At 72.4% G+C, this 57,671-nt stretch carries 48 protein-coding genes and 2 pseudogenes (2 of these 50 running past the window's edge); 22 read left to right on the forward strand and 28 right to left on the reverse strand.

All coding sequences use genetic code 11. The annotated features are described in order from the left end of the window. From mraY to QSK10_RS23220, 5 genes and pseudogenes are all read right to left on the reverse strand, one after another. A protein-coding gene (mraY, locus tag QSK10_RS23195) for a phospho-N-acetylmuramoyl-pentapeptide-transferase (protein WP_285665046.1) crosses the window boundary here: on the reverse strand, window positions 1-701 show its 5' portion. 400 nt of this gene lie to the left of the window's left edge; only the first 701 of its 1,101 coding nucleotides appear in the window; it begins with the start codon at window positions 699-701; its stop codon lies beyond the left edge, outside the window. A 153-nt stretch (window positions 702-854) separates the two neighbouring features. Next, the gene (locus tag QSK10_RS23200; protein ID WP_285665047.1) at window positions 855-1,754 is read right to left on the reverse strand and encodes an NUDIX hydrolase; all 900 of its coding nucleotides are present in this window, start codon (window positions 1,752-1,754) and stop codon (window positions 855-857) included. Then, the gene (locus QSK10_RS23205; protein ID WP_285665048.1) at window positions 1,745-3,847 is read right to left on the reverse strand and encodes an RNA degradosome polyphosphate kinase; all 2,103 of its coding nucleotides are present in this window, start codon (window positions 3,845-3,847) and stop codon (window positions 1,745-1,747) included. Before QSK10_RS23205 ends, QSK10_RS23200 begins: the two co-directional genes overlap by 10 nt. A 294-nt stretch (window positions 3,848-4,141) precedes the next feature. Beyond that, window positions 4,142-4,744 (reverse strand): annotated as a pseudogene (gene cofC / locus QSK10_RS23215) (2-phospho-L-lactate guanylyltransferase); the annotation flags it as partial. 11 nt (window positions 4,745-4,755) lie between these two features. Further along, entirely contained in the window at window positions 4,756-4,965 is a 210-nt protein-coding gene (locus QSK10_RS23220) for a hypothetical protein (RefSeq protein WP_285665049.1), read from the reverse strand. A 214-nt stretch (window positions 4,966-5,179) separates the two neighbouring features. On the opposite strand from QSK10_RS23220, the gene QSK10_RS23225 reads away from it, so the two are divergent. From QSK10_RS23225 to QSK10_RS23235, 3 genes are read left to right on the forward strand one after another with little or no spacing between them, the layout of a single operon-like run. Further along, a complete protein-coding gene (locus QSK10_RS23225) occupies window positions 5,180-5,863 on the forward strand; it encodes a lysophospholipid acyltransferase family protein (protein WP_285665410.1) in 684 nt (227 codons plus the stop codon). A 5-nt stretch (window positions 5,864-5,868) separates the two neighbouring features. Continuing rightward, complete coding sequence (locus QSK10_RS23230) at window positions 5,869-6,861, forward strand: NAD(P)H-dependent glycerol-3-phosphate dehydrogenase (protein ID WP_285665050.1); 993 nt, start codon at window positions 5,869-5,871, stop codon at window positions 6,859-6,861. Between the two features lie 35 nt (window positions 6,862-6,896). Then, window positions 6,897-7,982, forward strand: a complete 1,086-nt coding sequence (locus QSK10_RS23235; RefSeq protein ID WP_285665051.1) for a D-alanine--D-alanine ligase family protein — start codon at window positions 6,897-6,899, stop codon at window positions 7,980-7,982. A gap of 4 nt (window positions 7,983-7,986) precedes the next feature. Here QSK10_RS23235 and QSK10_RS23240 read toward each other — a convergent pair whose 3' ends face one another. Beyond that, window positions 7,987-8,511 carry a DUF3515 domain-containing protein gene (locus QSK10_RS23240; RefSeq protein WP_285665052.1) on the reverse strand — a complete coding sequence of 175 codons (525 nt, stop codon included), beginning with the start codon at window positions 8,509-8,511 and terminating at the stop codon, window positions 7,987-7,989. Window positions 8,512-8,566: 55 nt separating this feature from the next. Then, entirely contained in the window at window positions 8,567-8,803 is a 237-nt protein-coding gene (locus QSK10_RS23245) for an Lrp/AsnC ligand binding domain-containing protein (protein WP_285665053.1), read from the reverse strand. A gap of 187 nt (window positions 8,804-8,990) precedes the next feature. On the opposite strand from QSK10_RS23245, the gene QSK10_RS23250 reads away from it, so the two are divergent. Next, window positions 8,991-9,962, forward strand: a complete 972-nt coding sequence (locus QSK10_RS23250) for a thiamine-phosphate kinase (RefSeq protein ID WP_285665054.1) — start codon at window positions 8,991-8,993, stop codon at window positions 9,960-9,962. Between the two features lie 566 nt (window positions 9,963-10,528). Here QSK10_RS23250 and rpmB read toward each other — a convergent pair. Continuing rightward, on the reverse strand, window positions 10,529-10,723 hold the full coding sequence (gene rpmB, locus QSK10_RS23255) for a 50S ribosomal protein L28 (protein ID WP_285665055.1): 195 nt from the start codon (window positions 10,721-10,723) through the stop codon (window positions 10,529-10,531). Between the two features lie 192 nt (window positions 10,724-10,915). Here rpmB and QSK10_RS23260 point away from each other — a divergent pair, with 192 nt between their 5' ends. The 10 genes from QSK10_RS23260 (at window position 10,916) to QSK10_RS23305 (ending at window position 20,961) form a co-directional block, all read left to right on the forward strand. After that, window positions 10,916-12,508, forward strand: a complete 1,593-nt coding sequence (locus tag QSK10_RS23260) for a hypothetical protein (RefSeq protein WP_285665056.1) — start codon at window positions 10,916-10,918, stop codon at window positions 12,506-12,508. 81 nt (window positions 12,509-12,589) lie between these two features. Beyond that, window positions 12,590-14,242, forward strand: a complete 1,653-nt coding sequence (locus QSK10_RS23265; RefSeq protein ID WP_285665057.1) for a DAK2 domain-containing protein — start codon at window positions 12,590-12,592, stop codon at window positions 14,240-14,242. Beyond that, entirely contained in the window at window positions 14,242-16,401 is a 2,160-nt protein-coding gene (gene recG, locus QSK10_RS23270; RefSeq protein WP_285665058.1) for an ATP-dependent DNA helicase RecG, read from the forward strand. The genes QSK10_RS23265 and recG overlap by 1 nt, the downstream gene beginning before the upstream one ends. Continuing rightward, on the forward strand, window positions 16,398-16,958 hold the full coding sequence (rsmD, locus tag QSK10_RS23275; RefSeq protein ID WP_285665059.1) for a 16S rRNA (guanine(966)-N(2))-methyltransferase RsmD: 561 nt from the start codon (window positions 16,398-16,400) through the stop codon (window positions 16,956-16,958). Before recG ends, rsmD begins: the two co-directional genes overlap by 4 nt. Before the next feature lie 8 nt (window positions 16,959-16,966). Further along, window positions 16,967-17,446, forward strand: coding sequence for a pantetheine-phosphate adenylyltransferase (gene coaD, locus QSK10_RS23280; protein WP_285665411.1), 480 nt, complete (start codon window positions 16,967-16,969; stop codon window positions 17,444-17,446). Window positions 17,447-17,526: 80 nt separating this feature from the next. Next, window positions 17,527-18,021 carry a hypothetical protein gene (locus QSK10_RS23285; RefSeq protein WP_285665060.1) on the forward strand — a complete coding sequence of 165 codons (495 nt, stop codon included), beginning with the start codon at window positions 17,527-17,529 and terminating at the stop codon, window positions 18,019-18,021. A 216-nt stretch (window positions 18,022-18,237) separates the two neighbouring features. Next, window positions 18,238-18,804 (forward strand): YceD family protein, encoded by a 567-nt coding sequence (locus QSK10_RS23290; RefSeq protein WP_285665412.1) that lies wholly within the window; start codon window positions 18,238-18,240, stop codon window positions 18,802-18,804. A 3-nt stretch (window positions 18,805-18,807) separates the two neighbouring features. Further along, window positions 18,808-18,981, forward strand: a complete 174-nt coding sequence (gene rpmF, locus QSK10_RS23295; RefSeq protein WP_285665061.1) for a 50S ribosomal protein L32 — start codon at window positions 18,808-18,810, stop codon at window positions 18,979-18,981. Between the two features lie 17 nt (window positions 18,982-18,998). Further along, entirely contained in the window at window positions 18,999-19,754 is a 756-nt protein-coding gene (rnc, locus tag QSK10_RS23300) for a ribonuclease III (RefSeq protein ID WP_285665062.1), read from the forward strand. Further along, window positions 19,744-20,961 carry a mannosyltransferase family protein gene (locus tag QSK10_RS23305; RefSeq protein WP_285665063.1) on the forward strand — a complete coding sequence of 406 codons (1,218 nt, stop codon included), beginning with the start codon at window positions 19,744-19,746 and terminating at the stop codon, window positions 20,959-20,961. The genes rnc and QSK10_RS23305 overlap by 11 nt, the downstream gene beginning before the upstream one ends. Window positions 20,962-21,682: 721 nt before the next feature. Here QSK10_RS23305 and QSK10_RS23310 read toward each other — a convergent pair. Then, entirely contained in the window at window positions 21,683-24,235 is a 2,553-nt protein-coding gene (locus QSK10_RS23310; RefSeq protein ID WP_285665064.1) for a phosphocholine-specific phospholipase C, read from the reverse strand. Between the two features lie 214 nt (window positions 24,236-24,449). Here QSK10_RS23310 and QSK10_RS23315 point away from each other — a divergent pair, with 214 nt between their 5' ends. Together QSK10_RS23315 and QSK10_RS23320 are read left to right on the forward strand one after the other, a co-directional pair. Then, entirely contained in the window at window positions 24,450-26,363 is a 1,914-nt protein-coding gene (locus tag QSK10_RS23315) for an ABC1 kinase family protein (RefSeq protein WP_285665065.1), read from the forward strand. A gap of 8 nt (window positions 26,364-26,371) precedes the next feature. Continuing rightward, window positions 26,372-27,175 carry a metallophosphoesterase family protein gene (locus tag QSK10_RS23320; RefSeq protein WP_285665066.1) on the forward strand — a complete coding sequence of 268 codons (804 nt, stop codon included), beginning with the start codon at window positions 26,372-26,374 and terminating at the stop codon, window positions 27,173-27,175. On the opposite strand, the gene QSK10_RS23325 is transcribed toward QSK10_RS23320, so the two are convergent. From QSK10_RS23325 to lpdA, 5 genes are all read right to left on the reverse strand, one after another. Further along, window positions 27,165-29,366, reverse strand: a complete 2,202-nt coding sequence (locus QSK10_RS23325; protein ID WP_285665068.1) for a caspase, EACC1-associated type — start codon at window positions 29,364-29,366, stop codon at window positions 27,165-27,167. The two genes, QSK10_RS23320 and QSK10_RS23325, sit on opposite strands and share 11 nt — an antisense overlap. Window positions 29,367-29,374: 8 nt before the next feature. After that, window positions 29,375-30,256, reverse strand: a complete 882-nt coding sequence (locus QSK10_RS23330) for a TIGR01777 family oxidoreductase (protein WP_285665069.1) — start codon at window positions 30,254-30,256, stop codon at window positions 29,375-29,377. A 9-nt stretch (window positions 30,257-30,265) separates the two neighbouring features. Then, entirely contained in the window at window positions 30,266-31,240 is a 975-nt protein-coding gene (locus tag QSK10_RS23335; RefSeq protein ID WP_285665070.1) for a magnesium and cobalt transport protein CorA, read from the reverse strand. Between the two features lie 85 nt (window positions 31,241-31,325). Continuing rightward, complete coding sequence (gene sucB, locus QSK10_RS23340; RefSeq protein ID WP_285665071.1) at window positions 31,326-33,035, reverse strand: 2-oxoglutarate dehydrogenase, E2 component, dihydrolipoamide succinyltransferase; 1,710 nt, start codon at window positions 33,033-33,035, stop codon at window positions 31,326-31,328. Between the two features lie 23 nt (window positions 33,036-33,058). Continuing rightward, window positions 33,059-34,432: a dihydrolipoyl dehydrogenase gene (gene lpdA, locus QSK10_RS23345; protein ID WP_432705357.1), complete on the reverse strand. Its 1,374-nt coding sequence runs from the start codon at window positions 34,430-34,432 to the stop codon at window positions 33,059-33,061. Window positions 34,433-34,548: 116 nt separating this feature from the next. Between lpdA and QSK10_RS23350 the strand changes: the two genes are divergently transcribed. Beyond that, window positions 34,549-34,914 carry a hypothetical protein gene (locus QSK10_RS23350; RefSeq protein ID WP_432705358.1) on the forward strand — a complete coding sequence of 122 codons (366 nt, stop codon included), beginning with the start codon at window positions 34,549-34,551 and terminating at the stop codon, window positions 34,912-34,914. 37 nt (window positions 34,915-34,951) lie between these two features. On the opposite strand, the gene QSK10_RS23355 is transcribed toward QSK10_RS23350, so the two are convergent. Together QSK10_RS23355 and QSK10_RS23360 are read right to left on the reverse strand one after the other, a co-directional pair. After that, window positions 34,952-36,604 (reverse strand): ABC-F family ATP-binding cassette domain-containing protein, encoded by a 1,653-nt coding sequence (locus QSK10_RS23355; protein ID WP_285665074.1) that lies wholly within the window; start codon window positions 36,602-36,604, stop codon window positions 34,952-34,954. Between the two features lie 333 nt (window positions 36,605-36,937). Next, complete coding sequence (locus QSK10_RS23360) at window positions 36,938-38,434, reverse strand: leucyl aminopeptidase (protein ID WP_285665413.1); 1,497 nt, start codon at window positions 38,432-38,434, stop codon at window positions 36,938-36,940. Window positions 38,435-38,532: 98 nt separating this feature from the next. Here QSK10_RS23360 and gcvT point away from each other — a divergent pair, with 98 nt between their 5' ends. Both gcvT and QSK10_RS23370 read left to right on the forward strand, forming a co-directional pair. After that, a complete protein-coding gene (gene gcvT / locus QSK10_RS23365) occupies window positions 38,533-39,636 on the forward strand; it encodes a glycine cleavage system aminomethyltransferase GcvT (RefSeq protein ID WP_285665075.1) in 1,104 nt (367 codons plus the stop codon). Between the two features lie 25 nt (window positions 39,637-39,661). Next, window positions 39,662-40,009, forward strand: a complete 348-nt coding sequence (locus QSK10_RS23370; protein WP_285665076.1) for an MmcQ/YjbR family DNA-binding protein — start codon at window positions 39,662-39,664, stop codon at window positions 40,007-40,009. A gap of 138 nt (window positions 40,010-40,147) precedes the next feature. Here QSK10_RS23370 and QSK10_RS23375 read toward each other — a convergent pair whose 3' ends face one another. Next, window positions 40,148-41,185, reverse strand: a complete 1,038-nt coding sequence (locus QSK10_RS23375; protein WP_285665077.1) for a nicotinate-nucleotide--dimethylbenzimidazole phosphoribosyltransferase — start codon at window positions 41,183-41,185, stop codon at window positions 40,148-40,150. A 49-nt stretch (window positions 41,186-41,234) separates the two neighbouring features. On the opposite strand from QSK10_RS23375, the gene QSK10_RS23380 reads away from it, so the two are divergent. The 3 genes from QSK10_RS23380 (at window position 41,235) to QSK10_RS23390 (ending at window position 43,126) form a co-directional block, all read left to right on the forward strand. Continuing rightward, a complete protein-coding gene (locus QSK10_RS23380) occupies window positions 41,235-41,432 on the forward strand; it encodes a hypothetical protein (RefSeq protein ID WP_285665078.1) in 198 nt (65 codons plus the stop codon). A 102-nt stretch (window positions 41,433-41,534) separates the two neighbouring features. Continuing rightward, a complete protein-coding gene (locus tag QSK10_RS23385; protein ID WP_285665079.1) occupies window positions 41,535-42,152 on the forward strand; it encodes an RNA polymerase sigma factor in 618 nt (205 codons plus the stop codon). After that, window positions 42,149-43,126 (forward strand): CU044_5270 family protein, encoded by a 978-nt coding sequence (locus QSK10_RS23390; protein ID WP_285665080.1) that lies wholly within the window; start codon window positions 42,149-42,151, stop codon window positions 43,124-43,126. Before QSK10_RS23385 ends, QSK10_RS23390 begins: the two co-directional genes overlap by 4 nt. 42 nt (window positions 43,127-43,168) lie before the next feature. On the opposite strand, the gene QSK10_RS23395 is transcribed toward QSK10_RS23390, so the two are convergent. The 11 genes and pseudogenes from QSK10_RS23395 to QSK10_RS23445 form a co-directional block, all read right to left on the reverse strand. Continuing rightward, window positions 43,169-43,705 carry a hypothetical protein gene (locus tag QSK10_RS23395; RefSeq protein WP_285665081.1) on the reverse strand — a complete coding sequence of 179 codons (537 nt, stop codon included), beginning with the start codon at window positions 43,703-43,705 and terminating at the stop codon, window positions 43,169-43,171. Window positions 43,706-43,830: 125 nt separating this feature from the next. Beyond that, complete coding sequence (locus QSK10_RS23400; RefSeq protein ID WP_285665082.1) at window positions 43,831-44,823, reverse strand: aldo/keto reductase family protein; 993 nt, start codon at window positions 44,821-44,823, stop codon at window positions 43,831-43,833. Window positions 44,824-44,922: 99 nt separating this feature from the next. Further along, window positions 44,923-45,543, reverse strand: a complete 621-nt coding sequence (locus tag QSK10_RS23405; protein ID WP_285665083.1) for a VOC family protein — start codon at window positions 45,541-45,543, stop codon at window positions 44,923-44,925. Between the two features lie 34 nt (window positions 45,544-45,577). Beyond that, complete coding sequence (locus tag QSK10_RS23410) at window positions 45,578-45,925, reverse strand: VOC family protein (RefSeq protein WP_285665084.1); 348 nt, start codon at window positions 45,923-45,925, stop codon at window positions 45,578-45,580. 581 nt (window positions 45,926-46,506) lie between these two features. Then, a pseudogene (locus QSK10_RS23415) lies at window positions 46,507-49,617 on the reverse strand (efflux RND transporter permease subunit). 91 nt (window positions 49,618-49,708) lie between these two features. Further along, a complete protein-coding gene (locus QSK10_RS23420) occupies window positions 49,709-50,368 on the reverse strand; it encodes a response regulator transcription factor (RefSeq protein WP_285665085.1) in 660 nt (219 codons plus the stop codon). Beyond that, entirely contained in the window at window positions 50,365-51,558 is a 1,194-nt protein-coding gene (locus tag QSK10_RS23425) for a sensor histidine kinase (RefSeq protein ID WP_285665086.1), read from the reverse strand. The genes QSK10_RS23420 and QSK10_RS23425 overlap by 4 nt, the downstream gene beginning before the upstream one ends. A 62-nt stretch (window positions 51,559-51,620) precedes the next feature. After that, window positions 51,621-52,838 (reverse strand): vWA domain-containing protein, encoded by a 1,218-nt coding sequence (locus QSK10_RS23430; RefSeq protein ID WP_285665087.1) that lies wholly within the window; start codon window positions 52,836-52,838, stop codon window positions 51,621-51,623. After that, window positions 52,835-54,034 carry an AAA family ATPase gene (locus QSK10_RS23435; RefSeq protein WP_285665088.1) on the reverse strand — a complete coding sequence of 400 codons (1,200 nt, stop codon included), beginning with the start codon at window positions 54,032-54,034 and terminating at the stop codon, window positions 52,835-52,837. Before QSK10_RS23435 ends, QSK10_RS23430 begins: the two co-directional genes overlap by 4 nt. Before the next feature lie 26 nt (window positions 54,035-54,060). Then, on the reverse strand, window positions 54,061-55,389 hold the full coding sequence (locus tag QSK10_RS23440; protein ID WP_285665089.1) for a hypothetical protein: 1,329 nt from the start codon (window positions 55,387-55,389) through the stop codon (window positions 54,061-54,063). A gap of 80 nt (window positions 55,390-55,469) precedes the next feature. Continuing rightward, window positions 55,470-57,671 carry the 3' portion of an AfsR/SARP family transcriptional regulator gene (locus QSK10_RS23445; RefSeq protein WP_285665090.1) on the reverse strand. It continues 891 nt past the right edge of the window, so only the last 2,202 of its 3,093 coding nucleotides appear in the window; its start codon lies beyond the right edge, outside the window; it ends in the stop codon at window positions 55,470-55,472.

Below are 57,671 nucleotides of genomic sequence, written 5' to 3' on the forward strand. Positions count from 1 at the left end.
AAGGGGTCGCGGACCGGGTAGCAGGACAGCGTCGAGGTCGAGGCCCCCGGCTCGGCGCACCAGTGCCGGTACTGCCAGTAGGCGATCGCCAGGTAGGTCAGGAAGGCGATGGCGACCGAACCGCTCGACAGGCCGTCCAGGCCGTCGGTGAGGTTCACGGCGTTGGAGGTGCCCATCACCATCGCGGCGAACACCAGGACCGAGGCGATCTTGCCGATGTGCAGCCAGTCGATGTCGCGCACGACCGACAGGTACTCGCTGCCGACGGTGTAGCCCTCGGGCGAGGGGAAGTACAGGGCGATCGTGCCGAAGCCGACGCCGATGATGAGCTGCCCCAGCAGCTTCCAGCGTCCGGCGAGGCCACCGGTGTTCTTCTTCGACACCTTCAGGTAGTCGTCGAGCCAGCCCAGGAAACCGCCGCAGACCAGCAGCCCCACCAGGACCAGGCCGGTGATCGTCGGAAGGTGGGGACGGCCCTCAAGGGGCAGCAGCGCCACGTGCCCCACGCCGTAGGCGAGGACGGTGGCGACGATGAAGCCGATGCCGCCCATGGTGGGCGTGCCCTGCTTGACCTGATGCGTGGCGATGCCCAGCTCGCGGATCGGCTGGCTGGCCTTGCGGCGCATGAACCTGATCAGCAGCGGCGTGATGAACAAGGAGACCACGAAGGCGACCAGCGCGCCGATGATGACGGACCTCATCGAGGGTGCGACCTCCTAGGTAGGGGCTGTCCGTCCGCAGACCCTACCCATGGCCCTTCCCGGGGGTTCCGGCGGAGCCGCCCGAAAACGGCTCCCGCGTGGCGCTTCGGTCACACGGAGATCGCGAAGCCGGTCACACCACCCCCGCCCGGCTCACAACCGGTGGCACGTCACCAGAGTCGGCCCGTCGAAACCGAGCACCCAGCCCTCACCGGGCTTCGTGTGCACACTGGGCACCGACAGGCCCGAGGTATCGGCCAGCAGCGCCAGCGAATCGGCGATCACCGGCAACTGGCTGCACACCACCACCGCGTCCCCGCCCTTGGCCAGCTCCGCCAGCCGCACCGCCGCGCGCTCGGGATTGCGGAAGTGCGCCTCGGCGTCGAACACCGCATCGCCCTCCACCTCCGCGCCCATCGCGCCCGCCAGCGGCTCCACCGTCTTCACACACCGCAGCGGCGAGGCCGAAACCACCCGCGCGGGCTGGAACAGCGCCAGCAGCGGCACCAGGTACCCCGCCCGCGCCCTCCCCCGCGTCTCCAGCGGCCGGGCCACGTCCGGGCCGTCGAACTCCACCCCCGCGACCGCCTTCGCGTGCCGCAGGAACACCACCAGGCCCGTGATGCGCGGCAGCGCCTCGAACGCGTCCAGCGCGGCGAAATCGCGCGGACGGCTGCACAGCTTGCGCGCCTCCTCCAGCGACACCCACCGGCGCTCGGCGATCTCCTCATTGGGCACGAACGGGGCACCCGGATTCACCGCGCGCATCGCCCAGTAATCGACCGTCTTGACCAGATCGCCCGCCGGATTCGGCAGCGTGTACGTCGACGACGTCAGGAACGGGCCAGGGACGCCCACGACGCCCGTTTCCTCCTCGACCTCCCGTACCGCGCCCGCCATCGGATGCTCGCCCTCGGCGAGCTTTCCCTTCGGCAGCGACCAGTTGTCGCAGGCCGGACGGTAAATGAGCGCGATGCGCACACCGTCCTGAGTGGAGTCCCACAGGACACCGCCCGCCGCGTGGATGCGGGACGCCTCGTTCGTCAACGCCATGCGGCCAACCGTAATCGCATCAGGCGCTCTTGTGCGTCCGTTAGCCGGGTGTCGCCTTCACCGCGCCGCCGCCACGACCCGTCGCCCTCCAGCTCGAAGGAGTCGGTCCCGTCGTCCAGCAGCAGATCGAACACCGACACCAGCTGAGCCTTGGCGTCCGGGTCGTCGACCCGCACCAGCGCCTCCACCCGGCGGTCCAGGTTGCGGTGCAGCAGGTCGGCCGAGCCGATGAACACCTCCATCGTCTTGGGCTCCGAGCCGAACCGGAACACCCGCGAGTGCTCCAGGAACCGCCCCAGCACCGAACGCACCCGGATGTTCTCGCTCAGGCCCTTCACCCCCGGCCGCACCGCGCAGATGCCCCGCACCAGCAGGTCCACCCGTGTCCCCGCCTCCGAGGCCCGGTACAGGGCGTCGATGACCGGCTCGTCGACGATCGAGTTCACCTTGATCTGGATCAGCCCGCGCTCGCCGAGGGCGGCCTGCTCCTCGATGCGCTCGATGATGCCGGCGCGGATGCCGTGCGGGGCCACCAGCAGCCGCCGGTAGGTCGTCTGGCGGCTGTAGCCGGTGAGGACGTTGAACAGGTCGGTCAGGTCGGCGCCGACCTCGGGGTCGGCGGTGAGCAGCCCGAAGTCCTCGTAGAGCCGCGCGGTGCGCGGGTGGTAGTTGCCGGTGCCGATGTGGCAGTAGCGGCGCAGGCGGCCCGACTCCTGCCGGACCACCAGGGCGGTCTTGCAGTGCGTCTTCATGCCCACCACGCCGTAGACGACGTGGCAGCCGGCCTTCTCCAGCTCCCTCGCCCAGGCGATGTTGGCCTGCTCGTCGAAGCGCGCCTTGACCTCCACCAGCACCACGACCTGCTTGCCGGCCTCGGCCGCGGCGATTAGTGCGTCCACGATGGGGGAGTCGCCGGAGGTGCGGTACAGCGTCTGCTTGATGGCCAGGACGTGCGGGTCGGCGGCGGCCTGCTCGATGAAGCGCTGCACGCTCGTGGCGAAGGAGTCGTAGGGGTGGTGGACGAGGATGTCGCCCTCGCGCAGGGTCGCGAAGACGCTCTTGGGCGTCTCCCCGGAGGTCAGGCGCGGGTGCGTGGACGGGACGAAGACCTTGTCCTTGAGGTCGTCGCGGTCGACGTCCCCGTACAGCTGCCACAGGCCCGACAGGTCCACCAGGCCCGGGACCTGCTGCACGTCGTGCTCGTCGATGCCCAGCTCGCGCACCAGCAGCTCCAGTACGTGCGGCGAGACCGAGTCGTTGATCTCAAGGCGCACCGGCGGCCCGAAGCGGCGCATCGCCAGCTCGCGCTCCATCGCCTGGAGCAGGTCCTCGTCGCGGTCCTCCTCGACCTCCACGTCGGCGTTGCGGGTGACGCGGAAGGTCAGGTGCTCCACCACCCTCATGCCGGGGAAGAGGGCGGGGAGGTGCGCGGCGATGAGCTCCTCGACGGGCAGGAACGTCGAGCCGTTGTTGACGCGCACGAACCGGGAGACGTTATTGGGCACCTTCACGCGCGCGAAGCGCTCGGGCGCGCCCGGGGTGTCGAAGTCGCGGACGATGACCGCGAGGTTCAGCGAGAGCCCCGAGATGTAGGGGAAGGGGTGGGCGGGGTCCACCGCGAGCGGGGTGAGCACCGGGAAGATCTGTTCACTGAAAAGCCGGTGCAGGCGGCCCTTCTCGTCGGTGCCCAGTTCCTCCCACGAGGTGATCCGGATGCCCTCGTCGGCCAGGCGCTTGGCGACGTCATCGGAGAAGCAGTGCGCGTGCCGCGAGACCAGCTCGTTGGTGCGCAGCGCGATCAGCCGCAGCTGCTCGCGGGCGGTGCGGCCGTCGTTGCCGCGCACGGTCAGCCCGGCCTGCATGCGCCGTTTGAGCCCGGCCACGCGCACCATGTAGAACTCGTCGAGGTTCGAGGCGAAGATGGCCAGGAACTTCGCCCGCTCCAGCAGCGGGACGGCCTGGTCCTCGGCCAGTGCGAGCACCCTGGCGTTGAAGTCGAGCCAGGACAGCTCACGGTTCAGGTACGGACTGCCCTCGGCGACCGGCTGGTAGGCGGGCGGTCCGGGTCCGTCGGTTCGCTCAGGGGTGCTCACCGCACCATTCTGTCCGGGATCGGGTTACCGGTAAATGTCGTTCAGGTGAACTGGGCCCGAGAAGATCGTCACGAAGCGTCGTCACATGGTCGGCAGTGCGAGACCGGTCACGGTGCCGTCGGCGCCGGTTTCCAGCCGCACGCGCTGACCGAGCCGCAAAAGCCGCAGATCGCTCGCGTCGAAGGCGGCGGTGTCGTAGGCGAGCTCGGTGCCGTCGTCGAGGAGGACGGTGCCGGAACGGGTCTGGTCGTCGAAGGTCGCCACGGTTCCCTGCATGTCCTGAGACATTACGCCCAGCGCGGCGGTGTGGGGGCCGAGCCCGAGGCGCCCGGCCTCGGCGAGGTCGGCGGGGGTGTCGACGTCCCGGCGCAGGCTCGGCCAGGCGCCGCGCAGTTCGGCGGCCCCGGACGCGCGGTGCGCGGCGGCCGAGCCCGGCCCGAAGCCGGGCGCGAGGCCGGCGTCGGGGAGCGCGGTGAGCAGGACGGTGCCGGTGCCCGGCGCGTCCGGCACGAACGCGCGCGGATGCCGGAGCGCCTCGGCCAGCGCGCCCGCGAGATCGGCGGGCCGCAGGGCGGGCAGGTCGGCGGTGAGGGCGGCCAGGTGCGCGCGGGGGTCACCGGCGCGGACGGCCGCGGACGCGTGGCGCAGCGCGGCGTTCAGGTCGCCGCCGGGTCCCTCGCCGATCGTCTCGGCGCCGGTGGCGGCGACGGCCTCGCGCACGGCCGCGTCATTCGACACCACGATCACGCGTCCCGCCGCCCGGCAGCGCGCGGCGGCGCGGGTGGTGTCCAGCGCGAAGGCGAGCGCGAGCCGCTCGCGCGGGGCGCGCGCCCCGCGCAGGCGGCTCTTGGCCGCCGCCAGCCCCTTGACGGGGATGAGGACGGTCCACGCGGTCATCGCGGCGGGGGTTACCGGGGCAGAGAGCGGCGGATCGACCCGTCGGCGAGAGCCTTCTTGATCCTCTTCACGCCGTAGACCGCCCCGAGGATCACCACGGCGCCGATGGCGAGGTAGATCGCCCAGCCGAGCAGGGCGAAGAAGATCTTGACCGCGAGCCACCCGACGAGGACGAGGGCGACGGCGCCGCCGACGAGCCAGGCCACCAGCCGGAAGTTCATGTGCGTCTCCTTAGCGCGCGACCACGGAAGGTCCGCAGTCACTCTGACTCCAGGATGACATCATCTTTGCCGGACCGCCATAGGGGGAATCCCTGAGTACGTGAGATGCCAGTAAGGTCGTGACACCAACATGTACCGGAGGAGAACCGTGGGGCTGTTCGGACGCAGGCGCGGCGGTGACAAGAGGCCCGGCTTCTGGCTGCGCGTCGCGGTCATGATCGTCAAGCCCGTGATGGTGTTCTTCACCAAGGCGACCTGGCTCGGCTTCGAGAACATCCCGCTCAAGGGCGGGGTCATCTTCGCGGTCAACCACATCTCGCACGCCGACCCCCTCGCGGTCGCGTTCTTCATCTACGACTCCGGGCGCAACCCCAGCTTCCTGGGCAAGGCCGGGATCTTCACGATCCCCGTGCTCGGCCCGATCATCAAGGCCACCGGCCAGATCCCGGTCTACCGGGGCACCGCCGACGCGGTGAAGTCCCTCCACGACGCCATCTCCGCCGTCGACGACGGCCGGGGCGTGATCATCTACCCCGAGGGCACCACCACCCGCCAGCCCGACATGTGGCCCATGCGCGGCAAGAACGGCGTCGCCCGCCTCGCCCTGGAGACCGGCGCGCCGGTGGTCCCCGTCGGCCAGTGGGGCCCCCAGAACCTCTACAACCCGATCACCAAGAAGCTCCGCCTGCGCCCCCGCACGCCCGTCACCATCAAGGCCGGGCCGCCCGTCGACCTCTCCCGCTGGCAGGGCGTGGAACCGACCTCGGCCAGCCTCAACGAGATGACCGACGCCATCATGCGCCGCATCGCCGGCATCGTCGGCGAGCTGCGCGGCGAGGAGCCCCCGCCGCTCCACGAGTCCTCGGCCCGCTTCACCGACAAGCCCAAGAAAGCGTGAGTGAGATGCGCACGGCAGTCCTGAGCGCGGGTTCCTGGGGCACCACCTTCGCCAAGATCCTCGCCGACCGGGGCGGGCGCGTGTCCCTCCACACCCGCCGCGAGAGCCTCGCCCACGAGATCAACACCGGGCACACCAACACCGAGTACCTGCCCGGCGTCCACCTGCCCGGCCTCATCACCGCCACCACCGACCACGCCGAGGCCCTGTCCGGCGCGGAGATGGTCGTCCTGTCGGTGCCCAGCCAGAGCCTGCGCGAGAACCTCGTCCGGTGGGCGCCGCACCTGACGCCCGACTCCACGATCATCAGCCTCATGAAGGGCGTCGAACTGGGCACCCTGATGCGCATGAGCGAGGTCATCGCCGAGGTCACCGGCGCCGACCCGGGACGCATCGTCGTCGTCTCCGGCCCCAACCTCGCCCCCGAGATCGCCGCCGGGCAGCCCACCGCCACCGTCGTCGCCGGCACCGACGCCGCCCGCACCCAGGCCGTCCAGGACGCCATCACCACCGACTACTTCCGGCCCTACACCAACAACGACGTCGTCGGCTGCGAGCTGGGCGGCGCCGTCAAGAACGTCATCGCCCTCGCCTACGGCATGGTCGCCGGCATGGGCTTCGGCGACAACACCAAGGCCACCCTCATCACCCGCGGCCTGGCCGAGACCGCCCGCCTGGGCGCCAAACTCGGCGCCGACCCGCTCACCTTCGCCGGGCTCGCCGGACTGGGCGACCTGGTGGCCTCCTGCGTCTCCCCGATCGCCCGCAACCGCGCCTTCGGCGAGCGCCTGGGCCGCGGCGAGTCCCTCGAAGAGGTCCAGGCCGCCACCCGCCAGGTCGCCGAGGGCGTCAAGAGCTGCCGCTCGGTCCGCGACCTCGCCCGCGCCAACGGCGTCGAAATGCCCATCACCGAGCAGGTCGAGCGCGTCTGCCACGAGGGACTCGATCCCCGCAAGGGCGTCGCGGCGCTGATGGCACGCGACACCAAGCCCGAATGACCCTCACCCGCCCCCACTCCCGTTAGGGTCGTGCGATGACCGACCGCAAGATCCGCGTGGCCGTCATCTTCGGCGGGCGCAGCGGTGAACACCCGATCTCCTGCGTGAGCGCCGGAAACGTCTTCGAGGCCCTCGACCCCGGCGAGTTCGAGGTCGTCCCCATCGGCATCACCCGCGAGGGACGGTGGGTACTCGCCGACGGCGACCCCACCCGCCTCGCCATCGCCGGGCGCGTGCTGCCCGAGGTCACCGACGCCACCGGCGAGGCCGTCGCGCTCGCCGCCGACCCGACCGTCCCGGCCCTGCGCGCGGGCGACGGCCTGTCGGGCGTCGACGTTGTCTTCCCGATCCTGCACGGCGCCTACGGCGAGGACGGCACCGTCCAGGGGCTGCTGGAGCTGGCCGGGATCCCCTATGTCGGGGCGGGCGTGCTGTCCTCGGCGGTGAGCCTGGACAAGGAGTTCACCAAGCGGCTGCTGGCCGCCGAGGGCGTGCCGGTGGTGCCCTACGCCGTCCTGCGGCCCGGCATGGAGCTCTCGGAGGGCGATAAGGAGCGGCTGGGGCTGCCGGTGTTCGTGAAACCGGCGCGTGGCGGCTCGTCCCTGGGCATCACGAAGGTCACCGACTGGGCCGGGCTGGACGCGGCTCTGGCGGCGGCCCGCGAGGTCGACCCGAAGGTGCTCGTGGAGACGGCCGTGCCGGGCGTCCGCGAGGTCGAGTGCGGCGTCCTGGAGGGCGAGGACGGCGGCCCGCCCGAGGCGAGCGTCCCCGCCGAGATCCGCGTGGTGGCCGCCGAGCACGACTGGTACGACTTCGAGGCGAAGTACCTCGACGACGCCAGCGAGTTCGACCTGCCGCCGAACCTGCCCGCCGAGGTCGTCGAGCGCGTCCGGGAGCTGTCGCTGAAGGCGTTCACCGCGCTGGACGGCGCGGGCCTGGCGCGCGTCGACTTCTTCGTGACGGCCGATCTGGAGATCTACTTCAACGAGATCAACACGATGCCCGGGTTCACCTCGCGCTCGATGTTCCCGATGATGTGGGCGGCCAGCGGCCTGGACTACCCGAAGCTGGTGACGCGCATGGTCCGCACCGCGCTGGCGCGGGGGACCGGGCTGCGCTGAGGCCTCAGCCGCAGCCGGTCGGCACGCCCTCGGCCGACCGCGCCAGCTGCTTGCCGACGACCGCGGCGACGCCCTTGGCCCACTGCCCCGAACCGGCCGGGTCGCCGGGCACCGTCACCGCGACGGGGACGACGCGGTCGACGGTCGTCCACACCGTCCCGGGCGCGCTGCCCTGCGGCGTCGGACGCGACACCCAGCACACGCCCTCAAGGGGGTAGACGATCTCGGCGGGGTCGACCTTGGGCGCCTCGACACCGCAGACGAGGGTGGTGGGCGGGTCGCCGAAGGCCGCCGCCTGCTCGGAGCCGTCCGCCATGATCCGGCGGCCCTGGTCGAGGACCTGATCGGGGAGTTCGGCGAGGAGGGCGCGGCAGGCGACGGCCTGTTCGCCGTCGAGCTTGGGCAGATCCACGTAGACGGGGGCGCTGGACATCGCCGAGGGCTGCGCGCCCGGATCGTCCTTGGGCCGCGCGTTCGACACGACGAGGAAGATCACCACGGCGACGACGATCGCCACTGGAACGGCCACCAACGTGGCGATCCGGGCTGCGCCCCTGGTCACCGGATCGGCCACGGCAGGCCCCCTAAGACAAGTGCACTACGGAACAGGTCAGTGTCCGGGTGATGCCCGGAACCTGCTGCACTTTACTGACGACCATGTGCCCCAGCTCGTCCACGGTGGGGGCCTCTGTGAGCACCACGACGTCGTAGGGCCCGGTGACGGCGTCCACTTTCACCACGCCGGAGATGTCGGCGATGGTCGCGGCGACGTCGCGAGCACGGCCGACCTCGGTCTGGACAAGGATGTAAGCCTGGACCACTGCACGACTCCTTTAGGCGACACTCGCGCGGGTTTCCCGCGAAACTACCGCAACAGCGCGCGGTCGCCATGGGACACACGGGTACGGGGCTTCCGAGCGGCACCGGCGTCCCTCCCGGGCGGCGCGGCGGCGGCGCGGACGTGGTGGTCACATTAAGCTACCCCGTGGTCCGTAGTGAGGAGTCGCGATGACCTTGGCGCACACCGGCGAGTTCGGCCTGATCGAGCGGGTCGTGGAACGTCTGTCCGTCCCCCTCGCGGGCGGCGCGGGCGTGGACATGCTGCTCGGCCCGGGAGACGACGCCGCCGTCGTGCGCGCGCCCGACGGGCGCGTGGTCGCGTGCACCGACGTCCTCGTCGAGGGACGCCACTTCCGCCGCGACTGGTCCAGCCCCCTCGACGTCGGCCACCGCGCCGCCGCCGCCAACCTCGCCGACATCGCCGCCATGGGCGCCCGCCCCACCGGCCTGCTCGTCGGCCTGTGCGCGCCCAAGGACCTGCCCGTCGCCTGGGCCGAGGAGTTCTCCCTCGGCCTGGCCGAGGAGGCCGCCTCCGTCGGCGCCGCCGTCGTCGGCGGCGACACCGTGGCCAGCCCGGTGCTGACCATCGCCGTCACCGCCCTCGGCGACCTGGAGAACCGCGCGCCCGTCACCCGCGCCGGGGCCCGCCCCGGCGACATCATCGCCCTGGCCGGACGCCTCGGCTGGGCCGCCGCCGGCTACACGATCCTGTCGCGCGGCTTCCGCTCACCCGGACTGCTGGTCAACGCCTTCCGCCGCCCCGAAGTGCCCTACGCCGCCGGCATCCTGGCCGCCCAGCTGGGCGCCACCTCGATGATCGACACCTCCGACGGCCTCATCGCCGACGCCGGGCACATCGCGAAGGCCTCGGGAGTGCGCCTGGACCTGCGCAGGTCGTACTTCGAGCTGCCCACCCAGATGGCCGACTCGGCCAACGCGCTGGGGGTGGATCCGTACGAGTGGATCCTCACCGGGGGAGAGGACCACGCGCTGGTCGCGACGTTCCCGCCGGACGTGATGCTGGGCGGGGCATGGCGTGAGATCGGCGTGGTGCGGGAAGGGGAGGGCGTGACCGTCGACGGGGCGAAGTGGACGAGCGCGGCGGCGGGGTGGGACCACTTCCGGACGGATGTGGGGTAGGTCGCAGATGTGCCGCGAACACGATCTGCTCGTCGAACCCGCCGGCCGCCGAACCACTCGACCCCGTGTATCGCGACCCGCGGAACCCGGGCTCGAATGGGCTTCACGGGCGAGTGAGTTCGGTTCACCTGCCTTGCCACGAACACGATCCGCTCACCGAAGCGCGCCGACCGCCGAACCACTCGACCCCGGCTCGTCTCGCGGCCCTTCGCGGAACCCGGGCTCGAACCGGCTTCACCGGCGAGTGAGCTCGCTTCACCTGCCTTCGGGGATGAGGTGCGGATGACCGCGGCGGCATGTGTGAGACTTTCGCTCGCCTCGCCGCTCGTGGCGTGGGGCGGCGGTCCGGTGGGTGTGGGGCGAGCCGCCACCACCGGGCGGGCACAGAATCGGCATGGGAGCTGACAGAGGCGCAGGTCGCGAAGGGTGCTCCCCACGGGCGTGGGGGTGAGCCGAACATGGGCACGCCGATGGGCAAGCTCGCAGGGTGCTCCCCGCAGGCGCGGGGTGATCCGCGCATGAAAAAAGCCGGGCCATCGGCCCGGCTTCTTCACGTATGACCGCGCTTAGGCGCGCGCCACCTTGCCCGCCTTCAGGCAGGAGGAGCACAGCTTGACCTTGCGCTTGTTGTCGCCGCCCTCGACGTTGGTGCGGACGACCTGGATGTTCGGGTTCCACCGGCGCCGCGTCCGGCGGTGCGAGTGGGACACGTTGTTGCCGAAGCCGGGGCCCTTGCCGCAGACATCGCACCTGCTGGACATGATGAACGCACTCCTGAGTGTTGACCTAGAACTTGAGCAGCCCACACAGGGGCAGCTTGGAAGCCTACCTGAGGGCCACGCTCCGTCGCCAAACGGGGGTGGTGTCGAAGGTGTCACTCTCACGTACGCTGGCAGCGACGTTACCGCAGGCGTCCCATGGCGACGGCACCTCCCCCGGAAAGTTTGCCCCTGATGACGTACCCACCCCAGCAGCCCGACGAGGCGTCGTCGGAGGACACCCAGTCGTTGCGCGCGCGTGAGCAGGAGCAGCCCGTATCGCCGTTCGGGCCCGCGCCGGATCCGCATCAGCAGGGACGTCCGCCGCAGCCGCCACCGGTCCCGGTCGATCCCTTCGCGCCGCCGCCGCAGTTCCAGCAGCCGCAGCAGCCCCAGTACCAGCAGCCTCAGCCGCAGTACCCGCAGCAGCAGCCCGTGCCGGAGCCGCCCACGGCGCCGAACCAGTACGGCGCGCCCGCGTACCCGCAGGCGCAGCCGCCCCAGGCCCAGCCGCCTCAGACGTACCCGTCGCAGACCTACCCGCCCCAGACCTACGGGCAGACGCCGGAGGCCCACGCGCCCTACGCGCCTCCGCAGCAGCAGCCCCAGCACACCCCGCCGCCGGTCTCGGCGCCCCCGGCGTACACCCCGCCGCCGGTCTCGGGCCCGCCCGCCGCCTACATGCCGCCGCCGCCGCCCGTCTCGGCCCCTCCGGCCTACGCGCCGCCGCAGCCCCCGGTGTCGGGACCCCCGTCCTACACACCGCCCTCCCCGTACGCGCCGCCGCCGGTCTCCGCGCCGCCCGCGTACACGCCGCCCCCGGTCTCGGCGCCGCCGTCGCCCTACGCGCCGCCGCCGGTCTCGGCTCCCCCCGTCTCCGGTGGCCCGGTCTCCGGCGGACCCGTGTCCGGCGTCCCCGTCTCGGCCGCGCCGACCTCGGTACCGCCCGCGCCGCCCGTCTACGTCCCGCAGCAGCCCATCTACGTGCCGCAGAACCAGCCGGTCGACCCCAGCGCGTTCGCCCCCAAGCCGGTGGACACGCAGGGCCCGACCTACACCGGCCTCACCCCCGAGCCGCAGCCGCAGCCCCAGCCGTGGGGCGGCGCGCCCGTCCGGGAGCGGCGCGGCATGCCCCGCTGGCTCCTGGTGACCGGCGTCATCGTGCTCGTCCTGGCCCTCGCGGGCGGCGCTTACCTGTTCGTGCGCGCCGGCAAGGGCGGCACTCAGCAGGCCGACCCGACGCCCACCGGCAGCACGCCGCCGCCCGGTCCGCAGCTGACGCCCGTCACCTCCACGGGGACGCGCCTGGAGTACCTCACCGCCGGGGCGCCGTGGGCGACGCTCGCCGCGCCGCCGCCCGGCCTCAACGAGATCACCAGCCCGGTCGGCGAGACCAAACCGGCCACGCCGGTCCCGTCGATGTTCGTGGTCGGCGGCCTCGACACCGCCCTCGTCCCGTACGCGGGCACCGCCAAGATGGGGGAGACGGCCAGCGCGCTCGCCGAGTCCCTCGACGGGCGGCGCTACGTCGGCGGCGACAACAAGCCGCTGCCCGGCCTCAAGCGCGACGTCGCGCCCACCATCGAGCCGCTGCGCCTGGACGGCCGGATCGCGCTGATCATGCGCTACCACGTGGCGTGGGACGGCGGAGGCGACCAGGTGACGATCGTCGTGGCCGACATGGACGGCGCCCGCGCCGCCGTGATGTACGCCGCGGTGCCCGACACCGAGAAGGACCTCCAGGCGACCGTCGCCGGCCGGGTGATGACACTGCACTTCAACCTGTGACGGCACTTCAACCTGTGAGGCCGGAGCGCCTCTCGGTCGGCAACCGCGCTTTGTCGGCGACTGCCATTAGGCTCGTGTTCCGTGCGGGACGTTGATGAAACTGCGGCCACGATCGACGCGGCCGGATTCCACCGCTGGTGCGCGGCGAGCCTCGACGTCCTGCGCCGGCACCGGCGCGACATCGACGAACTGAACGTGTTCCCCGTCCCCGACGGCGACACCGGCACCAACATGGTGGCCACCGTCACCGCCGGGGTGACCGCCCTCGACGGCGGCGAGATCACCGAGCTCGCCGAGGCGCTGCGCCGTTTCGCGCGCGGCGCGCTGCTCGGCGCGCGCGGCAACTCCGGGGTGATCCTCGCCCAGTTCTTCCGGGGCCTGGCCGACGCCTGGGCGCACCAGAGCGGCGAGGCCACCGAGGCGGGCGCGTCGAGCGTCGTCACCGGCCTGCGCGTGGCCGCCGACGCCTGCCGCGCCGCCGTCGCGCAGCCCGCCGAGGGCACCATGCTCACCATCGCCGACGCCGCCGCGCGCGCCGCCGCCGACGCGCCCGGCGCCGACCTGGCGCGCGTGGTCACCGTCGCCGCCGAGGCCGCCGCCGAGGCCGTGGCGCGCACGCCCACGCAGCTGCCCGCCCTCGCCCGCGCCGGGGTGGTCGACTCCGGCGGCTTCGGGCTCGCGCTGGTCCTGGACGCCCTCGTCGGCGTCGTCACCGGCGCGCCCACCGGCGCCCCCGTCGCCGCCGCCGACCTCGGCGAGCGCCCGCGCGGCCGCACCGGCTCCGCCGAGCGCGAGACGGGCTCCGAGGAGTTCGCCTACGAGGTCCAGTACCTCCTCGAAGCCCCGCCGGACGAGGTGGAGCGCCTGCGCCTGCGGCTGACCGCGCTCGGCGACTCCCTCGTCGTGGTCGGCACCGGCCTCGGCGACGCCACGCCCACCTGGAACGTGCACGTCCACGTCAATGACATCGGCGCCGCCATCGAGGCCGGGATCGAGGCCGGGCGCCCCCACCGCATCTCGGTGACGCGCTTCGTCGAGCAGCACGCGACGGGTGTCGCTCCGCCCGCGCCTCCCGGCGGCGCGCCGCGCGCGGTGGTCGCCGTCGCCGGCGGCTCCGGCCTCGCCGACCTGTTCGCCGCCGAGGGCGCCCACCCCGTGGTCAGCTCGCCCCCGTCGGCCGGTGAGCTGCTGGACGCCGTCCGCGCCACCGGCGCCACCGAGGTCATCCTGCTGCCCAATGACGGCAACAGCCACTCCACCGCCGCCACCGCCGCCGGTCTCGCGCGCGCCGAGGGCTTCCAGGTCTCGGTGGTGCCGACCCGCTCGCCGGTGCAGGCGCTGGCCGCGCTGGCCGTCCGCGACCCGGCCCGCCGCTTCGACGACGACGTCATCGCCATGGCCGAGGCCGCCGGGGCCTGCCGCCACGGCGCGATCGCGATCGCCGCGCGCGAGTCGATCACCACCGCCGGGCGGTGCGCGCCCGGCGACGTCCTCGGGCTCGCCGAGGGCGACGTGGTCCTCATCGGCCGCGACCTCGCCGGGGTCGCCTGCGAGCTGCTGGACCGCATGTGCGGCGCCGGGGGAGAACTGGTCACCCTCGTCACCGGCGCCGGTCTGCGCGCCGAGGACGAGGTGCGCATCACCGCGCACATGGCCTCCCGCTGGCCGCTGGTGGACGTGACGGCCTATCGCGGCGGGCAGCGCCATCAGCCGCTGATCGTGGGGGTGGAGTGATGCACGGACTGGACACCGCGCTCACCAAGGTCCTGGGCGGCAAGACCGCCGAGGCCCTGGAGGACGCGCTCGACCTGCGCACCGTCGGCGACCTGCTGCGCCACTACCCGCGCCGCTACGCCGAACGCGGCGAGCGCACCGACCTGGCCACGCTGGAGATCGGCGAGCAGGTCACCATCATGGCCGAGATCCGCGCGGTCAACCGCAAGCAGATGCGCACCAAGCGCGGCAGCATGCTGGAGGTCCTCGTCGGCGACGGCGACCGCACCATCTCGCTGACCTTCTTCAACCAGGCCTGGCGCGAACGCGAGCTCCAGCCCGGCAAGTGGGGCCTGTTCGCGGGCAAGGTCTCCGAGTTCCGCGGCCGCCGACAGCTGAACGCCCCCGACTACCGGATGCTGCCCGACCCCGACAGCCCCGAGGGCGCCGAGGTCATCGAGGAGTTCGCCGGGGCGCTCATCCCGGTCTACCCGGCGGCGGCGAAGCTGCCGAGCTGGACGATCGCGCGCTGCGTCGGCATCGTCCTCAAGCACCTCGTCATCGAGGGACGCGACCCGCTCCCGGCCGACCTGCGCGCCGAGCACAAGCTCACCGACCTGCGCACCGCCCTCCACGACGTCCACCGGCCCGGCAGCAAGGGCGAGCTGTACAACGCGATCAAGCGCCTCAAGTGGGAGGAGGCCTTCGGGCTCCAGGTCGTCCTGGTCCGCCGCAAGCACTCCGCCTCGGCCGTCGCCGCCACGCCCCGGCCCCCGCGCGCCGACGGCATCCTCGCCGCCTTCGACGCCGCGCTGCCCTTCGAGCTCACCGAGGGCCAGCGCGAGGTCGGCGAGACCATCGCCGCCGACCTCGCCACCCCGCACCCCATGCACCGGCTGCTTCAAGGGGAGGTGGGCAGCGGCAAGACGATGGTCTCCATGCGCGCCATGCTCCAGGTCGTCGACTCCGGCGCCCAGGCCGCGCTGCTGGCGCCCACCGAGGTCCTCGCCACCCAGCACCACCGCACCATCACCGACATGCTCGGCGACCGCGCCCGCGCCGGTGAGCTGGACGCCCCCGCCGAGGCCACCCGCGTCGCCCTCGTCACCGGCTCGCAGGGCGCCAAGGCCCGCAAGGCCGCCCTCGCCGAGGTCGCCGACGGCACCGCGGGCATCGTCGTGGGCACCCACGCGCTGCTCTACGACTCCGTCGACTTCCGCGATCTCGGGCTCGTCGTCGTCGACGAGCAGCACCGCTTCGGCGTCGAACAGCGCGACGCCCTGCGCGCCAAGGCCGCCGTGCCGCCGCACGTCCTGGTCATGACCGCCACGCCCATCCCGCGCACGGTGGCCATGACCGTCTACGGCGACCTGGAGGTCTCCTCCCTCGCGCAGCTCCCGAAGGGCCGCTCGCCCATCACCACCCACGTCGTCCCCGGCGGCGACGAGCGGTGGATGCGCCGGACCTGGCAGCGGCTGCGCGAAGAGGTCCAGGCCGGGCACCAGGCCTACATCGTGTGCCCCCGCATCGGCGACGACGACAAGGAACCCGGCGACGACGGACGCCGGCCGCCCCTGGCCGTCCTCGACGTCGGGCCCGCGCTCGCCGAGGGCGCCCTGCACGGCCTGCGCGTGGGAATCCTGCACGGCAGGCTCCCGCCGGAGGAGAAGGACGCGGTCATGCGCGCCTTCAAGAACCGCGAGCTCGACGTGATCGTGGCCACCACCGTCATCGAGGTCGGCGTGGACGTCCCGAACGCGACGATGATGGTCATCCTGGACGCTGACCGCTTCGGGGTGTCCCAGCTCCACCAGCTGCGCGGCCGCGTCGGCCGGGGCAGCGCCGCCGGGCTGTGCCTGCTGGTCAGCGAGGCCTACGCGGGCGGCACCTCGGCCGAGCGGCTCGCCGCGGTCGCCGAGACCACCGACGGGTTCCGGCTCGCCGAGCTGGACTTGGAGCAGCGGCGCGAGGGCGACGTCCTCGGCGAGGCGCAGTCCGGGCACCGCTCGCAGGTGAAACTGTTGTCCCTGCTCAAGGACGCCGACCTGATCCGCGAGGCGCGCGAGGCCGCGATGGCCCTCGTGGCGGCGGACCCGGAGCTGGAGCGGCATCCGGAGCTGGCCGCGACCGTTGCCGCGCTCGTCGACGACGAGCGCGCCGAGTACCTGGAGAAGGGTTGACCCGCATCATCGCCGGTGTCCATCGTGGACGCCGGTTGCAGACCCCGCCCGGCGACAAGACGCGCCCGACCTCCGACCGGGTGCGCGAGGCGCTCTTCGGTGCCGTGGCGAGTTACGTGGACCTGGAGGGCGCGCGCGTCCTCGACCTGTACGCCGGATCCGGCGCGGTCGGGCTGGAGGCGTGCTCGCGCGGGGCGGAGCACGCCCTGCTCGTGGAGGCCGACGCACGCGCGGCCCGCGTCATCCGCGCCAACGTCACCGCCCTGGGACTGAGCGGGACTGTGGTTCTCGCCACGTCCACGGTGGCCGCGCTTCTGGCGTCGGCGCCGGACGAGCCCTACGACTTCGTCTTCGCCGACCCGCCCTACACCCTCGGCAACGACGAGATCACCGCGAATCTGAACGCGCTGCTCACCGGCGGCTGGCTCCAGGAGGACGCGTTGGTGCTGGTGGAGCGATCGATCCGGACGGGTTCTTTCGAGTGGCCACCGGGACTGGCCGAGATCCGTGGCCGCCGTTACGGGGAGTCCATTCTTTGGTACGGTGCCCGATCGTGACGACGACGGTGCGACGCGCAGTGTGTCCGGGCTCTTTCGATCCGGTGACCCTCGGTCATCTCGACATCATCGAGCGGGCCAGCCGCCTCTACGACGAGGTGTACGTGGCGGTCTTCGTGAACTCCTCGAAGAAGGGCCTCTTCAGCCACGGTGAGCGGCTGGAGATGCTCCGCGAGGTGACCGAGCATCTGTCGAACGTGAGGATCGACTCCTTCAAGGGACTCGTGGTCGACTACTGCAAGGCCAACGAGATCCCCGTGGTCGTCAAGGGCATCCGGGCCGCCTCCGACTTCGACTACGAGCTCCAGATGGCGCAGATGAACCACGGTCTGGCCGATGTGGAGACGCTGTTCATGCCGACCAACCGGCTCTATTCGTTCCTGTCGTCGAGTCTGGTCAAGGACGTGGCGAAGTGGGGCGGCGACGTGTCGGCGCATGTTCCGCAGACGGTGGCGCGTCGTCTCGTCGCCCGGCTACGTGAGCAGTGACACAATCGCCAGTACAGAGCCGGACCATGGCCAGGGGAGTGTCCCCGGCGTGAGCGGGACGAAGTTGAGGGGAGTACCGGGTGGGGCCACTGGAGCGCATTGAGGAGATCATCGCCTACGTCGAACAGGCGAAGGCGGTGCCGATGTCCCGTGCCGCCAAGATCGACCGCGGCGAGATCATCGCCATGCTGGAGGAGCTCTCCGGCGAGCTGCCCGCCGAACTGCGCCGCGCCGACGCCATGCTCGCCGAGCGCGACAAGATCATCGAGGCCGGTCAGCGCGAGGGCTCGCGCATCATCACCGAGGCCGAGGCCGAGCACGCCCGTCTGGTGTCCCTGCACGAGGTGACCGTCTCCGCCGAGCACGAGGCGCAGCGGCTGATCAACCAGGCGCGCGATGAGGCGAACCGGCTGCGCAACGAGGTGGACGAGTACGTCGACACCACCCTGGCCAACTTCGAGCAGTTCCTGCACCGCGCGCTCAGCGGGGTCGAGCGGGGCCGCGACAAGATGCACGCCCTGCGCGAGATCGGCAGCTTCACCCCGGACATGGAGGAGAAGCCGCTCCCGATGTGAGCGGGCCCCTCGCGTCGATGACGGCCGTCTCCGGGCGGCCGTCCGTCCGGGAGCCGCGGTGTGAGCGCCGCCCCGGGTGAGAGTCCGGCCACCTCGCCTTCCGGCGTCCCCGGCTACCCTCTACCAGGTACGACCCGTAACCCCCTTTCGCCGAGGAGCGTGTGTGTCAGGTAAGCTTCCACGTCGGCCTCTCCATGGCCGAGCCGAGTGATGACGATGCATGAGAAGACGCCCAACCTGGACCCGTCGGCCCCGCTGGTGGTCGACACCCGCAAGTTGCCCCGGTCCCCGGGAGCTCACCAGGAGCTGCGTCTGACGGTGCCGGCATTGGACGGTCTCGGTCCCGGTCTGATCGGCGTGCCGGACGACGCGGAGCTCCTCCTGGAGCTGTCGCTGACTTCGGTCACCGAGGGCGTGCTCGCTTCGGGCACGGTCACCGCTCCCGTCATCGGCGAGTGCGGAAGGTGCCTGCGCCCGATCGAGGACACGTTGGTGGTGGACGTCCAGGAGCTTTACGCCTACCCGGACAGCGCCACCGACGAGACCACCGAAGAGGACGAGGTCATGCGGCTGCAGGACGATCTGATCGACCTGGAGCCACCCGTGCGGGACGCGGTGGTGCTCGGACTTCCGAGCAACCCCCTGTGCCGCCCGGATTGCCCGGGGCTCTGTCCGGACTGCGGACGGGCTTGGGATGAGCTTCCTGCCGACCATCGGCACGAAACGCTCGACCCGCGATGGGCGGAGTTGAGCAAACTGTTGGACCAAGACCGTTCGGAGTGAATTGTGGCCGTTCCCAAGCGTCGGATGTCGCGTAGCAACACCCGGAGCCGTCGCGCGAACTGGAAGGCTCAGGCCGTTAACACCGTCGCCTGCGACCAGTGCCGTTCGCCGAAGCTCCCGCACACCGCGTGCGGCACCTGCGGCACGTACAACGGTCGTACCGTCGTCGAAGTCTGATCGGCAGATCAGCAGTGGTGCAGGGCCGGTCCGCTTCGTCGTCGGCGAGGCGGCCCTCCCCTATCCATCTTGAGGAGGCCTGCGGGGTCTCCTTCGACACCGATCTCCTGACGCTCGCGTTGACGCACCGCTCGTACGCCTACGAGCACGGTGGCCTGCCGACGAACGAGCGCCTGGAGTTCCTCGGTGACGCGGTGCTGAGCCTGGTCGTCACCACGGCCCTGTACAAGCGGTACCCGGATCTGCCCGAAGGGCAGCTGGCGAAGCTTCGGGCCAGTGTGGTGAACATGCGCGCCCTGGCGACGGTGGCGCGCACCCTGGGACCGGTCGGGGTTGGCCCCTACCTGTACCTGGGCAAGGGCGAGGAGTCGACCGGAGGCCGGGACAAGACCAGCATCCTGGCCGACGTGGTCGAGGCGCTGCTCGGCGCGATCTACCTGCAGCACGGCATCGAGGTCGCGGGCACCGTCGTGCGCCGCCTCTTCGATCCGCTGATCGCCGAGGCCAGCCGCCGCGGCGCGGGCCTGGACTGGAAGACCAGCCTGCAGGAGTTCACCGCGGACAACGACCTCGGCGTCCCCGAGTACCGGATCACCGAAGACGGTCCCGACCACGCGAAGATGTTCACCGCGCGGGCCGTGGTCGCCGGTGAGTCCTTCGGAGCCGGGCAGGGGCGCAGCAAGAAAGAGGCGGAGCAGATCGCCGCCGAATCGGCGTGGCGTGAACTCACGCGCCGCCACGAAGAGCAACAGCAGCGGGCGAGTGGCGGCTGAGGCCGCCGCCGAGGCGGACACCGCGACCGACGTCGCGGAGGAGCGCCCCCGGCCGTCCCGTTTGCGTCGATTTGAGGACCGCGCGTATCCACTCGTCGGTCCTCTTTTCGTATTCCTGGTCACCCGCGTCACGCAACTGGTCGTGCTCGCCTGGATGACCCGGCCCGACTCCACCGTCTGGCAGCGCCTGCTGACCTGGGACAGCGGATGGTTCATCCGCGTCGCCTCCGAGGGCTACCCCTCCGGGTTCACCTACGACGCCAACGGCACCCTCGTCGGCAACGGACTGGCGTTCCTGCCCGGATACCCGATGCTGGTGCGCGCCTTCTCCTGGACCGGCCTCTCCTACGAGGCCGCCTCACTGGTCGTGACGGTCCTGGCGTCCTTCGTGGCCGCCGCCTTCGTCTACCTGCTCACCGCCGACATCTGGGGACGCCGGACCGGCATCGCCATGGTGTTCCTGCTCGGCGCCCAGCCGATGTCGCTGGTGCTGTCGATGGGGTACAGCGAGTCGCTGTTCCTGGCCTTCGCCGCGGGCGGGCTGTACGCGATCCGGCGCGAGCGGTGGATCCTCGGCGGGTTCTTCGCCGGGCTCGCGTGCCTCACGCGTGTGGTCGGTGTGGCGGTGACGGTGGCGCTGCTGGTGGCGCTGGTGGAGTACGGGGTCCGGCAGTGGCGGGGGCTCCGGCCGGCTTCGCTGGCGGTTTGGTGGCGGGGCGGGGTGGGGCTCGTGCTGGGGTCGCTCGCGCTGCCGCTGTACTGGTGGTGGGTGGATGCCCGGGTGGGGGCGGCTGGGGCTTGGTTCACGATTCAGGACGCTGGGTGGACTTCGCATTTTGATTTTGGGCGGGGGACTTTGGCTTTTGTCGCCGGGACCTTGCATGACGGGGACGGGTGGGTGGCGGTTAGCACGGCGGTGCTTTTGGTGGTGACTGTCGGGCTTGGGGTTTCGGCGCTGTTCGTGCGACCCAACTGGTGGCCGTTCTTGGTTTATGGGGCGGTGATTTTGGGGATGGGGCTCGGGACTGAGGGGTATTTTCACTCGAAGTTGCGGATTTTGGTGCCGGCGTTGGTGGTGCTGGTTCCGGTGGCGGTGGCTTTTGGGCGTGCGCGGTTGCGGGTGGCGGTGCCGGTGGCGGGGGTTTTGTTGGGGGTTAGTGGGTGGTATGGGGCTTATATGGTGACGGTTTGGCCTTATGCGATTTGAGGGGTGGGTTTTAGTCCCGGCCCCGGCTGTCTCGCTACCACACCCCCCGTTGCGCCGCCTCTCCCGTCACCCTCAGCCCGAGCCCGTCTCCCCGCGCTTCTCGCCCTATCCCCACGGATCGACCGTCCTCTATTCGCCACATCGGCGCTATGTCACGGTCGCCGTCTGGTCAGGGGTTTCACCCCTAGGACCTGACCAGGGGTGCGGCCCCTGGACGCCGGACCTCTCTCGGGAGGCGTCTCCTCCTCTGGGCGGCCAAAGCGACGCTGAACGCAGAACCTGGGGGTGTCAAGACGGTAGTGCGTGTCTTGACACCCCCAGAACCTGCGTTCTCAAAACCACGTCTGGCCGACCGACGGAGGATCCACCTCTCCTATCCCGAGTCACCCCAGCGGATCTGGTCTCGGGGCCGTGTTGTCTTGCGGCTTACGGGCCGTCTCGGTCCGGCTCTACTACAACGAGCTTCGTCTGTTGCCCGGGTTCTGACCCCGTAGCAAGCCAGTCACCTCGCCCGGGTCTAAAACAACAAGCCGGTTCCCCACCCGGGTTCTGACTCCGTTGCCAGCCAGTCACCATGCCCGGCTCAGATCCCACCCCGCACCGCCCCGCCGACCCCACTCCAGTCCTCGCCCGGGCCGGGCGCGTTACCTGTCACGGTGTTCGCGCCCGGCTCGCTTGCGTTCTTTCGCTTCTACCAACCCAGCTCTTACCAGCCCATTTCTTACCAGCCCAGTGCGCTGATCTCCGCCGCTGAGGTCCAGGGGCCGCGTGCGCCTGCTTCGGTCAGGGCGCGCAGGCGTACGTATCTGGCGGTGGTCGGCCAGGTTCTGGCCGTTTTCACGGTCGCGTCGTCGGTGAAAGTGCCCGTTGCCGCTGTGGTCCAGGTGGTTCCGTCTTGGCTTAGCGCGATTTCGTATTCGCCTATGCGGCCGTTGGGGCTGCCGTCTTGGCGGGGGGTGTATTGGATGGCGGTGACGGTTTTTTGCGCGCCCAGGTCCATGCGGATGTCGTGGGGGAGTGGTGCTGGTCCTGGTGGGGTGCCGCCGGTTGACCATTTGGTGTGCCAGATGGTCGAGGTGGTGCCGTCGGTGGCGTTGGTGGCGCGGCCGTTTTCCGACGTTGTTTCTTCGCTGTCGGCGGTGACGTTCGCGATGGCCAGCTTTCCGGAGCCCATGACGGGGTCGGTGAGGCTTGGGGTGCCGTTCTCCATGTGGCCGGCGAAGCGGCGGAGGAAGGCGTCTGCCGTGCCGGTTGCGGTTGCGGTGAGGTCGTACCAGCCGGAGGTGCCGCCGGTGGTGAAGTAGTCCTCGGTGGACTGTCCGGGTTGGAGTTGGTAGGTCCAGGGGCCGCCGGCGCGGTTGTTGGGGGTGATGGTGAGGGTGCAGGCCTTCTGGCCCGCGTTGGTCATTTTCAGGTAGACCTTGTTCTCCGCGGGGGCGTGGCGGAGGGTGACTTCGGGGTTGGCGTTGCCGGTGGTGGTGGCCGTTGATCTGTTGCCGGTGAAGCGGCGGATGAAGCCGTTGGGGCCGGTGACGATGAGGTCGTAGGCGCCGGTGGGGGTTCCGGCCTGCCAGTAGTCGCTGAGGCTCTTTCCCGCTTCTACGGTGTAGCGCCAGGGGCCGTCGGTGCGGAAGTTGGCGGCGTGGACGTAGAAGTGGGCGGCGGTGGTGGTGCCGTGGTTGGTGAAGTCGAGCCAGAACTTGTCGCTCGCGACGCGGCCGTGGACGGCGAGGTCGTAGGGGAGGGGGCGGGCGGGTTTGACGCCGCTCTCCTGGGTGGGGAGGGCTTGGACGGCCGGGGGTTGGGGGTTGGTGGACATGGGACCGCCGGTGGGGACGGGGGTCGGCAGGGCTGGGTAGGACACGTTGGAGGTGGTGGTGTCCAGGGCGCCGGTGAGGTCGCCGCAGACGGCTCGGCGCCAGGGGGTGATCTGGGGTTCGGCGACGCCGGACCACTTCTCCAGGAAACGCAGGACGGAGGTGTGGTCGAAGACCTCGGAGCAGACGTTGCCGCCGCGGCTCCAGGGGGAGACCACGAGCATGGGGACGCGGGTGCCCAGGCCGATGGGGGCGTCCAGGTAGATCTCGTCGGTCGTCGCCACCGTGGACTGGCCGTCCGATGAGGACAGCGGGGGTGCGGGGTTGGGGACGTGGTCGAAGAAGCCGTCGTTCTCGTCGTAGGTGATGAAGACGACGGTCTTGTTCCACACGTCGGGTTTGGACGCGATGGCGTCGAGGATGCCCTTGGTGAACTCGGCGCCCTGGTTGGGGCCCCAGTCGGGGTGCTCGGACTTCTTCTCGGGGGCCACGATCCAGGACACGGCGGGGAGGCGGCCGGCGGTGACGTCGGCGGCGAAGGCGGGGACGGTCTGGTCGGGGCGGACGCGGTGGAGGGCGCGGTCGTAGAGGCTGCGCTCGGCGGGGGTGAGGGTGGCCAGGCCCTGGTCGAGTTTGGCCAGGAGGGCGTCCTGGTCGGGTTTCGACGCCTTGGCGAGGGCGTAGTAGAAGTACTCCAGTTTGGACTGCCCGGTGTAGGCGAGGGCCTTCTTGCCCACGGCCAGCATGGACGCGAAGTAGTCCAGGGAGTTGTCGCCGTAGTTGTCCCACTCCTGGTAGACGCGCCAGGAGCGGCCGGCGGCCTCCAGGCGCTCGGCGTAGGACTTCCAGGTGTAGCCGGTGTGGCCGGGGTTCTGCCAGGAGTCGTTGCCGATGGCGCGTTTGGTGGTGCCGGGCTCGTAGCCGATCATGCCGCTGAACAGGAAGAAGCGGTTCGGGTTCGTCGGGCCCATCTCCGAGCAGTGGTAGGCGTCGCAGATGGTGAAGGCGTCGGCGAGCTGGTAGTAGAACGGCAGGGCCGAGCGCAGGTGCGTGGTCATGGTGCGGACGCCCTTGTTGGGCACCCACTGGTCGTGGCGGCCCTTGTTCCAGGCGTTGTGGCCGTCGCCCCAGCCGTGCGGGGTGCCCTGCATGAACTGGTCGTCGACGGGATAGGGCAGGACGTATCCGGTGCCGTTCGGCTGGCGGTAGACGGGCTGGCCGCCCGGGAGGGAGATCGCGGCGGGATCGCGGAAGCCGCGGACCCCGCGCATCGTGCCGTAGTAGTGGTCGAAGGAGCGGTTCTCCTGCATCAGGATCACCACGTGCTCGATGATGTCGAGGCCACCCGTCGGTGCCGGGGCGGCGAGGGCCTCGCGCAGGCTGTCGGGCAGGAGGGCGAACGCGGCCGCCGCGCCCGTGGCGGCGGTCGCGGAGCGGAAGAAGGATCGTCTGTCCATGATGGCCTTCGAGGTGAGGGTGCCGGGACACGCCGGATCTGTTGAAGCTTGTTGCCTTTACTGTTCGATCCTGGCGTTGGACGACATTTTGGTGGAGTTCCGGTGAACCGCGCAAGAGTCACCGGATGAAATCCCTCGGTGATCACCGCACCCGTCCCGGGCGTGGAAACGGCCGCTGGGTACGGTTCCCCCGACCACCCCTCAAGGAGCGGCTTTGTACGAGATCCTGGGCTCTCTGTTCGCCTTCGCCATCGTCGGCGTGTTCATGATGGCCGCCGGGCGGCTCATGGGCCTGCGCGTCGGACCCGTGCGGGCCGGGGCTTCGGCGTTCGTCGGCCTGGCCGTCGCCGGGGTCACCGTGGGGCCGCTGCTGGAGCAGAACCGGGTCACCGCGTTCTGGATGTTCGCGGGGACCGCGCTGATCGCCACGCTCATCGTCATGGCGCTGCTGGAGGTGGTGCGGCTGCGGCCGTCGGTCCTCATCTCCTGGTGGGGCGCGATGCGGCGGCGCGTGCGGCGGGCGCGGCGGTACTCCACGATCACCGCGATCGGCGTCCGGCACGGCCTCGGCGGATACCTGAGCGGACGCCGCAGGCCCGGCGGCTCCAACGTCGCCCTGGCCCGCTCGCTGCGGGCGGCGCTGGAGGACGGCGGGGTCACCTTCGTCAAGCTCGGCCAGGTCCTGTCCACCCGCCGCGACCTGTTCGGCCCGGCGGTGATCAACGAGCTGACCCGCCTCCAGGACAGCGTGGAGCCCGTCCCGTGGCAGCGGGTGGAGCTGCTGCTCGCCGAGGAGCTGGGCGCGCCCGTCGGCGAGGTCTTCGCCGAATTCGACCACGAGCCGATCGCCGCCGCCTCCATCGCGCAGGTCTACCGGGCGACCCTCCACACTGGAGAGTCGGTGGTGGTGAAGGTGCAGCGGCCCGGCATCGGGCCGGTCGTGGAACGCGACCTGGACATCGTGGCGCGGCTGTCGCGGACCCTGCACCAGCGCGCCGAATGGGCCCGCAACATCGGCCTGCGCGACCTCGCCGACGGCTTCAGCGAGGCCCTGCGCGAGGAACTGGACTTCCGCATCGAGGCCCGCAACCTGGCCGCCGTCCGCGCCGCCGCCGGCGACGACGGCGAGATCGTGCTGCCCGAGGTCCACGAGGACTTCTCCAGCCGCCGCGTGCTGGTCATGGAGCGCCTCACCGGCGTCCCGATCGGCTCGGCGAAGGCCGCCGAGGCCGTGGCGGGCACCGACCGGGCCGCGCTGGCCCGCACGCTCCTGCACACCCTGTTGCGGCAGGTCCTCATCGACGGCGTCTTCCACGCCGACCCGCACCCGGGCAACATCATGCTGCTGGACGGCAACCGCCTCGGGCTCATCGACTTCGGCTCCGTCGGCCGCATCGACGCCGGACTCCAGGCCGCCCTCCAGACGCTCCTGCTCGCCATCGACCGGCGCGATCCCGCCGGGCTGCGCGACGGCCTCATCGAGATCATGGAACGTTCCGACAGCGTCGACGGCGACCGCCTCGAACGCGCCCTCGGCCGCTTCATGGCCCGCCACCTCACCGCCGGGCAGGTTCCCGACGCGGGCATGTTCACCGACCTGTTCAAGCTCGTCTCCGCCCACGGGATCGCCATTCCCCGCGAGATCGCCGCCGCCTTCCGGGCACTGGCCACAGTGGAGGGAACCCTCTCCGACCTCGCGCCCGGCTTCCACATCGTCGACGAGGCCCGCGCCTTCGCCTCCGCCCAGGTCACCGCCGGACTCGGCGCCGGCGGGCTGGAGGACGCCCTCATGCGCGAGCTCGTCCCGCTCATGCCCGTCCTGCGCCGCCTGCCCCGCCGCGCCGAGCGCATCAGCGCCGCCCTCGAACGCGGCCAGCTCTCGGTCAACGTCCGCCTCTTCGCCGACGCCCGCGACCGCAAGACCTTCGCCGGCTACCTCGGGCAGGCGCTGCTGACCATCCTCGGCGCCACCACCGGCATCATGTCGGTGATGCTGCTGAGCAACGACGACGGACCGCAGATCGCGCCCCAGGTGAGCGTCTTCCAGATGTTCGGTTTCCTGGTCCTGCTGGTCAGCATCACCATCATCGTCCGCGTCCTTGTCGGGATCTTCCGCCACAGGCCATGATGGGCGGCATGACCGTCCTCCACGGCCGGCGCCCGGACGAGGGCCCGGCGCCGCACCTCGGTCCACATCGGACCATCGCGGTCCTCTCCGACGTCCACGCCAACGTGCCCGCGCTGACCGCCGTGCTCGCCGAGCCCGAGGTCGCCGCCGCCGACCGGATCGTCTTCCTCGGCGACCTCACCTGGGGACCCGAGCCCCACGAGACGATCGCGATGGTCCGCGCCCTCGGCGAGCGCGCGACCTGCGTCCGCGGCAACGCCGACCGCGCCGTGCTGGACTACGCGCGCACCGACCGCGTGCCCGAACGCCCGCGCGACACCTGGATGCCCGCCCGCCACACCGCGGCCGACCTGGACTTCGTGGCCGCCTTCCACTTCACCGTCGTGGCCGAGATCGACGGGCTGGGCGCGGTCCGCTTCTGCCACGGCTCGCCGCGCTCCGACACCGAGGCCATCACCCCGGCCACCGCCGAGGAGCGCTTCGTGACGCTCATGGCGGGCGTGCCCGAGGCGATCCTGGTCTCCGGGCACACCCACCTCCAGTTCGACCGGGCCGTCGGGACGGACTGGCGCAGTGTGAACCCCGGCAGCGTCGGCCTGCCCTTCCACGACGGCGAACCCGGCGTGGCGATGTGGGCGCTGCTCGGCCCCGGCGTCCACTTGCGACGGACCGCCTACGACGCCGCCGAGGCCGTCGAACGCGCCTACGCCGCCGCCGACCCCTCAGCCGACCGCATGAAGGAGCTGCTGCTGACCCCGCCGACGGTCGCCGAGATCGTCGCCCACGCCGAGGCGCGCGTCTTCAGCGACTGACCGCCCGGTACCGGCGGTTGCGGACCAGGCCGAGCTCGCCGATGGTGTTGGTATTGCGCTGCTGCGGGTCCTGCTGGCTGGCGCGGGCCCGCACGAGCTCGGTGAGGCGGGCGAACTCGCGGACCGGGTGGATGAACTCCGCGGGGGAGTCCACGCCCTCGGTGAACAGCTCCAGCAGCGCGCCGGTGAAGGCGGTGTGGGTCTCGCCGGGCGGGGCGAGCGCGGGCTGGGTCGCCGCCGAGGCGGTGAGGATGTAGGTGCCGCCGATGTCGGGTGTCCTGATCGGACCGTCGCCGGGGCCCATCGTGCCGTCGAGCGCGCGGCCGGAGAAGCAGCAGTCCAGGACCAGGATCTTGTTGCGGGCCGGGCCGCTCTCCAGGTGCCTGCCGACGGTGGCGTAGGGCAGCGCGGTGTCGGCGGGGTCGAGGCTCTCGGCGTCGCGGACGCCCAGGTACAGCGCGGGTGTGTACGGGTCGGCGAGGCCGTGCCCGGCGAAGTACAGCAGGAAGGTGTCGGTGGCGATCGCCGACAGTTCCTTGAGTTTGGCGCGGAACTCGTGCCGGGACGGGTTCAGCAGCGTGGTCACCCGGCTGGGGTCGAAGCCGCCGTGCTCGGGATGCGCCAGGACCTCGCCCAGGCCGGTCAGGTTGGCCGCGACCGACTCCAGCGGTTCCAGCGCGGGATCGTCGTAGTGGGCGGTGCCGACCAGGAGCGCGTAGGACTCGGTGCGCACCGGCAGGCGGTCGCGGCTGGGTGCGGGCGGCGCGGCGGGCGCGGCCTCGCCGGGCAGCCGCAGCCCGGCGATGTCGCGGGACAGCTCGTGCGCGAGGGCGGCCCGCACGACCTCGGGCGTCACCGTCTCGATGCGGCCGGTGGCCACCATCGGCGCGACCTCGGCGCAGGCGATGGACAGCAGCTCGATGGACTTGGCCGGCTGGAAGCGGTCGGTGACATGGCGATCGGCCAGGACGACGGCCGCCTCCAGGGTCTCCGGCGGGATGTGGACCTTGTAGCGGCGGGCGAAGTCGGGGACGCGGGCGCGCACGATGTCGGTGGTGCGCTCGATGGTGGGCTCGACGACCTGGACGGTGCCGAACAGGTTGCGGGTCAGGGCCGCCTTGGCGGTCTCGTACTCGTCGGGGGTGAGGATGAGGGCGACCTGGAGGGCGCCGGATTCCATGAGCGCCCACAGGTGCGCGGTGACGCTGCCGGGGCGGCGGGGATTGGCGAAGTCGAGGTAGACCGGGGCGTCGGAGATCGCCAGCAGCGCGCGCTTGCCGCTCAGGTCGGTGAGGATCCGCCTCAGCTCGCGGTAGAAGGCGTCCCCGCCGTAGGTCTCCCGCGCGATGGCCGCCCAGTCGAGGTGGCGGATCACGGTGTCCTGGAGCGGGTTGGCCACCCGCCGCTCCTCGACGCGCCGCGCGAGTCCCTTGAGGACGGACATGGCGTCCATCCCGGGCCGGGCCAGCAGAACGGCGTTGCTGGCGTGGGCGCGGATCAGGACGCGGTACAGGCGCTCGACCTCGTCCTCGGCGGCCATCGCGTCCGCACCGGTGACGGGTGTGAGGAAGCGGCCGATCCAGGTGGGCGGGACCGACACGGCCCGGGCCTGCTCCTCGCCCATCCAGTCCATCGGCGTGGTGCCGGTCGGGCTCGCGGGCTCGGTGGTCGTCGGCCAGGCGGTGACGTCGGCCTCCTCGTAGGACTCGGTCACCGAGGACTCGTTCCGCAGCGGGCTGAGGACGTCCGGCGGCACGATCGGGCGGGGCAGCGCGGCGAGCGCGACCCGGCGCATTCCATCCTGGTCGTGGCCGAGATGGTCGAGGGCGTACATCGCCCGGCCCTGCCAGTGCCGCACGAGCGCCAGCAGCAGGTGCGAGGAATCCACCTGTGGCGAGCCCAGGGCGACCGCCTCGCTCTCGGCGAGGCTCAGGACCTTGGCCAGGTTGGCCGTGTACTGGCCCCGGCGGGAGCCGTACTCGAAGCGCTGAAGCTCCGTGCGCAGGACGTGCTCGACCTTCAGGTGGGTGATGTCCCGCTCGGCGAGCGCGCGGGCGACGCTCCGCCAGGGCTCGCTGCCACCGGGGTCCAGCAGGGCGAGGAGGAGGTGCTCGGTGCCGATGTGGTCGTCGGTCCGCGCTTTGTGCTGCGCCGAGAGTTTGACCAGTTTCGCCTCGGCCGAATCCTCCACGCGGTCCCCTATCTCCCCAGTGCCCACCTCACCGTATCGGTCACCGACGCGTGCGACCACACGTAGCCCGCCTCCGTCAGCACCCTCGGCTTGACCAGCGCGCCCCGCAGCAGCTCCACCGCCGCCTCGCCCACCACCGCGCGCAGCGCGAAGCCCGGCACCACCCACGGCGTGGGCCGTCCCAGCGCGTTCCCGAGAGCCTTGATGAGGTCGGCGTTGGTCGCCGGGGTCGGGCCGACGAGGTTCACCGGACCGGCGATCTCACCCGCCAGCAGCATGAGGGTGGCGTCCACCCAGTCGCGCTCGGAGATCCAGGAGAACCACTGCCGTCCGCTCCCGAAGCGCCCGCCGAGCCCGAATTTCACCACCGGCACGAGCCGCTTCAGGATCGCCGAGCCGGGCCCGAGGGTCAGGCCCGTGCGCAGCAGGACGACGCGCGCCCCGGCGGCGCTCGCCGGTTCGGTGGCGGCCTCCCAGGTCTTGCAGGTGAGGCCGAGGAAGTCGCCGGAGGGCGGCGCCGATTCGTCCACTTCGGAGTCGGAGCCGCCGTAGTAGCCGACCGCGGATCCGTTCAGCAGCACCGGGACGCCCGCCGCGGCCACGGCCTCGGCGATGGTGCGGGTCGGTTCGACGCGGGAGGCGCGGATGAGTCCCTTGTAGGCGGGCGACCAGCGGTGGTCGCCGACTCCGGCGCCGCACAGGTTGACCACGGCGTCGGCGCCGGACAGGGCGGCCGGGTCGAGCGGCCCGCGGTAAGGGTCCCAGCGGATCTCTTCGGGCGCGGCGGGTTCGCGGCGGACGAGGCGGGCGACGTCGTGCCCGTCGCCGCGCAGCCGGGCGGTGAGGGCCGTGCCGAGGTGACCGGAGGAACCGGCGATGACGATCCGCATCCGCCCAGGCTATAGCCAGCCGCTCTTCTTGAGCTTGCGATAGACCAGCCAGGACGCGATCGCGATGACCAGGACGACCAGCGGGTAGCCGACCTTCCATTTCGTCTCGGGCATGAACTCGAAGTTCATCCCGTAGAACCCGGCGATCATGGTGGGGACGGCGATGATCGCCGCCCACGACGAGATCTTGCGCATGTCCTCGTTCTGGCGCACCGCCACCTGCGCCAGGTGCGCCTGGAGGATGTTGGTGATGAGCTCGTTGAGGCCGTCGATGGTGCCGTCCACCCGGTCCAGGCGGTCCAGGGTGCGCTGGAAGGCCTCCTGGGTGCCCTTGTGGACCTCCACGTCGCCGCGCGCCAGATCCGACAGGATCGCGTGCAGGGGGTCCTCCACGCGCCGGAAGAACAGGACCTCCCGCTTGATCGCGTAGATCTCTTCCATCGGGTGCACGCCGTGCTCGTCGAAGACGTCGTGCTCCAGCTCGATGATGTCGCCCTCGATCTCGTGGGCGATCTTGTCGTAGCCGGTCACCACCTCGTCGCACACGGCCTGGACGACGGCGTGCGGGCCGCAGGCGAGGAACTTGGTGCGCGCCTCCAGCCGCCGCCGGACGCCGGTGAGCAGCTCGGGCGCGCCGTCGTGGGCGGTGAGGATGGCGTCCTCGGTGACGCATATGAGCATCCGCGTGGTGGCCAGGTTGGTGGTCTCGCCGTCGGTGCGCACGAAGGCCTTGAGCGCGATCAGCAGGAGGCCGTTGACGCGCTCGATGGCGTGGCGGGGCCGGTGCTGGGTCAGCTCGGTGAACGGCAGGCCGGACATGCCGAGCTGGTCGGTGAGCGACTCGAACTCCTCGCGGGTCGGCGCGACCAGGTCCACCCACACGAAACCGCCGCGCTGTTCGCGGACCTGGTTGAGGGCGTCGACCGGCGGGCCGGTGGACTCGATCCGGCGTCCGGCGCGGTAGGCGGTGGCGACGAAGGGCATGGAAGGTATTGTCACCCGCCCGCGCCGCCCCGGACATGCGGGAGCCCCCGCGCCCGATGGGCGCGGGGGCTCCGCGAAGGTTTACCTAGAGACCGAGCTCGGCCTCGAAGTGGCCCTCTTCCAGGCGCGCCTTGACCGCGGTCAGGTAACGCGCGGCGTCGGCGCCGTCCACGATCCGGTGGTCGTAGGACAGGGCCAGGAACATCATCGAGCGCGGCACGATGACCTCGCCCAGGTCGGGGTCCTGGACGACCACGGCGCGCTTGACGACCGCGCCGGTGCCCAGGATCGCCGACTGCGGCGCGTTCACGATCGGCGTGTCGAACAGCGCGCCGCGCGAACCGGTGTTGGTCAGCGTGAAGGTGCCCCCGGTGATGTCGTCCGGGGTGAGCTTGTTGGTGCGGGTCCGGTCGGCCAGGTCCGCGATGCGCTTGGACAGGCCGCCCAGGTTCAGCTCACCGGCGTTCTTGATGACCGGGACGATCAGGCCCTTCTCGGTGTCCACGGCGACGCCGAGGTTCTCCGACTCGGGGTAGGTGACCGTCTTGGCGTCCATGTCGATCGTCGCGTTGACCTGCGGGAAGGTCTGCAGGGCCTCCACGGCCGCCATCGCGAAGAACGGCAGGAAGGACAGCTTGACGCCGTGGCGGGCGAGGAACGCGTCCTTGGCCTTGGCGCGCAGCTGCGCGATGCGCGTGACGTCGACCTCGACCACCGAGGTGAGCTGCGCCTGCGTGTGCAGGGCCTCCACCATCCGGGTGGCGATGGTCTGGCGCAGGCGCGTCATCTTCTCGGTGCGGCCGCGCAGCGGGCTCGGCGCCGACGGCGTCGAGGCCGCCGGAGCGGCGGCGGGCGCGGCGGCGACCGGGGCCGGGGCCTTCGCGGCCTCGGCGGCGGCCAGCACGTCCTGCTTGCGGACGCGGCCACCGACACCGGTGCCGGCCAGCGCGGCCAGGTCCACGCCGTGCTCGGCGGCCAGCTTGCGGACCAGCGGCGTGACGTAGGGACCACCGGCCGACGGCGCGGCGGCGGGAGCCGGAGCCGCAACGGGCGCGGGGGCGGCAGGAGCCGGAGCAGCCGGGGCCGGGGCCGCGACGGGCGCGGGGGCCGGGGCGGCGACCGGAGCCGGGGCGGCAGGGGCGGGCGCGGCGGCCGGTGCGGGAGCGGCGGCGGGAGCGCCACCGGCCGCGCCGATCACCACGAGCGTCGCGCCGACCTCGACGGTCTCGTCCTCGGCGACCTTGATCTCCAGGATCGTACCGGCGACCGGCGACGGGATCTCGGTGTCGACCTTGTCGGTGGACACCTCCAGCAGCGCCTCGTCGACCTCCACGGAGTCACCGACGGCCTTGAGCCAACGCGTCACGGTGCCCTCGGTCACCGACTCGCCCAGCGCGGGCATCGGCACCTCGGTGCCGCCACCGCTCGGCGCCGGGGCGGCCGCGGGGGCTTCGGCAACAGGCGCGGGAGCGGGCGTCTCAGCGACGGGCGCGGGCGCGGCGGCGGGAGCCTCCTGCGCGGCCGGAGCCGGCGCGGCGGGCGCCTCGGCGGACTCGCCCTCCTCGGAGATCACCGCGAGCTCGGCACCGACCTCGACGGTGTCGTCCTCGCCCGCGACGATGCGCGTCACCACGCCGGCGGCGGGAGAGGGGATCTCGGTGTCAACTTTGTCGGTGGAGACTTCGAGCAACGGCTCGTCGACTTCGACGCGGTCGCCCTCCTTCTTCAGCCAACGGGTGATGGTGCCCTCGGTGACGCTCTCTCCGAGCGCGGGCATGGTGACCGATACCGGCATTGTCGTCAAACTCCTGTGGTCGTTTACGCGTGCGCGTGCAGCGGCTTGCCCGCGAGGGCCAGGTGGGCCTCGCCGAGAGCCTCGTTCTGGGTCGGGTGCATGTGGACGAGCTGGGCGACGTCACTGGGGAAGGCCTCCCAGTTGTAGATCAGCTGCGCCTCGCCGATGAGCTCACCGACTCGGCTGCCGACCATGTGTACACCCACCACGGGTCCGTCGACGACGCCGACCAGCTTGACGAAACCCTGCGTCTTGAGGATCTGGCTCTTGCCGTTGCCGCCGAGGTTGTAGTTGTACGTCTTGATCTTGTCCGCGCCGTACTGCTCCTTGGCCTTCTCCTCGGTCAGCCCGACGGAGGCCACCTCGGGCTCGCAGTACGTGACGCGCGGGATGCCGGCCTCGTCGATCGGCTTCGGGTTCAGCCCGCCGATCTCCTCGGCCACGAAGATGCCCTGCGCGAAGCCCCGGTGGGCCAGCTGCATGCCCGGCACGATGTCGCCGACGGCGAAGACGCCCGCGACGTTGGTGCGCAGCCGCTCGTCGGTGAGGACGAAGCCGCGGTCCATCGCCACGCCCTGCTCCTCGTAGCCGATGCCCTGGGTGACCGGGCCCCGGCCGACGGCGACCAGCAGCAGCTCGGCCTCGATGGTCTCGCCACCGGCGATGGTCACGGTGACCCCGGCGTCGGTGTGCTTGACGCTCTCGAAGGGCTTGCCGGTCTTGAACTTGATGCCGCGCTTGCGGAAGGTCCGCTCGACCTGCTTGGAGCAGTCGGCGTCCTCGGCGGCGACCAGGCGCGGGAGGGCCTCGACGATGGTGACCTCGGTCCCGAAGGAGTGCCAGGCGGAGGCGAACTCGACGCCGATGACACCCCCGCCCAGGATGACCGCCGACTTCGGCACCCGGTCCAGGCGCAGCGCGTGCTCGGAGGCGATGACCTTGACGCCGTCCACGTCCAGGCCCGGGATGGTCTTGGAGTAGGAGCCGGTGGCCAGGACCACGTTCTTGCCGGTGACGCGGCGGCCGTCCACCTCGACGGTGGTGGGCGCGACCAGCTTGCCGGTGCCCTCGATGTAGTCGACCTTGGCGGCCTTGATCAGGCCCTGGAGGCCCTTGTAGAGCTTGTCGACGACGCCGTCCTTGTAGGAGTTGACGCCGTTCATGTCGATGCCCGCGAGCTCGGCGATGACCCCGAACTGCTCGCTCTCGCGCGCGGAGTCGGCGACCTCGGCGGCGTGCAGAAGGGCCTTGGTGGGAATGCAGCCCCGGTGCAGGCAGGTGCCCCCGACCTTGTCCTTCTCGATCAGTGCGACGCTGAGACCGAGCTGGGACGCACGGAGGGCACACGCGTAACCGCCGCTGCCGCCGCCCAGGATTACCACGTCGTAATCGCTCACGAGTTCTCCCAAAGTCATCCTTGACGTTCGACGCCCATCCTCGCACCTGACGCGTGGCACATGTGGCGGGACCCGTGGCCCGGTGTGTGCGGGCACACGTGTGAGCGCGAATACGCTTGAATCTCCATCGACCCCGTCCATATCCGCAGAGGAGACCGCCCGTGTGGCCGTTTCGCCGCAAGCGCCGCTCAGGCGACGCCGACCGGGGCGCCGGTTCAGGCGACCTGGCGCACCTTGAGGAGTTCGTGCGCACCCGCGTGGGCGTCGAGGCGTACGTCGAGCCCCAGACCACCGTCACCGAGCACACGGTGATCCTCATCGCGTCGGACGGCGAATGGACCCGCCGTCGCGTCGACGGACCGTCTGCGGCCTACCGGCTCGGCAAGCGCCTCGGCATCCCCGTGTACGACGTCGCCCGCGTCGGCTATCCGCAGCGCAAGCGCGACTACGACGCCCGCCAGCGGATCCGCCGCCGCCCCTGAGAGCGGGGGCGCGCAAGGCGCCCCCGCCGTCGGGTCACTACAGCGCGCCGACCTCGCGCAGCACCGGCCCGTCCGCTTCCCCGGCCGGGCCGAGCCGCAGCCACCGCTCCACACCGATCTCCCGCAGGAACGGCGCGTCGTGGCTGATGACCAGCAGCGCGCCCCGGTAACCCAGCAGCGCCTGCTCCAGCTCCCGGACACTGCGCATGTCCAGGTTGTTGGTCGGCTCGTCCAGGATCAGCAGCTGCGGCGCGGGCTCGGCCGACAGCACCGCCGCCAGCGCCACCCGCAGGCGCTCGCCGCCGGAGAGCGTGGCGACCTCCTGCTCGGCGCGGTGGTTGCGGACGCCCTCGCGCCGCTGCGCCCGGTTGTTGCGGAAGCCCAGGGCGGCCAGCCGCGCCCGGGCGTCGTGCTCGGACATGGTCGGCGCGTAGCGGCGGACGTTCTCGATGGCGCTGGCGGCGTCATCGAGCAGCTCCAGCCGCTGCGGCAGGTAGTGGACGCCGGGGACGTTGGCGGCGACGGTGCCGCCCTCGGCCCGCAGCGACCCGGTGATCAGGCGCATGAGCGTGGACTTCCCGGCGCCGTTGCCGCCGAGGATCGCGATCCGCTCGGGACCGCGCACGTCGAAGGTCACCGGCCCCGGCAGGTGCGGGTGGGCCAGTTCGCGGACCTCCAGGACCGTCCGGCCCGCCGGGACGCGCGTGGCCGGCAGGTCGAGGCGGATGACCGTCTCGTCCCGCAGTGCCAGCTCGGCCTCGGCGCGGGCCTGCTCGGCCTGCGCCAGCGCCTCCTCGTGCGCGCCCCGGACCTTGCCCGCGGTCACCTCGGCCTTGCGCTTGAGGCCACCGGCGATGATCTTCGGCATGCCCGAGGCCGCCGCCTTGCGGCCCATCTTCGCCCGGCGGGCGATCTTGGTCTCGGCCTCGATCAGGTCCCGCTTCTGCGCCCGGGCGTCGGCCTCGGCGGTCTTGAGGGTCTGCGCCGCCGCGGAGGCCTCGGCGTCCACGACGCCCTGGTAGTGGGTGAAGCCGCCGCCGTAGAAGCGGACGCGGCCCTCGCGCAGCTCGGCGATCTGGTCGACGTGCTCCAGCAGCTCACGGTCGTGGCTGACCAGCAGCAGCGTCTTGGAGAACTCGGCCACCGCGCGGTAGAGGTTGTGGCGTGCCTCCATGTCGAGGTTGTTGGTGGGTTCGTCGAGGACGAGGACGTCCGGCTCGGTCAGCAGCCGCCCGGCGAGGCCGACGAGCATGGACTCGCCGCCGGACAGTGAGGCGACCGGGCGGTCGGGTTCGACGTGGGACAGGCCCAGGCGGTCGAGGGTGGCGCGGGCGCGCTCCTCGACGTCCCAGTCCTCGCCGATGACGGCGAAGTGCCGCTCGTCGGCGTCCCCGCCCTCGATGGCGCGCAGCGCGGCCCGGGTCTCGGCGATGCCGAGGAGCTCGTCCACGCGCCAGTGCAGGCGGATCGGGAGGTCCTGCGGCAGGTACGCCAGGCGCCCGCCGACGCTGATCGCGCCCCTCGTGGGCGTCAGTTCGCCCGTGATGAGCTTGAGCAGCGTGGACTTCCCCGAGCCGTTGTCGCCGATGAGGGCGGTGCGCCCGCCGCTGACGGCGAAGTCGAGGCCGTTGAAAACCGGCGAGCCGTCCGGCCAGGCGAAGGAGATGGCGGCGGCGGTGATGGTGGTCATGAGTGTCGTGCTCCGGGTGTCTCGCGAAGTTGTCGGTGGACGCGTTTGCGAGACACGGCTGACCGGGCCGTGGGGAGCGCGAGGGCATGAAAAAACCCGGCGGCTCCACAGAGATCGCGCGCACGGCGAGGACGGATACGTCGACTCGCTGGCCGTGGTTACGGCCGGTGCGGTGTCTCGCGATCTCAGATGCTCAATGGAGGCCTAACGCCGGGGACAAGGACGCCGATGATCTTAGGTCATCGGCGGCGCGGGCGCAAGGGGTCATTTCCGGAAGCGGACGTGAAAGGACGCCCGGCGCGGGTGCGCGGGCGTCCCGAGTACACCTGGAGGTCAGGCCTGGGCGTGCTCCTCGACCAGCGCGAGCAGCGTGCGCACGGGGACGCCGGTGGCGCCCTTGGCGATGTAGCCGTAGGCCTCACCGGAGCCCGAGGGGCCCGCGATGTCGATGTGGGCCCAGGGCAGGCCCTCGGGGATGAAGCGGGACAGGAAGATCCCGGCCTGGAGCATGTGGCCGGAGCGGTCCATGCCCTGCGCGACCTGGCCGGTGTCGGCGATGGGGGAGTCCATCACCTTCACGATCTCCTCGGGGAACGGCATGGCCCACATGCCCTCGCCGACGCGCTTGCCGGCGGCGACCACGCGGGCGCACTCGTCCTCGTCGCCCATGACGCCGGAGACGCGCTTGCCGAGGGCCACGAGCTGGCCGCCGGTGAGGGTGGAGGTCTCGTAGAGGTAGTCGGGCTCGTCCTCACCGGCGCGCACGATCGCGTCGCAGAGGACCATGCGGCCCTCGGCGTCGGTGTTGAGGACCTCGATGGTCTTGCCGCCGTAGGCGGTGACGACGTCACCGGGGCGGTAGGAGCCGCCGGAGAGCATGTTCTCGGCCAGGGCCGCGTAGGCGGTCACGTTCACGTTCGGCTTGAGCGCGGCCACGGCCAGGATCGTGGAGACCACGGCGGCGGCGCCGCCCATGTCGGTCTTCATCTCCCACATGCCCTGCGCGGGCTTGATGGAGATGCCGCCGGTGTCGAAGGTGATGCCCTTGCCGACCAGCGCCACGTGCTTGGTCGCGCCGGGCGCGCGGTAGGCGAGGCGGACCAGGCGCGGCTTGGCGTCGGAGCCGTTGCCGACGGCGAGGATGCCGCCGAAGCCGCCCTCGGCCAGGGCGTGCTCGTCGAGGACCTGGACGTCGAGGCCCGCGGCGGTGGCCGCCTCGGCGATCTCGTCGGCGAAGCCGGGGGGACGCAGCAGGTTGGCGGGGGTGTTGACCCAGTCGCGGGTCTTGGCCACGGCGGAGGCGATGACGGTGGCGCGCTCCACGTCGGCGGCGGCGCCGACCAGCGTGAACGTGCCCACGGGGAGGATCTTGGGGTCGACCTCACCGGTCTTGTAACCGGCGAAGCGGTACGCGCCCAGCAGCGCGCCCTCCGCGAGGGCGGCTCCGGCCTCCTCATCGGCGGTCAGGACCAGCGCGACCGACTCCTTGCCGGCCGAGGAACGGGCCACCGACCCGGCGGCGCGGCGCAGCGACTCGGTCTTGACGGCCTCGCCCTCGTCGGGGACGGGACCCAGGCCGACGGCGGCGATGACGGGGGCGGTGACCTTGCCGAGCGACGCGAAGCGGGTGACCTCGCCGACCGCGCCGGAGGCGCCGAGCAGTTCCAGGGTGGCCGCGAGCGCGCCGTCGAAGGCGGCGTCGACGCCCTCGGCGCCCGCCGCGAGAGTCAGGTCGTCGCCGCTGTGCAGGCCGATGACGAGGACGTCGACGTCGAGCGTCGCGGCATCGGCGGTGGTCAAGGTCAGGTCGGTCACGGTGGCTTCCTCAATCAGTGTCTGGGAGCATTGGGCACGTCTGAGCTGTGGCACGTGGATCTTTCTCGGTCCCGTCGATCGTACGGCCAGGCCCCTCGCGGTAGGTTCCCCTCATGACATCGCAGTCTCGCCGCTCACCCCTTCACGACCGCCATGTCGCCGCCGGCGCGAAGTTCGCCGAGTTCGGCGGGTGGGACATGCCGCTGGAGTACGCCGGGGGCGGCGTCATCGCCGAGCACACCGCCGTCCGCGAGGCCGCGGGCCTGTTCGATGTTTCGCACCTGGGCAAGGTCGAGGTGCGCGGGCCGGGCGCGGCGGAGTTCGTGAACCGCTGCCTGACCAACGACCTGGGACGCATCGAGCCCGGCAAGGCCCAGTACACCCTGTGCTGCGATGAGAGCGGCGGCGTGGTCGACGACCTGATCGCCTACCTGTACGGCGACGAGCGCGTCTTCCTGATCCCCAACGCGGCCAACACCGCCGAGGTCGCGCGCCGCCTGAGCGCCGCCGCGCCCGAGGGCGTCACGATCGAGGACGAGCACGAGAACTACGCGGTCCTGGCCGTCCAGGGCCCCAACTCCACCGAGGTCCTCACGGCGCTGGGGCTGCCGACCGACCACGAGTACATGTCCTTCGCCGAGGCCAAGCTGGGCGACGCGACCCTCATCGTGTGCCGCACCGGCTACACCGGCGAGCACGGCTACGAGCTGGTCGTCCCGTCCGCCGACGCGGTGGCGGTGTGGGACGCGCTGGTCGCCGCCGGTGAGCCGTTCGGGCTGCGCCCGGCGGGCCTGGGCGCGCGCGACACCCTGCGCACCGAGATGGGCTACCCGCTGCACGGCCACGAGCTGTCCCTGGACATCACCCCCAACGAGGCCCGCACGGGCTGGGCGGTGGGCTGGAAGAAGCCCGAGTTCTGGGGCCGCGCGGCCCTGGTCGCCGAGAAGGAGGCCGGTCCCGGCCGCCGCCTGTGGGGCCTGGAGGCCACCGGGCGCGGCATCCCCCGCGCCGACCAGGTCGTCATGTCCGGCGACGACGCCGTGGGCATCGTGACCTCCGGCACGTTCTCCCCGACCCGCAAGGTCGGCATCGCGCTGGCGCTGCTGGACACCTCCACCGGCCTCGATGAGGGCGCCGAGGTCGAGGTGGACGTGCGCGGCCGCCGCGTCGCCATGACGGTCGTGAAGCCGCCGTTCGTGCGGCCGTCGGTGAAGTGACACATCCCCGGCCTACGCTGGCCGGGTGATCGGATACGAAGACGTCCGCGAATGGGTGCTCGCGCTCCCCGGCTGCCGTGAGGTGTTCGTCGGGGAGTGGGGCCGTTTCACGCTGCGCGTCGGTGAGAAGGTCCTGGTGCTCGGCCACGAGGGCGAGCACGCGGTGACGGTCAAGGCAAGCCGCGAAGAGCAGGCGATGCTGCTGGAGCGCGCGCCGGAGGTCTACTCGAAGGCGCCCTACGTGGGCCGCTTCGGCTGGGTCCTGGTCGACCTGGCGAAGGCCGACCCGGACGAGCTGCGCGAGATCGTCGAGGACGCCTGGCGCGGCACCGCCCCGAAGAAGCTGGTGCGGGAACACGACGGGACGTCGTAAGGCCAATGGAGCGACGGGACGTCGTAGAAGCGATGCGGTGACCGGACGTCGTGCGGAACCCGGCCGGACGCCGTGAGAAGCATCGGGCCGGGACACCATCGCGGTGTCCCGGCCCGTTTCGCTCGGGTCGCGCTCGGCTCAGGTCGCGTCGGTGTCGACCTTGGGCGCGCTCACCCGCGCCGGAAGCCCCGCCGACATGGTGAGCGCGGTGTTCATGATGGGCAGCAGCGTCAGCGCCGTGGCGCCCTCCGCGAGGTCCATCTTCAGGTCGAAGACCGGCAGGTAGCCGATCAGGTCGTTCACCTTCGCCACCGTCGCGTGCGGCCCGTGATCGGGCGCGTAGCACCACTTCGGGGCGCCGAGGGTGATGTCGCGGGCCATGATCGCGGCGGCGGCGGCGACCGGGCCGTCGTAGAGCACGGGGGTGCGGCGCACGGCGGCCTGCACGATGAGGCCGGTGGCGACGGCGATGGCCGGGCCGCCCAGGGCGCGCAGCATCACCGGCGCGCGGCGGGCCTGCGGGCGCGCGTTGGTCATGGCGTCCCGGACGGCGGCCGCGCGCGCCATCCACGCCACGTCGTCGTACTCGCCGGGCGCGCCGTGCACGCGCGGCAGCCACGCGATCGCCTCGGCGTTGGTGGCGTGCGCGGTCAGCGCGATCGAAGCCGTCCGCAGTCCCTCGCCGAGGGCGCCCAGCACGATCAGGTCGACCCCGGAGTCCACGGCCGCGTCGGCGAGGTCCGCGCCGCGCTGAAGCGCCGCCAGGCACTCCTCCTCGGACATCGTGTCGCCGTCCTCGGCGGGCGCGGAGGCCTCCACCTCGACGATCTCCAGGGGCGTCCCGGCGGCCTCGGCGAGCCGCGCGACCGGCGCCGAACCGTCGCGCAGCTGCGCGAGACGGTGCGCGCGGTCGTCCCCACCTGCGCCCATGCCGCCACCGGTGGCGGCGGTGATCACGATCGTCTTCGCGCTGGTGAACGCGCCGGGAGTGTCGGTTCCCTGCACCCGCCCGGCCCACGCCAGCAGGTTCGCCATCTCGCCGAAACCGGCGCCGGGCACGTCCAGCGTCGCCAGGCGGGTCTTCGTGCCGGAGGAGTACGCCTCGTCCGGGAACGGGGCCGTCACTTCGGTGATGTCGGCCGGGCCGGTCTCGGGCGCGCTGCTGTCGGTGCTCACGAGGAGCAAGGTTATAGCCTTCGGAGGCAGCCGAGGAGAGGGGACAGCGATGGTCTGGACGTGGCAGCTGGAGGACGCCGAGGGCAACGCCAAGACGGCGCCGGAGGAGTCGCACCAGAGCCAGGGCGACGCCGAGTCGTGGCTCGGGATGAACTGGCGCGAGCTCGCCGACCAGGGTGTGGCCGCGGTCGTCCTGAAAGAGGACGAGCGGGTCGAGTACCGGATGAGCCTGGGCGGCGAGGAGTGATGTGAGGGGCGGCCCACGGGCCGCCCCTTTCCGCACCGGCCCGACTGTGACCGGGACCATGGGAACCGCGCCGCCGTGGCCGGACAGGCGATGGGCGTGTGGATGAATCTGCGACAGCGAATACGCGACGGCGATCCGGCCGCGTTCCGCGAGATCTTCGACGAGCACGCCCGTGCCGTCTACAACCACGCCTGGCGGCTCACCGGGGACTGGTCGGCCGCCGAGGACGCCGTCTCCCTCACGTTCCTGGAGGCCTGGCGGCTGCGCGCCCGCATCGAGGTCGCCGAGGAGCGCGGCTCACCGCGTCCGTGGCTGCTCGGCATCGCCACCAACGTGGCCAGGAACGTCCGCCGCGCCGCCCGCCGCTACGACCACGCGGTGTCCCGGATGCCCCGGAGCGAGGACGAACCCGATCACGCCGACGCGGTCGCCGGGCGCCTCGACGACCGCGAGCGCCTGGCCGCCGCGATGGCCGCGCTGGCGTCCCTGCGCCGCAACGAGCGCGAGGTCATCGCGCTGTGCGTGGGCGCCGGACTCGACTACGCCCAGGCCGCCGAGGCCCTCGGCGTCCCCGTCGGGACCGTCCGGTCCCGGCTCTCCCGTGCGCGCAAGAAGCTCGCCAAGAAAGCCGAGCGCGAACGGGAACCGCTCCCCGCAGCGGGACAGGTGAGAGGTGACCGCGTTCCAGCGGTCCGGTTCGCACAGGAGAAGGCCCGATGAACGAGCAGAACCCCATCGACGCTCTGAGCACGGAGCGAGACCTCCCCGGCGACCGTCACCGTCAGATCAGGGAGCAAGTGATGACCAGGATCGACCAGGACCTCCAGCCCGCCCGGCGGCGGGTGTCGCGCCGCTGGGTGCTCGCGGGGGCGGCGCTCGCCGTCGTCGCGGCGGTCGGCGCGGGCGTGGTGACCCTCGCGGGAGGGGCGAAGGACCCCGCGCCCGAGGTGGCGGCGCCGCCCATGTCGGAGGTGGCGCACATCTTCGAGAGCGCCGCCGCGCACGCGCAGGCGGCGGTGTTCACGCCGCCGCGTCCCGACCAGTGGCTCTACATCGAGGACCAGAGCCACAACACCGGCCCCATTTCCCGCGCCAAGGGAATGCGGCCGGAGGTCAACTCGCGCAACTGGTTCAAGGCCGACGGCACCCAGTGGGCCAGCTCGGAGAACGGTGAGCCGATCCACGTCCAGGCGGTTTCCCACGACCGGGTCACCTGGCCGAAGGCCGACTATCCGAGCCTGGTGAGCCTGCCGACCGATCCGGCCGTCCTGCTCGCCAAGCTCAAGGCGGACCAGGCCGCTTCCGTGGTCGGTACGCCGATCGGCATCGGCGACGCGGACGCGGCGGCCTACCGGACCATCATCGGGCTCATGGGCAACTACCTCCCCCCGCCGGACGTGACCGCGGCGCTGCTGCGGGCCGCCGCCCTGATCCCTGGCGTGACGCAGGAGCCGGTCGAGGTCGAGGGCAGGCAGCTGATCGCCCTCGGCCTGCTGGTGGCCCAGGACGGCGTGATCGATCAGCTGTTGCTGGAGCCGGGCAGTTACGCCGTTGTCGGGGCCCGAGAGCTGTACCCCGCCGACGCCACCATCCCCTTCGGAGATTCCACGATCGAGGTCAAGAAGGGCGAGGTCGAGGCCCTCTCGCTGCGCCTGGCCTCGGGTGTCGTCGACAACTACGGCGACACCCTCTAAACCCGCTCAGGTGACGGCCGCCCGGTGCGCCGGGCGGCCGTTTCAGTACGCGAGGAGGGCCGTGGCGAGCGCGACCGCGCCCGACAGTCCCAGCAGCGAGCCGGTGATCACGCCCGTCACGTAGCTGGGGGTCAGCTTCCGCTTCCACGCGATCCAGGCCGCCAGCAGCGATCCGAGCGTCACCAGCGTGGCGGTGACGTGGAGCATCGGCTCCTTCAGCAGCGGCGCCAGCGGGTAGAAGTGCACGCCGACGACGAAGGCGATCCACGGCGCGATCCACGCGCCCAGCTTGCGCCAGATCAGCAGGACCGCGCCGAGTCCGGCCAGGCCGAACTCGATGCCGACGATGATCCCGAAGCGCGGGCCGGTCTCGGCGTCGATGGCGGTACCGGCGTCCCAGTTGCGCCAGGCGATGAGGCCACCGGCGAGGGCGATGGCGATCCCGATGCCGGAGCCGATGCCGAGCCACTTCTGCATCCGCTTCGGCGGCGCCTCCTGGGCCCAGCCGAACCAGCCCATCCCGACGAAGCCGAAGATCACCGCCGTCATGGCGGCGTCGCGCAGGAATTCGGCCTTCATGTCTGTACTCCCCGGGTCGAGGCGGCTCGGTCGCCGCATCGTATCCGCGAGTGGATCTCGCCTTTCCGGTGGCCTCTACCGCTGTCGAGGAACGGGACGGCGGCCGGGCCGCCGTCCCGCGATGCTCAGAACGGGCGCTTCTCCGGGCTGACGGTCTTGGCCGGGTCGCGCTCGACGACCGGGTCGAGGACCTCGTCGATGGCCTTGAGCGTGTCGGCGTCCAGCTTCACGCCCGCCGCCTTCACGTTCTCCGCGACCTGCTCCGGCCGCGTGGCGCCGATGATCGCCGCCGAGACGTTCGGGTTCTGCAGCACCCACGCCACCGCCAGCTGCGCCAGGCTCAGGCCCGCGCCCTCGGCGATCGGCCGCAGGTTCTGCACCCGGGTCAGCACGTCGTCGTTGAGGAAGCGGGTCGCGGTGGAGTTCTCCAGCGCGCCCCGGCTGCCCTCCGGCGGGGCCTGCCCCGGCAGGTACTTGCCGGTCAGCACGCCCTGCGCGATCGGCGACCACACGATCTGCCCGATGCCGAGCTCCTCCGACGTGGGCACCACCTCGGCCTCGATGACCCGCCACAGCATCGAGTACTGCGGCTGCGAGGACACCAGCTGGATCCGCAGCTCCTTGGCCAGGGTGTGGGCGGCCCGGATCTGCTCGGCCCGCCACTCCGAGACGCCGATGTAGTGCGCCTTGCCCGCCCGGACGATGTCGGCGAAGGCCTCCATGGTCTCCTCAAGCGGCGTCTCGTAGTCGAAGCGGTGCGCCTGGTACAGGTCGACGTAGTCGGTCTGGAGCCGCCTCAGCGAGCCGTCGATGGACTCCATGATGTGCTTGCGCGACAGCCCCCGGTCGTTGCGGCCCGGGCCCGTCGGCCAGTACACCTTCGTGAACACCTCCAGCCCGGCCCGCCGCTGCCCCTTGAGCGCGCGCCCCAGCACCTCCTCCGCCTTCGTGCCCGCGTACACGTCGGCGGTGTCGAAGGTGGTGATCCCCGCGTCGAGCGCAGCGTGGATGCAGGCGTGCGCCGCGTCCTCCTCGACCTGGTTGCCGTGGGTGATCCAGTTGCCGTAGGCGATTTCGGAGACGACGAGGCCGGAGCGGCCGAGGTGGCGATATTCCATGGTCCCGAACCTATCCGAGGACTGTTTCCGGTGGGTTGGCTCGCGTGATCACGGCGTGCCGGTGGCCGGACGGCGTCACGCCGTCCGGCCGGTGGCGGCTCAGTGCGCGGTGGCGGCGGTGGCGGCGCGCCAGGCGAAGCCGTCGGGGTCGGTGAAGTCCCCGGCGCCCCCGGCGACGGTGACGCGGTGGGAGCCGGTGCCCTCGGGGGCCACCCCGGCGTCCTTGGCGGCGGCGCGGCGGCTGTAGAAGGCCAGCCGGACCGGTTCGGTGGCGAACTCGACGTACTTGCGGCCGAAGCTCTTGGCCACCGTCAGGCCGCGCTCGACGTAGAACCGCTTCGACACCGCGACGTCGGTGACGCCGAGCAGCAGGACCACGTCGCTGATCTCGCGGGTGGTGGGGCCGGTGTTCTTCTTGGACTCCGAGGCGAGCTTCCAGATCACCCCGAAGGGGTCGCGCAGGACGCCGCCGTAGCCCCAGAAGCTCTTGGCGACCGGCTTCAGGACGGTCGCGCCGCCCGCGACGGCGGTGCCCGCCAGGCTGTCGACGTCGCCGGGCTGGGACACCACCAGCGACACCGCGAAGCCGCGGAAACCGGTGGTGGGCTCCGACGAGGACGCCACGCGGACACGGGCGTCGAGGCCGAAGGCGGCGTCGTAGAAGGCGCGGGCGGCCTCGGGCTCGGGGGTTTCGAGGATGATGGACTCGATGGGGGACATGCGCTCGCCTTTCGCGGGGTGGGGTGGGTGTTGGTCAGCGGTCCTGGATGAGCCCGAGGACGTTGCCGTCGGGATCGGTGACGGTGGCGACCAGCCGGTCGCCGCCGACGTCGTGCGCGGGCTCGGTGACGGTGGCCCCGGCCGCGCTCAGCGCGGCGAGCCGCTCGGCGATGTCGGCCACGTGCCAGTAGACGACCGGCGCGGTCATGCCCTGCGGGCCGCCGCCGGGGACCAGCCCGATGTGCTGGCCGGCGATGTCGAAACCGGCGTAGTAGGTCCCGTCGGTCTGCGGCGGGAGGCCGAGCAGTGCGGCGTAGACGGCCTTCGCCCGCGCCAGATCGGACACGGGGTGCAGTACCGTCTTGATTCCCTCGGTGATCATGGTCGCTCCTCGTGGTTTTCGCCTCGACCCGATGGCCTCAACGATCCCGTCGGCGCGGCCGCTCCACATCCGTGGTGACCACTGCACCGGCTACGGATTCCCGGTACTGACGAGCGCGGGAGGACGGGTCCGTGGAGGAGATCCCGGCGCGGGGCCGCTGACCTCGTTCGTGGGCCGCGCGGGCGAACTGAGCGGCCTGATCACCGGCAACCGGGGACCGCGCGGGCGCGGCCACCGACCTGGCCACCGCCGCCGCATCGCGCAGTTGTCGGCAGCCCGGCCGCGACCCACGAGCTGATCGACGCGCTGGGCACGGCGACGCCGGCCGGGTCTGGGCGCCGCGGACCTGCCGAGCGCCCGCCGTCGCCATGGTCCACGGGCTGCGCGGCGACGAGGACGCCGGGCGCGAGTGGACTGGTACGTGGCGCTGCGCGTGGAGGCCGCCGTGCTCGCCGGTGACCTCGGCGCCCGCGACCACCGACTTCGAGGCCGCCGGGTGCCGCTACCGGGCGGCCCTCGCCGCGCTCGGCCCGGACGCCCGAAAGGGACGGCGGCCCGCCCGGGCCGCCGTCCCTTGTGGATCAGGCCGTCGCGCCGACCGTCTCCCGCTCCTCGGTGTCCGCCCGCTTCTCGCGCTTGGCGGCCCGCTTCTCCTTGCGCAGCTCCACCATCGTGTAGAGCGTGGGCACCAGCACCAGCGTGAGCAGCGTCGAGCTGACCAGCCCGCCGATCACCACCACGGCCAGCGGCTTGGAGATGAACCCGCCGCCGCCGGTGATGCCCAGGGCCATCGGCAGGAGCGCGAAGATCGTGGCGAGCGCGGTCATCAGGATCGGCCGGAGCCGGTTGCGCCCGCCCTCGATCACCGCCTCCGACAGCGGCATCCCCTGGCGCCGGTACTGGTTGATGAGGTCCAGTAGCACGATCGCGTTCGTCACCACGATGCCGACCAGCATCAGCAGGCCGATCATGGCCGCCAGGCCCAGGCTGGTGCCGGTGGCCAGCAGCAGCAGGATGGTGCCGGTCGCGGCGAAGGGGATCGACACCAGCAGGATCAGCGGCTGGATGAGGCTGCGGAAGGTCGCCACCATCACCATGAACACCAGCGCGATCGCCGCGACCAGCGCCAGGCCCAGGTTCCGGAAGGCCTCGGCCTGGTCGGAGGAGGCGCCGCCGAGGGCGAAGGTGGCGCCGTCGGGCAGGGTCAGCGCGTCCAGCCGCTTCGTGAGCTCCTGGGTCGTGGCACCGAGGGACTCGCCGGTGTTGGTGCCGGAGACCTTCGCCGTGCGCGAGCCGCCGGTGTGGTCGACGGCGATCGGGCCGTCGGCGATCTCCACGTCGGCGACGTCGTCGAGGGTCCCGCCGCCGGGCATCGGCAGCGCGCGAAGCTCCTCAATGGACCCCGGTGCTTTCCCGCCCGCCTTGAGGACCACGTCGGCGGTGGTGCCGTCGAAGGTCACCTGGGTGAGCGTGCCGCCCTGGACGGCCTGCGTCACCAGCTGCGCGATGGCGACCTCGGACAGCCCCCGCGCGGCGGCGGTCTTGCGGTCGACGCTGATCTCGATGCGCGGCACGGTCTCGCTGATGCTGCTCTTCACCTCGGTGACGCCGGGAGTGCCCGACATGGCCGCAGTGACCTTCGCGGTGGCCTCCTTGAGCACCGCCGGGTCGTCGGCGGTGACCTTGACCTCCAGGACGTCGCCGCCGAAGCCGCCGGACTCGCCGACGGTGATCTCGCCGAGCTCGGCGCGGCCGGTCAGCTTGCCGCGCAGCTCGTCCTGGACGGCGGCGAGGTCACCGTCGTCCTTGAGGGTGATCGCGTAGGACGCCTTGGTGGCGCCGCCCCCGCCGAACATGGCCGCCAGGCCGGTACCGCCGCCGCCGATGTTGACCTGATAGGTCTCCACGGCCTTGATGCCGCCGATGACGCTCTCGACGTCCTTGGCCCTGGCGTCGGCGGTCTCCAGGGACGTGCCCGCCGGGAAGGTCTGCTCCATCGCGATGGTCTTCTGGCCGGCGTCGTCGATGAAGCTGGTGTTCAGCTGCGGCACCAGCGACAGGGTGCCGATGAGGATCAGCAGCGCGATCACGACCGTGGTCAGGCGGCGCTCGGTGGCCCAGCGCAGCACCGGCACGTAGGCGCGCTGGAGGATCCCGTTGCGTTCCCGGTTCTCCACCGCCTCGCGGTCCAGGCGGCCCTTGGGCGGCTTCAGGAACCAGTAGGCCAGCACGGGGACCACGGTCAGCGACACCAGCAGCGAGGCCAGCAGCGCGACGGCCACGGTCACCGAGAAGGGCCCGAAGAGCTCGCCGACGAGGCCGCCGACGAAGGCGATGGGCAGGAACACCGCCACGGTGGTCAGGGTGGACGAGGTGACGGCCCCGGCCACTTCCCGCACGCCGGTGAGGATCGCGCTCTTGCGCTCCTCGCCGTAGGACAGGTGGCGTTTGATGTTCTCCAGGACCACGATGGCGTCGTCGACGACCCGGCCGATGGCGATGGTCAGCGCGCCGAGGGTGAGCATGTTGAGGCTGTAGTCCTGCGTCCACAGCGCGATGAGCGCGATGAGCACCGACAGCGGGATCGACACGGCGGTGACCAGCGTCGAGCGCACGGAGAACAGGAACACCAGGATCACCAGGACGGCCATCACCAGGCCGAGCATGCCCTCGGTGGTGAGGTTGTCGATGGCCTGCTCGATGGCGGGGGCCTGGTCGGAGATGACGGTGAGGGCGGTGCCGGAGCCGATCGCGGCGACCAGGTCCGGGAGCTTGGCGCGGACCTCCTCGGAGATGGCGACGGTGTTCCCGTCGGGGGTGGCGGTGATGGACAGGCCCAGGCTGGCCGCGCCGTTGGTGCGGGTCAGCGAGGTCGCCTCCTTGGTGGTGAGGGCGACCTCGGCGACGTCGCCGAGCCGGACGGGGGCGGCGGGCGTCCCGGTGGGCGGCTGGGCGGCGGCGGGCGTCAGGTACAGGTTCTCCAGGTCGGCCACGGCGGTTTAGGCGTCACCGGCCTGGATGGTGAGGGTGCTGCCGTCGGCGGTGACCGCGCCGACGGGGAAGGGCCGCCCGGCGCCCTGCACGGCGGTGCCGATCGCCTGGAGCGTCAGACCTTTGCGGGCCAGCGCGGCGGTGTCGGCGGTGATCGTGACGACCTTCTCGCGGGCGCCGCCGACGCTGACCTCCTTGACGCCGGGGATGCCCTCCAGCTCGGGCACGACCTTGGCGTTGAGGCGTTCGGTGAGGGCGTCCTCGCCGAGGCCGGAGGTGGCCGCGAGCTGGATGATCGGCATGTCGTCGGTGCTGCCGACGAAGGTCTGCGGGTCGACGTCGTCGGGCAGCTTCGCCTTGGCCAGCGCCTGCTGGACCTCGGCCTGCGCCCGGTCGATGTCGGCGCCGAAGTCGAACCTGACGCGGACGTTGGTGCGCGACTCCGAGGAGGTGGAGATGACCTCCTTGATGCCGTCGACGCCGCGCAGGGCGTCCTCGATGGGCGTGGTCACCTCGGATTCGACGATGTCGGGCGCCGCGCCGGGATAGGCGGCGATGACCGAGACCATCGGGAAGCTCATCGACGGGATGAGCTGCTGTTTGAGGTTCGGCGTCGCGTAGGCGGCGAAACCGGCCAGCACGAGGGTGATCAGGGCGACCAGGCCGCGGTTGGCCAGGCTCCAGCGGGTCAGGAAGGACATGGCACAAGGCTGTCCGGCCGGGTGGGGAGCGGCGTCCTCCCCGGGGACGTTCCCGGCGTACCGCGATCGCGGTACGCCGCTGAGACGCCTGTCAGGTTCGGGGCCGCACGAGCCCGGTCTCGTAGGCGATGATCACCAGCTGCGCCCGGTCATGCGCGCCGAGCTTGAGCATGGCCCGGTTGACGTGGGTCTTGGCGGTCATCCGGCTGATGCCGAGGCCCACGGCGATCTCGTCATTGGCGAGCCCCGAGGCCACCAGTGTCAAGACCTCCAGCTCGCGCTCGGTGAGCACCGACAGGTCCTTGGGCACGCGGTGGTCGGCGGCGCCCGGGCTGGCCAGGAACCGGCCGATGAGGCCCTTGGTGGCCAGCGGCGACAGCAGCGCCTCGCCGCGATGGATGACCCGGATCGCCTCGTGCAGCTCGGCGGCGTCGACGCCCTTGCCGAGGAAACCGCCCGCGCCGGCGCGCAGCGCGGCGAACACGTACTCGTCGATCTCGAAGGTGGTCAGCACCAGGACCCGCACGTGCGCCAAGCCGGGCTCGGCGGTGATGAGCCGGGTGGCGGCCAGCCCGTCGGTGCCGGGCATGCGCACGTCCATGAGGACCACGTCGGCCCCGCGGGCCAGGCGCACCGCCTCGTCCCCGTCGGCGGCCTCCCCGACGACCTCCATGTCGGGCGCGGTGTTGACCAGCACCCGGAACCCGGCCCGCACCAGCGCCTGGTCGTCGGCGATAACGACGCGGATCACGCGGCCACCTCCGGGGCGGGCAGCACGGCCCGCACGAGGAAACCGCCGCCGGGCCGGGTGCCCGCCTGGAACGTGCCCTCCACCGACAAAGCGCGCTCCCGCATCCCGATGAGGCCGTGACCGGTGCCGAGGGCCGCCCCGCCCGGCCCGTCGTCGCTGACCTGGACGAGCAGGTCCTCGCGCTCATAGGCGATGCGGACGGTGGCCGCGGCGCCCGGGGCGTGCTTCGAGACGTTCGTGAGGGCCTCCTGCGCGATGCGGAACGCGGTCAGCTCGACCTGCGCCGACAGCGGCCGCGGCTCGCCCTCGGTGACACCCCGCACGTCGTGCCCGGCCGCCCGGAACGACGCCAGCAGCCCCGGCAGGCCCGACAGCCCCGGGCTCGGCTCGGTCGGCGCGTCCTCGTCGGCGCTGCCCGGCCGCCGCAGCAGCCCGACGGTGGTGCGCAGCTCGTCGAGCGCCTCCCGCCCGGCCTCCTGGACGTGCCCGAGCGCCTCCCGCGCCTGCTCCGGCGCGCTGCCCAGCACGTGCGCGGCGACCTGCGCCTGCACGTTGATCAGGGCGATGTGGTGGGCGAGGACGTCGTGCAGCTCCCGGGCGATGTGCAGCCGCTCCTCCATGACCCGCCGCTCCGCCTCCTGCTCCCGGGTCGCCTCGGCCTGCCGGGCGCGCTCCTCGACGGAGGCGATGTAGGCGCGGCGGTTGCGGATGCCGTCGCCGATGGCGGTGGCCAGCAGCACCGCCAGCGCCGGCGACAGCGCCTCGGTCAGCGTGCGCGCGCCCGCCGCGGTGTACGACGCGGTGAGCACCAGCGCCGCCGCCCCGCCGGTGAGCCACGCGCGCAGCCGCGGCGTCCGCACCGCCACCGAGTACATGGCGATGGCCGGGAAGATGTCGAGCGTCCGGCGCGTGTCCGGGCTGATCACCAGGTACGCGAGGACACCGCCGAGGGTGATGGCCAGCAGCACCAGCGGATGGCGGCGGCGCAGCAGGAGCGCCAGGCTCAGCGGGAACGCCATCATCAGCACGAACTGGAAGGGCGGCGCGACGGGGGTGAGCGGCTCCGGCGTCCGCTCCGGGCCGATGCGCGAGGCGACCAGCAGCAGCCCGTACACGAGCGCCGCCAGGGCCAGGTCGGCCAGGACGGGACGCGCGCGGAACAGGTCGCGGGCGCGACGGAGGCTGGTCACCCGTCTCAGGGTACGAGCGCGGGCTGAGAAGTGCCGTCCGGCGAGTCGCGCAGGTCACGGGCTCACCCGATCCGCACCACCCGCGCCCACTCCGGCGGCCGCTCCGGTCGGTAGTCCGGGTCGTTCTCCCGCACCCGCGCCGGGCGCGGGAACAGCCCCACCACCGTCCGGCACGGTGGCCGCCGGGACGGCCAGGGCGTCTGCCCGTCGGTGAGGGCGACGATCACGTCGGGACGCGGCCGCGCCCGCAGCGCTGCCGCGAAGCCCTCGCGCAGGTCGGTGCCGCCACCGCCCAGGAGCTCGATGTTCTCGGCCCGGCAGAGGGGGACGGCCACACCGGCGGCGGCGTCGCAGGAGATCACCGACACCAGGTCGCGGCGGCCGCCGACGGCGCGGGTGATCGCGGCGACCTCCAGCAGCGCCGAGCCGAGTTCGGCGTCACTGACCGAGCCGGAGGTGTCGATGACCACGCACACGTGCGGGGGCGTGCGGCGCAGGCTCGGCAGGATCACGCCGGGGAGCGGGCGGCGGGAGGGACGGCGGTAGGTGTGGTCGTCGCCCGCTCCGGCGCCGCCCACGGCGGAGCGCACCGCCGCGCGCAGCAGCTTGCGCCAGGGCTGCGGCGGGTGGAAGGCGTCCTCGGCCCAGCGGCGCCAGGTCTCGGGGGCGTCGCCGGGGCGGCCCTTGATGCCCTCGGCGACGCGGAAGCGGACGGCGTCGCGCTCCTGGGCGCTGAGCCCGTGCGCGCCGCCGGGGCCGAGGTCCCAGGGGCGCGCCTCGCCGTCGGCGCCGCTGCCGCAGTCGAGCCAGCCGAGCTCGGCCGGCAGGCCCGACATCGTCGAGGTGTGCAGGTACTCCTCCATCAGCAGGCCGCGGTCCAGCCCCAGCATCTCCGGCAGGGCCGCGCCCGCCGGGACGGGGAGCCCGTCGCCGTAGATGTCGTCGTTGATCTCGAAGTCGGCGGCGATGTTGCGGCGCCAGCGGTGACCGGGCCCGTGCTGTTCGTGCTCGGCGGCGTGGCGTTCGCCGCGCCCGTGGTGGTCGCGCAGGAGGTGGGACACCTCGTGGACCCAGACCCCGGCGAGGTCGGCGACCGTCATGCGCGCCACGAACGCTGGGGACACGTAGCAGCGCCAGTGCGGGTCGACGCCCATCGTGGGGATGGCGCGGTCCTCCACGATGCGCAGCGCGAAGAGCGCGGCGGCCAGGTAGGGGCGCACCTTGACCGCGTGCAGGCGGGCGGACAGGAGCTTGTCCAGGTCGAGGGCGATGGCGCTCATCGCGCCACCAGGTCCACCGAGCGCCCGGCGCGTTCGGCGAGGCCGATGACCCCGGCCAGCCGCTCGATGGCCGCCGGCACCTCCCAGTCGTCGCGGCGCAGCGCGGCCAGGGCGGTCGCGGGGGCGACCAGCAGGTCGGCGGTGCCGGTGTCCAGGGCCCGGACCAGCACCGCCCACGCCGCGTCCCAGCGCTGGCGGTCCGGGCGGGAGGCGACGGCCTCGACGACGGCGTCCAGCGCCGCCTGGCGCAGATCGCCGCGCTCGGGCAGCACGGCGGCGGACGGGTCGGCGAGCAGGGTCTCGGGGTCGGGCAGGTCCATCCGGTCGAAGTGGGCGAGCAGCTCCAGGCCGGGGCCGTCGCCGACGGCGCCGCGCACCAGCAGCGACAGGACGTCGCGGGAGGCCGAGGCGGCGGTGCCGAAGGCGATGAGCGTGAGCGCGGCCTCCCAGCTGCGGGGCGAGGGCCAGGCGCCGCCGCGCCGGGTCTCGGTGGTCGGGAGGCGGTGGATGAGCTTGGGGCGCGCGGCGAGGAACCCGCAGACCGCGCGCCGGGCGAAGTCCACCGACTCCGCCAGCCGCGCCGGGTCCAGGACGGGCAGCTCCGCCCGGGGCCACACGCCGCCCAGGCCGCGCACCACGACCTCGCGGTCGTGCGTCCAGTACAGGTGGACGAAGCGGTTGGCCAGCGGCGGGCTGAGCTCCCAGCCGTCGGCGGCCGAGGCCGGTGGGTTGGCGGCGGCCACGATCCGCACGCCCGGTGGCAGCCGCAGCGCGCCGACCCGGCGCTCCAGGACCACGCGCAGCAGCGCGGCCTGCACCGCGGGCGTGGCGGTGGACAGCTCGTCCAGGAACAGCAGGCCCTTACCCGCGCGCACCAGGTCCACCGCCCACTGTGGAGGCGCCATGGGGACGCCGCGCGTCTCGGGTTCCTCGCCGATGACCGGCAGGCCGGAGAAGTCGGAGGGCTCGTGGACGCTGGCGATCACGGTGGTCAGCGGCAGGCCGAGGGACTCCGCCAGCCGGGTCAGCGCGGCGGTCTTGCCGATGCCGGGCTCGCCCCACAGCAGGACGGGCAGGTCGGCGGCCACGGCGAGGGTGAGCGCCTCCAGACGCTCGTCGGGGCGCGGCTCGGTGGTGCTGGCGCGCAGGAGGTTCAGGAGGTCGTCGGCGAGGGACAGCCGGGCATGGGAAGTCATCGAATCACCTGGTGAAAGAAGAGGGATCAGCGGAACTGGCCGGTGCGCGGCCGGGCGCGGTTGACGCGCCGGCGCCGCTCGGCCGGAAAGGTGCGGCGGCTCAGTGGGCCGGGCTCGCGGACGGGGGCGCCGGGGACGGTCGGCAGGCCAGCGCGGAACACGCCGTGCTCCACCCGGCCGTCGGCCGCGGCGGTGAGCTCGTCCCGCAGCGGACCGTCGCGCAGGATCGCGCGGGGACCGAGCAGGCCCTCCACGACGGCCAGCGCGCCGGTCACGTCACCGTGCCGCAGCCGCTCCCGGACGGCCGGCAGCGCCTCGGGGTCGCGGTGCACGGCGTCGATCGCGCGCAGGCACGGCAGCGGCGGCCCGCCCAGCGCGATGAGCAGATGCTCCCGGCGCAGCTGGGCGGGATCGTGGTCGACGGCCGTCAGGACGCCGTCCCGCAGCGCGATGCGGTGGATCTCGCCCCGGCACTCGACCCGGTGCGGGTCGGAGGCCGGTGGCGGTTGCCGCGGCGGGCCCGATCCGTGCCCGGCGAGGGCCCCGGCGACCAGCGGGTGCAGCGCGGCGGGCGTGATGAGCCCGGCCCGCAGCAGCTCCAGGTCGGGCAGCGTGCGGGCGGCGGCCTCCGGCAGCAGTGGCAGGGCCGCGATCTCCTGCGGCGGCGGGGGATCGGCGACGCGCCGGAACACCGGGACGTGGTTCTCGTCGGGCGCGACGAGCTCCAGCACGGCCGTCTCGCGCGCGGCGAGGCGGACGGCGAAGGGCCCGTGCGGGCGCCCGGCGTCCCGCAGCAGCGTCTCGGCCTCGGCGGCCCAGCGCGACAGCGCCCACGGCGGGTCGTCGCCGGTGCCGTGGCGGCCGAGCAGCTCGCCGCTGCGCGTGGCGTCCCAGAGGTGGCGGTGCAGGTCGAGCCGGAACCGGCGGTCCGGCCGTCCGTCCACATCGGAGGGATCCCACAGCGCGAGGGACACCCGCTGCCCGGCGGCGGCGCGCGCCGGGGGCGTACGCGCCACCAGCAGCACCGGACCCGGGTAGCGGGCCAGCGCGACGGTCAGCCCCGGGCGCAGCAGCCCGTCGGGGGCCATGCGGGGCAGGTGCCAGCGGAGCAGATCCGGCGCCAGGCGGCGCAGATCGGCCCTCAGGAGGGTGGTGAGTTCGGTGCCGTACCGGTCCCGGACGGCGGACGGACGCAGATCGACGTCGACGCGGGCGGCGGCGCAGGCCCCGGCCCAGTCACCGGCCGCGCGGCGGACGGTGGCGGTCTCGATCATGGACGGTGGCACGGCGTACTCGCGCACGCGGCGCCACATCGGCGGGCGGGTCGGAATCCCGTTCGCGGAAAGCGGTGCCATCAGCACTCACCCGGCGCGAACGATTCCCCCAATCCACAGGAGAAGGTGGTCATCGGCTCAAGCCTAACCGGCCCGCGCCATCACCCGCCCGGACGGTCCCGCAGTGCCGCCAGCGCCGCCGCGCGCAGGCCCGGGACGTCCAGGGACGCGAACTCCGCCACCGCCGCCCGGTACGCCTCCGGCGCGGCCTCCTCGGCGGCGCCCCGGGCGCGCGAACCCGACATGCTCGGGTGGATCTGGCGCGGCGGCTGGAAACGCTCGGCCAGCGCCGTCAGCCGCGCGCCCGGCACCGCCCGGCCCGCGGCGAGATCGGCCACCGCCAGGGCCAGCAGCACCGCCCCGCACGCCGACATCTCCGCCACGTGACCGGCCGGACCCGACGCGGGCTCCCGCAGCAACGCCGTCACCTGGCGCGGCAGCTCCGACAGCGCGCCGGCCACCAGATCGAGGCGGCCGTGATAGGCGTGGGCCAGCACCGCCGCCGAGCGGATCTCCAAAGTCCACACCTGCACACCGCGCGGATCGGGACGGTACAGCGGATGCCCGGCGGAGTCGATCAGCGCCAGCAGGTCCCGCCAGCGGCGCAGCCCGCCGTCCACGTCGCCCTGGGCGAGACTGATCTCGGCCACCGTCGCCAGCCCGTACGGACGCCCGAAGGGAGCGGTGGTCTCGGTGCCAAGACGATTGCTGGCCCCGTCCACGTCCCGGCACTGGAGCTCGGCCATCACCAGCGCGATGCGCAGGTCCTCGCGGTCGGGATCGGACTCCAGCAGCTCGATCTGGCGCAGCGCCAGCGCCAGGTGCGGACCGGCGCGCTCGCCCTGCTCGGCCAGCAGCGCCAGCCGCCCGACGCGGCAGTGCGCGTGGTAGCGCAGCCAGGGGTTGCCGGAGCGCTCGAAGTCGGCCAGCATCAGCGTCGCCTCGGTCAGCGCGCCGTCGATGTCGCCTTCGCGCTCCAGCGCGAAGCCCACCACCGTGTGCGCGACGCCCGAGGGCAGCGGCCGGGGGTCGGTGAGCAGATCGGCGAGTGTGGACGGCCCGCCGCTCATCGCGCGGACGGCCGCCGCGATCGCCCGCGCCGGGGTGTCCGGCGGGGCCTCGGGCAGGCGGCGCAGGACCAGCGTGGAGCGCAGTTCGCGGCCGCCGTGGGTGAAGCGGCTCAGCGCGCACACCACCGCCGCGGTGCGCACCGCGTCCACCAGCGGGCCCTCGGGACGCAGGTGCGACAGGACGCGGGCGACCTCCCCGGCGCGCTCGGCGACGCGGGCGTGGCAGGCCGAGACGAACCATCGCGGGCCCAGCGCGGCGAACACCGCGGCCGCCGCCGGGCCGTCCCCGGCGTCCAGCGCGTACCGCAGCGCGCGCACCAGGTTGTCCTGCTCGGCGCGGACCGGGCCCATGTCGGCGGGGGAGACGAACGCGATCTCGTTGTGGGCGAGCCCGAACTCGCGCGCCCAGGCCACGAAACCGGCGATCGCCCGCTCGTCCTCGCCCGCCCCGGCGCGTTCGGCGAGCCCGAGGTCGCGGACGGCGGCCGGCATCCGGAAGCGCGTGCCGGTGGGGGTTTCGGTGACCGTGAGCAGCGACTGGGCGGCCAGCCGGTCGAGGACGTCGAGGGTCTCGTCGAAACCGCCGCCGAGGAGCCGCCCGGCCGAGGCGGCGGTGAACCCGCCGGGGAACACCGAGAGCAGCCGGACCGCCGCGCGGCCCGGCTCGTCCAGCAGCCGCCAGCTCCAGTCGACCACCGCGCGCATCGTGCGGTGCCGGGCCGGGGCGTCGCGGGAACCGCCGCGCAGCAGCGTGAAGCGGTCGGCGAGGCCGCGGGTGATCTCGGGGACCGACATGACGCGCACCCGCGCGGCGGCCAGCTCGATGGCCAGCGGCAGCCCTTCGAGGCGCGCGCACAACGCGGCGACCTCCTCGTAGCGCAGCTCGGCGCCGGGACGCGCGGCCCGCGCGCGGCGGCCGAACAGCTCCACCGCCGCCTCCACGGCCAGCTCCGGCAGCGCGTGCACCGATTCCGCCGACAGCCCCAGCGGCGCCCGGCTGGTCACCAGGACCCGCAGCTCCGGTGTCAGCGCCACCAGCCGCCCGACCAGGTCGGCGACGCCGTCCAGGACGCGCTCGCAGTCGTCGAGGACCAGCAGCACCCGCCGGGAGCCGATCGCCTGCACCAGACCGGGGATCCGCCCGCCGGGCAGGTCCTCGGCGCCGAAGGCCGAACCGACCTCGGCGGCCACCTGCGCGTCGTCCTCCACACCGGCGAGGGCGACCAGGCGCAC

Origin of the sequence: Actinorhabdospora filicis (assembly GCF_030269765.1) — a bacterium.
GTDB classification, from domain to species: Bacteria; Actinomycetota; Actinomycetes; order Mycobacteriales; family Micromonosporaceae; genus Actinorhabdospora; species Actinorhabdospora filicis.

What these genes read in the sequence shown, in the direction of transcription:
- QSK10_RS23200 (WP_285665047.1), bottom strand. Translation starts at nt 1,754, where the DNA reads ATGGCGTTGACGAACGAGGCGTCCCGCATCCACGCGGCGGGCGGTGTC.
- QSK10_RS23220 (WP_285665049.1), bottom strand. Translation starts at nt 4,965, where the DNA reads ATGAACTTCCGGCTGGTGGCCTGGCTCGTCGGCGGCGCCGTCGCCCTC.
- QSK10_RS23225 (WP_285665410.1), top strand. Translation starts at nt 5,180, where the DNA reads ATGATCGTCAAGCCCGTGATGGTGTTCTTCACCAAGGCGACCTGGCTC.
- QSK10_RS23230 (WP_285665050.1), top strand. Translation starts at nt 5,869, where the DNA reads ATGCGCACGGCAGTCCTGAGCGCGGGTTCCTGGGGCACCACCTTCGCC.
- QSK10_RS23235 (WP_285665051.1), top strand. Translation starts at nt 6,897, where the DNA reads ATGACCGACCGCAAGATCCGCGTGGCCGTCATCTTCGGCGGGCGCAGC.
- QSK10_RS23250 (WP_285665054.1), top strand. Translation starts at nt 8,991, where the DNA reads ATGACCTTGGCGCACACCGGCGAGTTCGGCCTGATCGAGCGGGTCGTG.
- rpmB (WP_285665055.1), bottom strand. Translation starts at nt 10,723, where the DNA reads ATGTCCAGCAGGTGCGATGTCTGCGGCAAGGGCCCCGGCTTCGGCAAC.
- QSK10_RS23260 (WP_285665056.1), top strand. Translation starts at nt 10,916, where the DNA reads ATGACGTACCCACCCCAGCAGCCCGACGAGGCGTCGTCGGAGGACACC.
- recG (WP_285665058.1), top strand. Translation starts at nt 14,242, where the DNA reads ATGCACGGACTGGACACCGCGCTCACCAAGGTCCTGGGCGGCAAGACC.
- QSK10_RS23290 (WP_285665412.1), top strand. Translation starts at nt 18,238, where the DNA reads ATGCATGAGAAGACGCCCAACCTGGACCCGTCGGCCCCGCTGGTGGTC.
- QSK10_RS23310 (WP_285665064.1), bottom strand. Translation starts at nt 24,235, where the DNA reads ATGGACAGACGATCCTTCTTCCGCTCCGCGACCGCCGCCACGGGCGCG.
- QSK10_RS23320 (WP_285665066.1), top strand. Translation starts at nt 26,372, where the DNA reads ATGACCGTCCTCCACGGCCGGCGCCCGGACGAGGGCCCGGCGCCGCAC.
- QSK10_RS23330 (WP_285665069.1), bottom strand. Translation starts at nt 30,256, where the DNA reads ATGCGGATCGTCATCGCCGGTTCCTCCGGTCACCTCGGCACGGCCCTC.
- QSK10_RS23335 (WP_285665070.1), bottom strand. Translation starts at nt 31,240, where the DNA reads ATGCCCTTCGTCGCCACCGCCTACCGCGCCGGACGCCGGATCGAGTCC.
- sucB (WP_285665071.1), bottom strand. Translation starts at nt 33,035, where the DNA reads ATGCCGGTATCGGTCACCATGCCCGCGCTCGGAGAGAGCGTCACCGAG.
- QSK10_RS23355 (WP_285665074.1), bottom strand. Translation starts at nt 36,604, where the DNA reads ATGACCACCATCACCGCCGCCGCCATCTCCTTCGCCTGGCCGGACGGC.
- gcvT (WP_285665075.1), top strand. Translation starts at nt 38,533, where the DNA reads ATGACATCGCAGTCTCGCCGCTCACCCCTTCACGACCGCCATGTCGCC.
- QSK10_RS23380 (WP_285665078.1), top strand. Translation starts at nt 41,235, where the DNA reads ATGGTCTGGACGTGGCAGCTGGAGGACGCCGAGGGCAACGCCAAGACG.
- QSK10_RS23385 (WP_285665079.1), top strand. Translation starts at nt 41,535, where the DNA reads ATGAATCTGCGACAGCGAATACGCGACGGCGATCCGGCCGCGTTCCGC.
- QSK10_RS23390 (WP_285665080.1), top strand. Translation starts at nt 42,149, where the DNA reads ATGAACGAGCAGAACCCCATCGACGCTCTGAGCACGGAGCGAGACCTC.
- QSK10_RS23395 (WP_285665081.1), bottom strand. Translation starts at nt 43,705, where the DNA reads ATGAAGGCCGAATTCCTGCGCGACGCCGCCATGACGGCGGTGATCTTC.
- QSK10_RS23400 (WP_285665082.1), bottom strand. Translation starts at nt 44,823, where the DNA reads ATGGAATATCGCCACCTCGGCCGCTCCGGCCTCGTCGTCTCCGAAATC.
- QSK10_RS23405 (WP_285665083.1), bottom strand. Translation starts at nt 45,543, where the DNA reads ATGTCCCCCATCGAGTCCATCATCCTCGAAACCCCCGAGCCCGAGGCC.
- QSK10_RS23410 (WP_285665084.1), bottom strand. Translation starts at nt 45,925, where the DNA reads ATGATCACCGAGGGAATCAAGACGGTACTGCACCCCGTGTCCGATCTG.
- QSK10_RS23430 (WP_285665087.1), bottom strand. Translation starts at nt 52,838, where the DNA reads ATGAGCGCCATCGCCCTCGACCTGGACAAGCTCCTGTCCGCCCGCCTG.
- QSK10_RS23435 (WP_285665088.1), bottom strand. Translation starts at nt 54,034, where the DNA reads ATGACTTCCCATGCCCGGCTGTCCCTCGCCGACGACCTCCTGAACCTC.
- QSK10_RS23440 (WP_285665089.1), bottom strand. Translation starts at nt 55,389, where the DNA reads ATGGCACCGCTTTCCGCGAACGGGATTCCGACCCGCCCGCCGATGTGG.